The organism is Chloroflexota bacterium (assembly GCA_026708035.1).
Classification (GTDB): domain Bacteria; phylum Chloroflexota; class UBA11872; order UBA11872; family UBA11872; genus JAJECS01.
In genome coordinates, this window is record JAPOVQ010000034.1 from 47,501 (window position 1) to 102,453 (window position 54,953).

Annotated in this window: 46 protein-coding genes and 1 tRNA gene (1 of these 47 cut by a window edge); 20 read left to right on the plus strand and 27 right to left on the minus strand. The window is 66.7% G+C overall.

Annotated features, from left to right (window positions below):
• The 5 genes from OXG33_13490 to OXG33_13510 all read right to left on the minus strand — a co-directional run.
• Positions 1-884: the 5' portion of a zinc-binding dehydrogenase gene (locus OXG33_13490; protein ID MCY4114927.1), read on the minus strand. 154 nt of this gene lie to the left of the window's left edge; the window shows 884 of its 1,038 coding nt (coding positions 1-884); it begins with the start codon at positions 882-884; the stop codon falls past the left edge of the window.
• Positions 885-1,079: 195 nt separating this feature from the next.
• Positions 1,080-1,886: a methyltransferase domain-containing protein gene (locus tag OXG33_13495; GenBank protein ID MCY4114928.1), complete on the minus strand. Its 807-nt coding sequence runs from the start codon at positions 1,884-1,886 to the stop codon at positions 1,080-1,082.
• A 108-nt stretch (positions 1,887-1,994) separates the two neighbouring features.
• Entirely contained in the window at positions 1,995-3,734 is a 1,740-nt protein-coding gene (locus OXG33_13500) for a hypothetical protein (GenBank protein ID MCY4114929.1), read from the minus strand.
• A gap of 270 nt (positions 3,735-4,004) precedes the next feature.
• Positions 4,005-6,104 carry a von Willebrand factor type A domain-containing protein gene (locus OXG33_13505; GenBank protein MCY4114930.1) on the minus strand — a complete coding sequence of 700 codons (2,100 nt, stop codon included), beginning with the start codon at positions 6,102-6,104 and terminating at the stop codon, positions 4,005-4,007.
• A complete protein-coding gene (locus tag OXG33_13510; protein ID MCY4114931.1) occupies positions 6,094-6,651 on the minus strand; it encodes a sigma-70 family RNA polymerase sigma factor in 558 nt (185 codons plus the stop codon). Before OXG33_13510 ends, OXG33_13505 begins: the two co-directional genes overlap by 11 nt.
• A 296-nt stretch (positions 6,652-6,947) precedes the next feature.
• Here OXG33_13510 and OXG33_13515 point away from each other — a divergent pair, with 296 nt between their 5' ends.
• Positions 6,948-7,145: a type II toxin-antitoxin system VapB family antitoxin gene (locus OXG33_13515; protein MCY4114932.1), complete on the plus strand. Its 198-nt coding sequence runs from the start codon at positions 6,948-6,950 to the stop codon at positions 7,143-7,145.
• The gene (locus OXG33_13520; GenBank protein MCY4114933.1) at positions 7,142-7,513 is read left to right on the plus strand and encodes a type II toxin-antitoxin system VapC family toxin; all 372 of its coding nucleotides are present in this window, start codon (positions 7,142-7,144) and stop codon (positions 7,511-7,513) included. Before OXG33_13515 ends, OXG33_13520 begins: the two co-directional genes overlap by 4 nt.
• 80 nt (positions 7,514-7,593) lie before the next feature.
• Here OXG33_13520 and OXG33_13525 read toward each other — a convergent pair whose 3' ends face one another.
• Genes OXG33_13525 through argG form a run of 3 tightly spaced genes read right to left on the minus strand, consistent with a single transcriptional unit; the run spans position 7,594 to position 11,563 of the window.
• Positions 7,594-8,343, minus strand: coding sequence for a creatininase family protein (locus tag OXG33_13525; protein MCY4114934.1), 750 nt, complete (start codon positions 8,341-8,343; stop codon positions 7,594-7,596).
• Positions 8,344-8,374: 31 nt separating this feature from the next.
• Complete coding sequence (locus tag OXG33_13530; protein ID MCY4114935.1) at positions 8,375-10,273, minus strand: endonuclease/exonuclease/phosphatase family protein; 1,899 nt, start codon at positions 10,271-10,273, stop codon at positions 8,375-8,377.
• Between the two features lie 48 nt (positions 10,274-10,321).
• A complete protein-coding gene (gene argG / locus OXG33_13535) occupies positions 10,322-11,563 on the minus strand; it encodes an argininosuccinate synthase (protein ID MCY4114936.1) in 1,242 nt (413 codons plus the stop codon).
• Between the two features lie 117 nt (positions 11,564-11,680).
• Between argG and OXG33_13540 the strand changes: the two genes are divergently transcribed.
• Together OXG33_13540 and OXG33_13545 are read left to right on the plus strand one after the other, a co-directional pair.
• Positions 11,681-12,037: a cupin domain-containing protein gene (locus OXG33_13540; GenBank protein MCY4114937.1), complete on the plus strand. Its 357-nt coding sequence runs from the start codon at positions 11,681-11,683 to the stop codon at positions 12,035-12,037.
• Between the two features lie 164 nt (positions 12,038-12,201).
• Entirely contained in the window at positions 12,202-13,050 is an 849-nt protein-coding gene (locus tag OXG33_13545) for a DegV family protein (GenBank protein ID MCY4114938.1), read from the plus strand.
• 42 nt (positions 13,051-13,092) lie between these two features.
• Here OXG33_13545 and OXG33_13550 read toward each other — a convergent pair whose 3' ends face one another.
• The 12 genes from OXG33_13550 to OXG33_13605 all read right to left on the minus strand — a co-directional run bounded on the left by OXG33_13550 (position 13,093) and on the right by OXG33_13605 (position 26,615).
• The gene (locus OXG33_13550; protein MCY4114939.1) at positions 13,093-14,007 is read right to left on the minus strand and encodes an ABC transporter permease; all 915 of its coding nucleotides are present in this window, start codon (positions 14,005-14,007) and stop codon (positions 13,093-13,095) included.
• Positions 14,008-14,112: 105 nt separating this feature from the next.
• Positions 14,113-15,063, minus strand: coding sequence for an ABC transporter permease (locus OXG33_13555; GenBank protein ID MCY4114940.1), 951 nt, complete (start codon positions 15,061-15,063; stop codon positions 14,113-14,115).
• A gap of 51 nt (positions 15,064-15,114) precedes the next feature.
• Positions 15,115-16,992 carry an ABC transporter substrate-binding protein gene (locus OXG33_13560; protein ID MCY4114941.1) on the minus strand — a complete coding sequence of 626 codons (1,878 nt, stop codon included), beginning with the start codon at positions 16,990-16,992 and terminating at the stop codon, positions 15,115-15,117.
• A gap of 311 nt (positions 16,993-17,303) precedes the next feature.
• On the minus strand, positions 17,304-17,729 hold the full coding sequence (locus tag OXG33_13565) for a biotin/lipoyl-binding protein (GenBank protein ID MCY4114942.1): 426 nt from the start codon (positions 17,727-17,729) through the stop codon (positions 17,304-17,306).
• A gap of 22 nt (positions 17,730-17,751) precedes the next feature.
• Positions 17,752-18,318 (minus strand): elongation factor P, encoded by a 567-nt coding sequence (efp, locus tag OXG33_13570; protein MCY4114943.1) that lies wholly within the window; start codon positions 18,316-18,318, stop codon positions 17,752-17,754.
• A gap of 30 nt (positions 18,319-18,348) precedes the next feature.
• Positions 18,349-19,431: a Xaa-Pro peptidase family protein gene (locus tag OXG33_13575; GenBank protein ID MCY4114944.1), complete on the minus strand. Its 1,083-nt coding sequence runs from the start codon at positions 19,429-19,431 to the stop codon at positions 18,349-18,351.
• Positions 19,428-20,483 carry an endolytic transglycosylase MltG gene (gene mltG / locus OXG33_13580; GenBank protein MCY4114945.1) on the minus strand — a complete coding sequence of 352 codons (1,056 nt, stop codon included), beginning with the start codon at positions 20,481-20,483 and terminating at the stop codon, positions 19,428-19,430. The genes OXG33_13575 and mltG overlap by 4 nt, the downstream gene beginning before the upstream one ends.
• Positions 20,480-20,938 carry a Holliday junction resolvase RuvX gene (ruvX, locus tag OXG33_13585; GenBank protein MCY4114946.1) on the minus strand — a complete coding sequence of 153 codons (459 nt, stop codon included), beginning with the start codon at positions 20,936-20,938 and terminating at the stop codon, positions 20,480-20,482. The genes mltG and ruvX overlap by 4 nt, the downstream gene beginning before the upstream one ends.
• Positions 20,898-22,142, minus strand: a complete 1,245-nt coding sequence (locus OXG33_13590) for a baseplate J/gp47 family protein (protein MCY4114947.1) — start codon at positions 22,140-22,142, stop codon at positions 20,898-20,900. The genes ruvX and OXG33_13590 overlap by 41 nt, the downstream gene beginning before the upstream one ends.
• 92 nt (positions 22,143-22,234) lie before the next feature.
• On the minus strand, positions 22,235-24,850 hold the full coding sequence (gene alaS / locus OXG33_13595) for an alanine--tRNA ligase (protein MCY4114948.1): 2,616 nt from the start codon (positions 24,848-24,850) through the stop codon (positions 22,235-22,237).
• 312 nt (positions 24,851-25,162) lie between these two features.
• A complete protein-coding gene (locus OXG33_13600; GenBank protein ID MCY4114949.1) occupies positions 25,163-25,429 on the minus strand; it encodes a hypothetical protein in 267 nt (88 codons plus the stop codon).
• Position 25,430: 1 nt separating this feature from the next.
• Positions 25,431-26,615 (minus strand): cysteine desulfurase family protein, encoded by a 1,185-nt coding sequence (locus tag OXG33_13605; GenBank protein MCY4114950.1) that lies wholly within the window; start codon positions 26,613-26,615, stop codon positions 25,431-25,433.
• 247 nt (positions 26,616-26,862) lie between these two features.
• Between OXG33_13605 and OXG33_13610 the strand changes: the two genes are divergently transcribed.
• Genes OXG33_13610 through OXG33_13625 form a run of 4 tightly spaced genes read left to right on the plus strand, consistent with a single transcriptional unit; the run spans position 26,863 to position 31,883 of the window.
• Positions 26,863-28,668, plus strand: a complete 1,806-nt coding sequence (locus tag OXG33_13610) for a hypothetical protein (protein MCY4114951.1) — start codon at positions 26,863-26,865, stop codon at positions 28,666-28,668.
• Positions 28,643-29,644, plus strand: coding sequence for an ornithine carbamoyltransferase (gene argF / locus OXG33_13615; protein MCY4114952.1), 1,002 nt, complete (start codon positions 28,643-28,645; stop codon positions 29,642-29,644). Before OXG33_13610 ends, argF begins: the two co-directional genes overlap by 26 nt.
• A 40-nt stretch (positions 29,645-29,684) precedes the next feature.
• Positions 29,685-30,530 carry a diadenylate cyclase CdaA gene (cdaA, locus tag OXG33_13620; GenBank protein ID MCY4114953.1) on the plus strand — a complete coding sequence of 282 codons (846 nt, stop codon included), beginning with the start codon at positions 29,685-29,687 and terminating at the stop codon, positions 30,528-30,530.
• The gene (locus tag OXG33_13625; GenBank protein MCY4114954.1) at positions 30,531-31,883 is read left to right on the plus strand and encodes a CdaR family protein; all 1,353 of its coding nucleotides are present in this window, start codon (positions 30,531-30,533) and stop codon (positions 31,881-31,883) included. It abuts the gene before it with no gap.
• On the opposite strand, the gene OXG33_13630 is transcribed toward OXG33_13625, so the two are convergent.
• The 3 genes from OXG33_13630 to OXG33_13640 are packed head-to-tail and all read right to left on the minus strand — an operon-like array spanning position 31,884 to position 36,599.
• On the minus strand, positions 31,884-33,080 hold the full coding sequence (locus OXG33_13630; GenBank protein ID MCY4114955.1) for a glycosyltransferase: 1,197 nt from the start codon (positions 33,078-33,080) through the stop codon (positions 31,884-31,886).
• Between the two features lies 1 nt (position 33,081).
• Positions 33,082-36,006 carry a YfhO family protein gene (locus OXG33_13635; protein ID MCY4114956.1) on the minus strand — a complete coding sequence of 975 codons (2,925 nt, stop codon included), beginning with the start codon at positions 36,004-36,006 and terminating at the stop codon, positions 33,082-33,084.
• A gap of 20 nt (positions 36,007-36,026) precedes the next feature.
• The gene (locus tag OXG33_13640; protein MCY4114957.1) at positions 36,027-36,599 is read right to left on the minus strand and encodes a response regulator; all 573 of its coding nucleotides are present in this window, start codon (positions 36,597-36,599) and stop codon (positions 36,027-36,029) included.
• A gap of 178 nt (positions 36,600-36,777) precedes the next feature.
• Here OXG33_13640 and dnaN point away from each other — a divergent pair, with 178 nt between their 5' ends.
• The 6 genes from dnaN to OXG33_13670 all read left to right on the plus strand — a co-directional run bounded on the left by dnaN (position 36,778) and on the right by OXG33_13670 (position 45,555).
• Positions 36,778-37,923, plus strand: a complete 1,146-nt coding sequence (gene dnaN, locus OXG33_13645) for a DNA polymerase III subunit beta (GenBank protein ID MCY4114958.1) — start codon at positions 36,778-36,780, stop codon at positions 37,921-37,923.
• Between the two features lie 70 nt (positions 37,924-37,993).
• Positions 37,994-39,574, plus strand: a complete 1,581-nt coding sequence (gene ggt, locus OXG33_13650; GenBank protein MCY4114959.1) for a gamma-glutamyltransferase — start codon at positions 37,994-37,996, stop codon at positions 39,572-39,574.
• 147 nt (positions 39,575-39,721) lie between these two features.
• Positions 39,722-41,239: a fused MFS/spermidine synthase gene (locus tag OXG33_13655; GenBank protein MCY4114960.1), complete on the plus strand. Its 1,518-nt coding sequence runs from the start codon at positions 39,722-39,724 to the stop codon at positions 41,237-41,239.
• 127 nt (positions 41,240-41,366) lie between these two features.
• Positions 41,367-42,860, plus strand: coding sequence for a DUF3048 domain-containing protein (locus tag OXG33_13660; GenBank protein MCY4114961.1), 1,494 nt, complete (start codon positions 41,367-41,369; stop codon positions 42,858-42,860).
• A gap of 66 nt (positions 42,861-42,926) precedes the next feature.
• Positions 42,927-43,928, plus strand: a complete 1,002-nt coding sequence (locus OXG33_13665) for a C-terminal binding protein (protein MCY4114962.1) — start codon at positions 42,927-42,929, stop codon at positions 43,926-43,928.
• Positions 43,929-43,974: 46 nt separating this feature from the next.
• On the plus strand, positions 43,975-45,555 hold the full coding sequence (locus OXG33_13670; protein ID MCY4114963.1) for a hypothetical protein: 1,581 nt from the start codon (positions 43,975-43,977) through the stop codon (positions 45,553-45,555).
• A 129-nt stretch (positions 45,556-45,684) separates the two neighbouring features.
• Here OXG33_13670 and OXG33_13675 read toward each other — a convergent pair whose 3' ends face one another.
• Together OXG33_13675 and OXG33_13680 are read right to left on the minus strand one after the other, a co-directional pair.
• On the minus strand, positions 45,685-46,077 hold the full coding sequence (locus OXG33_13675) for a HEPN domain-containing protein (protein MCY4114964.1): 393 nt from the start codon (positions 46,075-46,077) through the stop codon (positions 45,685-45,687).
• The gene (locus tag OXG33_13680; protein ID MCY4114965.1) at positions 46,064-46,390 is read right to left on the minus strand and encodes a nucleotidyltransferase domain-containing protein; all 327 of its coding nucleotides are present in this window, start codon (positions 46,388-46,390) and stop codon (positions 46,064-46,066) included. Before OXG33_13680 ends, OXG33_13675 begins: the two co-directional genes overlap by 14 nt.
• A gap of 218 nt (positions 46,391-46,608) precedes the next feature.
• On the opposite strand from OXG33_13680, the gene OXG33_13685 reads away from it, so the two are divergent.
• Complete coding sequence (locus OXG33_13685; GenBank protein ID MCY4114966.1) at positions 46,609-47,667, plus strand: cyclase family protein; 1,059 nt, start codon at positions 46,609-46,611, stop codon at positions 47,665-47,667.
• On the opposite strand, the gene OXG33_13690 is transcribed toward OXG33_13685, so the two are convergent.
• A complete protein-coding gene (locus OXG33_13690) occupies positions 47,627-48,124 on the minus strand; it encodes a LysM domain-containing protein (protein ID MCY4114967.1) in 498 nt (165 codons plus the stop codon). The two genes, OXG33_13685 and OXG33_13690, sit on opposite strands and share 41 nt — an antisense overlap.
• Before the next feature lie 94 nt (positions 48,125-48,218).
• Positions 48,219-48,296: transfer RNA gene (locus OXG33_13695), tRNA-His, on the minus strand.
• 272 nt (positions 48,297-48,568) lie between these two features.
• On the opposite strand from OXG33_13695, the gene guaB reads away from it, so the two are divergent.
• The 5 genes from guaB to OXG33_13720 all read left to right on the plus strand — a co-directional run.
• Complete coding sequence (guaB, locus tag OXG33_13700; GenBank protein ID MCY4114968.1) at positions 48,569-50,044, plus strand: IMP dehydrogenase; 1,476 nt, start codon at positions 48,569-48,571, stop codon at positions 50,042-50,044.
• An 84-nt stretch (positions 50,045-50,128) separates the two neighbouring features.
• A complete protein-coding gene (locus OXG33_13705) occupies positions 50,129-52,129 on the plus strand; it encodes a hydantoinase/oxoprolinase family protein (GenBank protein MCY4114969.1) in 2,001 nt (666 codons plus the stop codon).
• 97 nt (positions 52,130-52,226) lie between these two features.
• Positions 52,227-52,685 (plus strand): transcription elongation factor GreA, encoded by a 459-nt coding sequence (gene greA / locus OXG33_13710; protein ID MCY4114970.1) that lies wholly within the window; start codon positions 52,227-52,229, stop codon positions 52,683-52,685.
• The gene (lysS, locus tag OXG33_13715) at positions 52,685-54,148 is read left to right on the plus strand and encodes a lysine--tRNA ligase (GenBank protein MCY4114971.1); all 1,464 of its coding nucleotides are present in this window, start codon (positions 52,685-52,687) and stop codon (positions 54,146-54,148) included. The genes greA and lysS overlap by 1 nt, the downstream gene beginning before the upstream one ends.
• Before the next feature lie 65 nt (positions 54,149-54,213).
• The coding region (locus OXG33_13720; protein ID MCY4114972.1) for a serine--tRNA ligase at positions 54,214-54,953 on the plus strand (740 nt) is incomplete at its 3' end.

A 54,953-nucleotide genomic window follows, 5' to 3' on the forward strand; every position in this document is an offset into this window, starting at 1 on the left:
TATTCCCGGTTGCGTGGACGGGGCCACTGGAACATGTGATACGGCTCGTGGGGGTAGAAGGCCTGATACGTGCCGAAGATCGTGAGCTCGCGCCGCAACAAGTCAACCTGCAATTCAATCCCAACGGCGCCTGGCGCGCTGCCGGTCACCGCGATCACGCCCCCGTTGTCGGCGGCGCGGATGCAATCGGGCAGCACGAGCGGTGTGCGCGTCGCCATGAACACGGCGCGCGCGCCGTCGCCGTAGGAGACATCCCGGATGGCCGCCGGCGCGTCCTCGCGGCCGGCATTGACCACATGCGTCGCGCCGCTGGCGAGCGCGATCTCCAAGCGTCGATCGTCGAGGTCCACGGCAACGACCGGGTGGGCCCCGGCCATGCGCGCAAACTGCACGATCAGCTGGCCAACCACGCCTACTCCAAATACCGCCACAGCGTCGCCGATCGACGGCTGTGCTCGTCGCACGGCATGCAGGGCGACGTCGGCCAGCGAGACAAACGTGGCCGCGTCATCGGAGACCGCGTCCGGCAGCAACTGCGGCGTTTCGAGCCTGGTCATCGGGCGGGCGGTCGGCGGAACCAGCGCGGCGCTCACATGTTGCAGCGAGGCCACGATCCGGTCGCCCGCGGCGAACCCGTCAACCTCGTCGCCGGCCTCAACCACTCGCCCGACCCACGAATAGCCGGGCCGCAAGGCGTCCGGCGCCTCGGTCAGGCCGGCGGCCCGGTGGTCGCCTTCGAGCAGGTTCTGCTCGGTGCCGGCGCTGATGAGCGTGCGCGTGGCCTCCACCAGGAGCTGCGACGACGCGGGCTCGGCGACCGGCGTCTCGGCAATCCTCACCTCACTCGGTGAGGGAAACTCGATTTGGCGGGCAATGCGCGACACAGAACTATCCAATCGGAGAAGTCCGACGGCAAGGATGCCGCACCCGTGACGCCCTGTCAGGCACGACGGGCCGCGAAACAACCCAGGGTCGCGGCACGGCGCTCGCCCGCGAGGGCTCGCGACCGGATCGCCGGCAGTCGCCCTCGCACCGTCCACACGGCGATAGTCCGACGAAAGCGATGCGCGTCGACTCGTTCAGGGCTTGACGGCAATCGCCTCGCCAAACGCAAGCGCCCCGACCGCGCCGATGTGGTTCATCCACTCGTCGTGCTCGAGGCGCCAGTGATCGAACTGCTCCTGCGTGGCCAGCCCGTATTTCGTCGCCGCCGCGATCACGTCCGTCGAGTAGAACCAGTCGCCGATGAAGGCGTGAAGAAACGCGATGTCCGCGGGCGCGCTGAAGATATCGAAGGAAGCCGTCGCGTTGATGTCGGAAAACCCCGCCTCGATGAGCTTGTTCTTCAGCTCCTTGCCCATCTGGGGATGGCCGCCGTTTGCCTCGAGCAGGTTGCCAAACGTGGCCCAGGCGTCGGCCGTGTATTCGGTGTCGGGTTCCAGGAACGACGAACCAAGGATGAATTCGCGGCTGGCGATGATGCCGCCCGGCTTCAACACACGCTTCACCTCGGCCAGCGTCTTCGACGTGTCCGGGACGTGCATGAGCACAGCGTGGCAGTGGGCGATGTCGAAGGAGTTGTCATCGAATGGCAGATCGGTCACGTCGCCAACGTGGAAGGTCGCGTTTTGGTGACCTCCCGCCTCTGCAGCGGCACGCGCCAGGTCGATCTGTGATTCCTCCACGTCAATACCGTGGACTTCTCCGGGATCTACCGCTCGGGCCAGACCAACCGTGATGGTTCCAGGGCCGCAGCCAAAGTCGAGCACGCGCATGCCGGGCTCGAGCAGCGGCATGAGGTGGGCAGCATGGGATTCCGCGCTCCGTCGATTGAGCATCTGCCGGAACTCTTCGCTGTAGCCCATCGTGTAGGTGGAATCGGTCACTTCGCCGCTCCTTTGAGCATTCGGCCGGAAACTGCCCGGTGTTTCGCCACGGATCAATCAACTACGACAGGGCCCAAGACGGCGCACACCTCGGCGCCTCCCAGGTGGCTAGTGCGTTCGCCCGACGCGCACGGTGATGATGTCGACGCCGTGATACTTCTGGTGCTGCACGGACGAGGCGTAGTGCCACAGCAGGCGGAACGAAACCTCGCGTTCATCCGGCACCGGAGGCAATTCGCTCAGGTAGGCCAAGCGGTCTTCCATATTCTCGCCCTCCAACGCCGTCAAGAACTCCACTTCCACCGACTGGCCCTCCGAGCGCGCCGACACGGTCAGTTGGCGCTCCACGCCGGCGGCGGCGTCTTGGCTCCCCTGCAGCAGGATCGCCAGCGTCTCTTCACCGGCCGAGGCCAGCCGGTCCGCCGACGCCGCGTTCCAGCCATGCTTGGACGCGTAGCCGCGCAGAAACTCGTCGATTCGCGGCAGAGCGGCGATGTCCAGGCCAGCCTTCACCCGCCGTTGCCGCGGGCTGGTCAATTCCATGAACACCATCATGATGATTGCGGCGAGAGCGCCCGACGTCATGCCATTGCCGAGGAACACGCCGATGAAGCCATCACCCAGTTGATCGGCGAATATCACCTGGTTCTGGAAGCCCACGCCGATCCAAAACGACAATCCGGAAATGGTGGCGGTGCGGTGGTCGACTCCGTCCTGGACGATGATCTTCATCCCCTGCACGAAGAGCACGCCGATGAGCACGGTGATGTAGGCCGCCGCCACGGGACCCGGAATGGCGATCAACAAGGCCGCAACCTTGGGAAAGAACGCCAGAATGATGAAGATGACGCCAATCGCGACCCCCACGCGGCGAGCGGCGATTCCCGTGACCCCGGAAAGCGGCACGCTGCTGGAATAGGTGGTGTTGGGCAACGTCCCAGCGAGGCCGGAGAGCAGATTGCCCATACCGTCGGCATTGAGCGCACCCTGCACCAGGCGGAAATCCGTTGCCCGCGGCTTGCGGCGAGACACCTGCTGGATGGCCACGCTGTCGCCAATGGTTTCAATTGCACCGACGATGGTGACCACGATGAACGCCGGTAGAAGCGCCCAGAACTCGACGCCGGGCGTCAGATCGAATCCCGGCCAACCGTCCAGTGGGATTCCAACCCAGGGCGCATCAAGAATCGGCTGGGCGTCATAGAGACCGAACGGTGCGGCGACGACACAGCCCGCCACGATGCCGATGAGCGGCGACCACAGCCGCCATTTGGGTGCCGCGCGCAGCACCAGCGCCGCCACAGTCGCCAATGTGACCACCGCGGCAATCGGCGCCGCAGCGGACGCCGAGCCCTCGGGCACTTGCGTCAGCGCATCGAAGACCAGCGGCATCACCGTGACCGCGATCAGCATGATCACCGTGCCACTGACGACCGGCGTGAAAATCCGCCTGAACAGCTGGAGACGCGCGGCTAGCAGGAATTGAAACAGCGCCGAGACGACGACCAAGCTCGCCATCGTCGACGGGCCGCCCTCCATCAGCGCCGCGACGCAGACCGCGATAAACGCTCCCGACGTCCCCATGAAGAGCACGTGTCCCGCCCCGATTCGCCCGACGCGGACAGCCTGGAGAATTGTGGTAAAGCCACTGATCAGGAGCGCCGCGAATACCGCCCACGACAGGTAGCCGGCGGACTGGCCGGCGATCTGGACCACAATGACGACGGTCAGAATGACCGGCGCCAGCATGATCATCGCGGCCTGAAAACCGGCGCCGCCGGCTAGTAGCCATGGGAGGCGCTCATCCGGCTCGTAGCGGATATTCTCGTTCGGCTGTGCCTCAGCCATCGCTACCTCGCGCTCCGGAGCCACCCGAACCCATGAAACGTACGTAGGCCGACGGCCGCATTCAGGATCGAGGTGACGAGGGTTCCTGCTACCAGACCCGCATTGTCACGTATCTGGACTGCGTCGCAAGTCCGTCCGGCGATGAACCATTGGACATAGGTACACGGGTCTTCGGACCAACTCCCAGGAACGGCTCGCCGATATTCCTGCGATCACCGGGGGCGGTGCCGTGGCGCCTGCCGGCCATAGGAACCGGCAGGCGCCGTTGGGCTAGCGGCTGTAGCCGGAGGGGGCTTCCGGCGGGGCCTGCGTGTAGGCGCGCTCCGCCATGCGCTCCAGCACGAAGCTGAAGTCCCGGTAGGCGTCCAGCCCGCCCAGCGGCCCGGCCAGCGCCCGCAGTTCCTCCTGCAGGATCGCCAGGTCGGTGGACACACCCGCCGTGCCGTCGTCCGCGCCCCGCGGCAGGCTGCTGTAGCGGTCCGCCGCCAGCGCCACGATGCCGCCCAGCCGCAGCAGCGGGTCCGCCTCGTAGCTGCCGAAACTCAGGTTGCTCCGGCCCGTCACCTCAACCTGCTGGCTGCGCGACTGGCCCGTCTCCGGCACCACCCAGCGCAACTCCACCCGGCCCAGCTTCAGGTCGTCGCCACCGCGCACGCCGTCCTGCAGCTCCACCTCGTAGAACACCGTGGTCGCCGCGCCCGACGGCAGCTCCGCGAACTCCTTGCGGTCCTCCGCGAAGCTCGCATCCGACGTCACCCGGTTCTCGTAGCCGATGATCCGCCAGGACTTGACCACGTCCGGGTCCCAGGTCACTTGAGCCCGTGTCTGATCGGCAAAGGGCGTCGACAGCGCCAGCCAGCTCGCCCGGCTGAACGTGGCCCGCGCTTGGGCCGCGTCGTTGAGATAGCGGTACCAACCGTTGCCATGCTGGGCCAGCTGCTCCAGCAACACGTCGTTGTAGTTGTTGATGCCCACGCCGATCGTGATCAGTCGCAGCGGGTTGTCCGCGTTTCGGTCGTAGGCCGACTCCAGGATCGCGAACGGGTTGGTGGCGTCCACGTTGGCCACCCCGTCCGACATCAGGATGACGTAGTTGTTCGCTTCCGGTCGTTCGAGGCGTGCCTGGTGGGCCAACTGCACCCCCAGGTTGAGCCCCGCTTGCACGTTGGTGCTGCCATGCGGCGCCAACTGCGCAATCGAGGACTCGACCGAGTAGTCGTCTGGGCCCGAGTGCTCCACGGTGAGGTGGTGGATCACATCGGTCGTGAAGTGCACCACCGCGACCCGGTCCTGCGGGCGCAGGCTCCGGCGAATGGCTTCCGCCGCCGCGCGGGCAATGTCCACGCGATTGCCGTCGCCCATCGAGCCGGAGGCGTCGAGCACCAGGGTCACGTTCAGCGGACGGTCGTCCGCGACTTCCGCCGCCTGGAAGCCAATCCGGACAAGGTGCTGGCGCTCGTCCAGCGGATGCGCCACCAGGTCGCTGGTGATCGCAAACCCCCAGGCGTCGGCGGGCTGGGCGTATTGATAATCGAATGCGTTGATCCACTCCTCGGCCCGCACCGAGTCCGGCTCGACGTCGTAGCCCTGCTGGGCCCAGGTGAGCGCCAGGTGGTAGGACGTGCGGTCGGTGTCCAGGCTGAAGGTGGAGACCGCATCGTCGACGGTGGCCACGAACGGCTGGCGCCCGTAGTCCTGGAAGGTGGTGTCCGCCGGTCGCACGGTGAGAGCCGGTGCGGCCTCGGCAGCCGCCGGCGGCGCTGCCGTAGTGGCGGCTGTCGGGGCCGGCATCATCGCCTCTGCCCTTGGCTGGGTGACTACCTTCTCAACCTCGACCACCTTCTCAACGACTCTCTCGACCGGGACCTCTCTAATGACCTCGACTTCCTTGACTACCTCCTTGATGACCTCCTGAGTCACAACCTTCTCAACGACAGCTTCGACGGGGACTTCCTTGATCACCTCCCGCGTCACGACGGTCTCGACCGGCACCTCCTTGATGACTTCCTTGGTCACAACCGTCTCGACCGGGACCTCCTTGATCACCTCCCTGACTTCGGTGACTACGACCGTCTTTTCGACGACCTCCGTCTCCTGCAGCCCCTGCCCGACATTGCCGGCCACCAACACCGCGGACGCGGCAACCGCTACGGCGCCTCCGGTGACCATGACCGGCAGCCAGTTCTGCTTGGCAGCCGCGAGGATCTTGCGGCGAATGCGCGTGACCGGATTTGGCGCCGGGTGCGGTTCGAGACGGTCTTCCAGCGAATCCCAGAGGTTCGTGGGCGCGCGCAGGTCGTCGGCTTCCGACGCGAAGTGCCGGCGCAGCGTGTCCTCCATGTCTTGATCTGGGGAATAGTTACTGGCCATGGCCGTACGCCTCTCTGGCATCGCCCGTTGTCAGTTGATCTCGGAGCTGTCCGAGTGCGCGGTGCAGCCTCGATTTCACGGTGCCCTCGCGCACGCCGGTGGCTTCGGCCAGCTGGGGAACCGTGAGGCCGGCGAAGAAGCGCAGCACCACGACTTGCCGCTGCTCCGGATTGAGGCCCGCCAGTGCTTCTCGAATCGCCAAGCGATCGTGCTGCGCCTCGATCTCCTCGGCCGGGCGCGCGGCGTCTTCGGCTTCACGCTCATATTCGAGGGAAACCGTGGAGACCGCGCGCCGTCTGCGCTGGGACACGACGGTGTTCACAAGGATGCGCACGAGCCAGGGCTTCACCGGGCGCTCGCTGTGGAAGCCCTGAATGCCCCGCCAGGCGGCGAGAAAGGCTTCTTGCACGTGCTCTTCGGCCTGCGCCCGATTCCCGGTCATCAGGACCGCCGTGCCAAAGAGAACATCTTGATAACGCTCTACCAGATGGCGGAAGGCTTCGCGCTCGCCGTCCTGACAACGCAGGACCGCTTGCTCATCGGTCATGTGCCGCCCTCATGGCCGGTGCTCCGGAGGTACTCCACTAGACACTACGCGCGTTCGGGCCGAAACGTTCCATGCCTGCAAACGATTTTCTTGTTCGCATGCCTAGCAGCACGGCGACGCGCATCCCCATGCAGCTGCTCCGTCTCCCGTTGGGTTTAGGTCCGTTCGATTAGGTACTAAAGTACCGCGCTTCTGCCTCGCGTGGGCCGACGGCACGACCTGAATGAGAATGCGTCGTTTCGGACATCATTTGATGCATAATTCAAAGACAAGCGGCTATTGGTAGAGGGAACGACGTGCGAACCACCCTGAATCTCGATGAACGGTTGTTGAACAGAGCCCAGCATCTCACCGGGATCGACGGAAGAACGGCGCTGGTCCGCGAGGGGCTGCGAGCCCTCATCGAGCGAGAAAGCGCCCGGCGCCTGGCGCGGCTGGGCGGAAGCGAGCCTCAACTCCAGGCCATCCCTCGCCGCCGAGCATCGTCTGGATGACGCTAGTCGATACGTCGATTTGGGTCGAACATTTGCGCGGCGCCGAGACGCGCCTTTCTCCACTTCTGCATGACAACCAGGTGCTCGTGCATCCCATGGTTGTCGGTGAGCTTGCCTGCGGACACCTGCGCAATCGGGCCGCGGTGCTCAGACTGCTGGGAGAGTTGCCCCAAGCACCGGTGGCGGACGATCAGGAAGTGCTTGCGTTCATCGAGCACCATCAACTCATGGGCTGCGGAATTGGCTACATCGACGCCCACCTGCTCGCCGCTACGGCGCTCGCGGCGTCAGCTCACTTTTGGACGATCGACCAGCGACTCATGAAAGTGGCAGTCGACTTGGGTCTCTCGGAGCGCCGACCGGACTAAGCCGCAACCCTCTTGCAGCCCCACGCGAATTTTGGCCGCGGCGAGCACTGGATCCCCACGCATCGGACGCGCGTGAAGACTTAGGTGCCGCTGGCCGCCGGAGGAGAAGACGCGATGTTCCGCAGAGTGTCGGCCACACTGTCGACCGCGGCCTCCCATAGCCGGGCGCCCAGCTCGGCGCTGGCATGGGTTGGGTCGCCGATCACCCCCGTGCACGAATAGCGCGCGAAGTCTAGGTCCGGATCCTGCCAGTCAACCGGCCCATGAGCAGGATCGACAATCTTGTCCCGGCGGACGGATGCAGGGCGCAGATGGAGCGCAATCGAGGTCGAGAAGCTGTCGGCGTGACCACCGGACACTGCCGGATCACCAATACGGCGCCAAATGTCATTGAACGGATGACGGGGCAAGAAGGCCGCCGATTCGCTCCGGTGCGTCCGGTTAAACTCCCGGACTGTGTCGCTCAGTTCGTGGCCGCCGCACCCGTGCCAAACGACGATTCGGTCAAAGCCCTGCTCGGCGAGGGATTCCAGTGCGGCACGAACGATGTCGCCGTGGAGCTTGCCCGGAATATCGATATAGCCCGCACCATAGTTTCGATGCTCCGGCGTCGGCCCAAAGGGAATGGCCGGCAGTACAAGCGAATTGATGCGAAAGCTGCGCGAGGCTCGTTCGGATGCCGCCTCGCAGAGCTGCACGGCAAACCAGGTATCGAAGTCCACGGGGAGATGCGGCCCCTGCTGCTCGGTGCAACCGGTCGGAAGAATTGCCAGGCACCCCCCGCGCGCCAGCTCCCGGATCTCTTCGTAGGTGTGATCGCCGAAGCGCATGGAATTACCGCGCTGCGTGAAGGGGCCCGCGCTAGCGAGAAGCGACGTCCGCTAGGGTGTGCGGCGTCAGCTTCACCCACACCGGCTCGTGGTCGGAGGCGGCGGTGATCGGCCGGCGGACCTCGACCGCCGCAAGGTCGGGGGTGTGCAGCACGTAGTCGATGCGCTCGCCGTCCGCGGGAAACGTTGGCGGACCACCGGCGTCCGGGTCGAGGAATCCAACCTGCCATAGCAACTGCATCGACCGTTCGTCCGCCTCCGCGTTCAGATCCCCCGCCAGCACCGTATGCGTCCGGCCGCCCCAGATGTCGAGCAGGGTCCGGGCCTGAGCCTCGCGCGTCGGGCCGCCGTCTACCGCGTGATCCAAGTGGGAGTTGATGACGGTATAGGTCCGGCCGGGGGCGTCGATCTCAGATTCCACGGCGCCGCGCGGAATCCGTCCCGGATTGTCGAAGTGATGGACGGCGCTGCGCATGGGCCGCCGGGTGAGGGTGGCGTTGCCCCAGAGATCGCCCGCACCGGCTCCATAAACGTAGGGCATGTCGAGCCGCTGCGATAGCCAGGTGAGCGTGTCCGCGGAACCGGATATCACCCAGCCCCGACCCACCTCCTGCAGCGCAATCACATCGGCGGGATTGTCCTCGAGCGTCCGCGCCACGGCCTCGAGGTCGAAGCGGCCTTTGACGCCGAATCCCTGGCGAATGTTGTAGGCGACTACGCGGAGCCCGTCGGAATCGGAGGATCCGGTGTCCGGCGGCGCTGCCGTGCCGGCCACCGCGGCAGCCGGCAGCAGCACCAATCCGGCCACGGCTATCGGCGCCTGCCAGCCTCGGCGGCGCGCGCGCCTCACGTCTTCGACCTCCGGCGACCGCTTCGACGAGCCGCCAACTCCCAGGAGAGCAGTGGCGATGACCGCGGCCCACATCACCCAGCCAGGTCCGTAGAAGGAATAGAACACGAACAAGAGCATTACCAGCAGCAGAAGACCGACGGTCATCGACACCACGCTGGGCGCCACGCGGTCGGAGCCGTCCGTCCGCGGCACCAGCGGAACCAGCATCACCGGCAACGCAGCGGCAACGGCGGCAGCGCCGAATCCGGCTAGCGGCAGTCGAGCATCGAAAAGCACGAAGCCCGCCACGAATACGAGGACAGCCACGCCAAGCAAGACTCGGGCACGAGCCGGCCCGGCTCGAATCAGCGCCGAAGTCCAGACGATGCCCACTGCGGCGCCGGCAGCCAGCGCGAGGCCAGCACTGCGGAAATCAATATCCGCGCCCACGATGACCTGGCCCATGTTTCCGCTGAGTATCAGGAAAACCACCAGCCCAGGACCTAGCCCGATGAGCGGCCAGGCATCGCGCCACGCTGGTAGTCGCCCTCCTTGACGAGCAACTGCCGGGGCGCCAAGCGCAACGATGGCGACCGCGATGGCGACAACCGCCGACGCCGCCGGATCGTGCGCAAACGGCGCATCGACGGTGATGAAGCCGATGCGAACCGTCAGATCGAGCGCCAGCGCCACGGCAAGAGCCAAAGGCGCCGCTGTTCCCAATGCGGGCAGCAACGCCAGGAACCACCCCAGGGCGATGACGCCGACGAGGCCCGCCACGAAATCGATTCCGGGAACGGCGGAAATCTGTCCCACGGCCGCCCCGGCCGCGAGCAGTCGCAGCGACCATAGGCTCGCCGCCTGTATGCCAACGCCATGGATGACCGGCCAGGCCAGGATGGTGGCTGCAAAGCCGCCGAGCACAACGATAGCCAGAACCTCGCGGCTGGACGTCTCCCCGATCAGCCAAACCGTGTGGGTGGTGAAGACCCGGATCGCCTGGAGGCCGAGAAGCAGGGCGCACGCGATGGCCAGCAACCCCGCCGGCGGCGCGCGCCGAGCCGCGTCCGACGCCGTCGCGGCGCGCGCTACGGCCACGGTTTTCTCTGCGACGGGCAGACGTTGCTCACTTCTGTCTCACCGGCCTCATTCGTCCGAGTCGATGTGGCCCTGGGTACTCAGCGCACGAGCGCTCACGCCCAGCACGCCGAGGAATCCTTCCGAGTCACGGTGATCGAAGTCGCCCACGCCCTCCATGCTCGAGGCGTCGCTGTAGAGCGAGTGCGGCACGTCGTGCGCGCTGGCGTAGGCGACGTGGCCCCGATAGACGTCGACGACGATCGTGCCCGTCGTCAGCGTCGTGAACGTCTCCACGGCCCGCCGCATGGCGCTGCTGGCGAGGTCGAACCAATAGCCCTCGTAGACCTGTCGCGCGAGCTGCGCCGAAGTCTGGTCAAAGACGGCGCGCGCGCGGCGATCCAGGATGAGCTGCTGGAGGTAGGCGTAGCACGTCCCAAGCAGCTCCATCCCCGGCGCCTCGTACACCCCGCGTGACTTGATGCCGACGAAGCGGTTCTCCACCACGTGCAGACCGATACCCACACCGTGCCGGCCGCCAATGGCGTTTGCCCGCTCGATCGCTTCACGCGGGGTCACGGGCCGACCGTCGATGGCCGTGGGAACGCCCTGCTCGAAGCGAATCGCGACGCGCTCACCGTCGTCGGGCGCTTCGTGCGGGAATACGCCCATCTCCGGTCGCACGAATTGGGCCGGGGTGTCGAGCTCTTCGAGCTGTCCGGCCTCGTGGGTCAGTCCGAGGAGATTCGCGTCGGTCGAGTAAGGCTTGTCGAGCGTCGCGCGGATGGGAATCTCTTCTCGCTCGCAGTACACGATCATCTCCCGGCGACCGGGGAATAGGTCAAGGAACTCGGTGTCGCGCCACGGGGCATAGACCTGAACCTGGGGCGCGAGCATGTTGGTGACCAGCTGGAACCGCACCTGGTCGTTGCCGCGACCGGTGGCGCCGTGGCCGAACACCGTGATGCCTCGTCGCTGAACCTCCGGAAGCAGGGCCTGCACCGTGACATGCCGCGCGATGCCGGTCGTATTCCAATAGCCACCCTCGTACTTGGCCTGGGTCTGAATGATCTCGATTCCGGCGCGGGCCAGCGCGTCGCGGGCATCGACGAGAACGGCGTCCTCGGCGCCCGCGGCTCGCATGCGCTCGGGGATGTCGTTGATGTTCGCCTCATCCGGCTGGCCCAGGTCGGCCGTGAGGGCGACGACCCCGACTCCCTCTTCAACGAGCCAGCGCGTGATGGTGCAGCTATCCAGACCACCGGACGCGGCCAGCGCCATGCGCTTGCCAACGAGATCCCCAACAACCACTGCTCACCCCGCTAGGACGCATCAGCCGCTTGTAGAGTACCGTTCGCACACGTAAGTGCGACCGCCGGCGCCGTCGCCGCCTGCCGTTCGGGCGATCCTCCGCCCCGGAGTCCACCCATGCCATTCGTTGACCCCACCGATCATCCCGAAATCGAGCTTGCCCCGGGAGCACGCGCCCGCACGCCCTACGGCGACCGGGTGATGCTGTCACGCCTGGAGTTGGACGAAGGCAGCGTGGTGCCATTGCATCAGCATCCGCACGAACAGGCCGGCATGCTGCTCGAAGGCGAGATGGAGCTGACCATCGGCGACGAGACGCGCCTGTGCCGCCCCGGGGATATGTTCATCATCCCCGGCGGCGTGCTCCATCGGGCGCGGACAGTGAAGGGTCCCGCACTGGTTCTCGACATCTTCAGTCCACCGCGTGAAGATTATGTCGAGTTGGCCAATCGCTACATTCCAAAGAGCGACTAACCGGAGCTACCCAAGGCCCGCCCACACGAGTCGCCGCCTTGACGGATTGCTTGTTCGGACGGAGTACTATTTCTCGGGTGGCCAGATAGCGCTTGGCCCGGTGGCAACAACGCACCCGGCGGCGGAACCAATGCCAGGCGCTGAGGTTGGATTGGAGTATTCGCATGGCAGTCAAAATCGTGACCGACAGCACGGCGTATTTGCCCCAGAGTCTTCTCGACGAGCACGGCATCGAAGTGGTGCCGCTGCACGTGCACTTTGGCACCGATGACTACACCGACGGCGTCGACATCACGCCGACTGAGTTCTTCACCATGCTGGAGAGCCGGCCCGAGCATCCGACCACCTCGCAGCCGGCGCCTGCTGCCGTCATGGATATCTATGGACGCTGCGGGGCGGACGGCAGCGCCATCGTGTCCATCCACCTGTCGGCCAAGCTGAGCGGCACGCTCGAATCGGCACGTTTGGCTTCGGACCAGCTGCCCGATGTGGATGTGCACCTGGTCCGCAACGATCTGCCGCCGATTGGCGTCGGTTTGCTGGCGGTCGAGGCGGCACAGGCCGCCAACAGCGGCGCCAGCGCCGAAGCGGTGGTGGAGCTTGTGAACGAACTGGGCGCGCGCACGCATGTGGCCTTCGTCGTGCCCACGCTGGAGTATTTGCGCCGGGGTGGCCGCATTGGCGGAGCCCAAGCCTTCGTGGGGTCGATTCTGAGCTTCAAGCCGGTGTTGCACGTGCAGGACGGCGAGGTGCAACCCGTCATCCGGGTGCGGTCCTTCACCAAGGCTCGACGCGCGCTGGTGGACTACGTCCGCGAGCGTGCACCGAAGGGCCTGCAGTCAATCTCGGTGATGCACGTGGGGGCGGACGACATGTACGCCGCGCTGGAGGCGGACATCCAGCGCGAGTTCGACGTGTCGGCGGCGCTGCTGCCAGGTATCGAGATGGGACCGGTGATCGCGACGCACACAGGCCGGGGCGCATTCGGCGTCGCGTTTATCGCCAACCCTTAGGCGGGCGCCGGCTCTCGCGACAACGGTGCGAGTGCTGGTCGTTCAGTTGGTCCAGGCGCTGGCCTGCGGGTCGAGGGCCTCGCGGAGTCCGTCGCCCAGCAGATTCAGCGACATGACGGTGATGAATATCGCGATGCCGTGGGGCATCGGCACCCACGGCGCGGTGCGGAGGTAGCGCCGGCCCTCGGCGAGTTCCAGCCCCCATTCGGGAGTTGGCGGCTCGGCGCCCAGGCCAAGGAAACTCAGTCCCGCGGCGGCAATAATCGCCGACGCCAAGCCAAGCGTCGCCATGATGATGATGGGGCTCACAACGTTGGGCAGCACGTGGCGCAGCATGATGCGGGCCTCGCGCATGCCCACGGCTCGCGCGGCCCGCACGTAGATAAGCTCACGCGCCGACAGCGTGGCGCCGCGCACGACCCGTGCGTAGTAGGGAATGGCCGCGATCCCCAGGGCAATCAGCGCGTTGTTGAGGCCGGGTCCCAGCGTGGACACGATGACGATGGCGAGCAGGATGCCGGGAAACGCCAGCATCACGTCCAGCACGCGACTTATCGCCCAGTCGACCTTGCCGCCCACGAATCCGGCGACCAAGCCGACAAACGTACCGCCGGTGGCAGCTATAGCCACCGCCAGGAATCCAATGCGCAGCGAGATGCGCGGCGCGTGAACGACGCGCGTGAACACGTCGCGTCCCACTCGGTCCGTGCCCAGGAGGTGCCCACCCTCCCCCGGCGGGGAATTGAACAACACCGGGTTGTAGTAATTCAGCGAGTGAGGCGCGATGACATCGGCCAGGATCGCGACGATGGCAATGGCGATGAGCACCACGCCGCCGGCGATGGCCGCCTTGTTGCGAATGAATCGCCGCCAAGCGAGGCCCCATTCGCTGCGCGCGGGCGCCGCGTCCCCGCCTTCGAGCGCCTGCTGGACCGTAACGTCGTCAGTCGTTGCCATCAGCCGCTCGACCGGGCAAGCGCGGGATCCGCACTGCAGGCTTGCGATGGTTCACTCGGGCGTCTCGTTCCTCGGCGCCGACTGGCGCTGCCTGCCAGCGTCACGCTACGTCTGAAGCCGCACGCGCGGGTCGATGTAGGTATAGAGCACATCCACGATGATGTTGACAGCGACATAGACCAGCGACGCCAGCATGACCAGCGCCTGCACCACGGGATAGTTGCGGCGCTGCACGGCTTCCACCAACTCGAAGCCAAGACCCTGCCGGGTGAACACGACTTCGACGACGATTGCCCCCGTCAGCAGGCTCCCGAACTGCAAGCCAACGATGGTGATGACCGGAATCAGGCTGTTCTTGAGCGCGTGTCGAATCACCACCGCCGACTCACGGAGGCCTTTGGCGCGGGCCGTCCGCACGAAGTCGCGGCTCATGACGTCGAGCATGGATGAGCGGGTCATCCGGGCAATGATCGCGGCCGCACTCACGCCGAGCGTGACGGCCGGCATGATCATTCCCTCGGGCCGGTCCTGCCCCAGGGCCGGCAGCCATCGAAGATTTACGGCGAAGATGTAAATCAGGACGAGACCAAAGAAGAAATCCGGCACCGACACGCCGAACACGGCCACGACCTGGCCCGAATAGTCAACCCAGGTGTGGTGTCGGATCGCCGACACTATTCCCGAGACCAGCCCCACCAGCAGGGCGACGCCCATCCCGGCCATCGTGAGCTTCAACGTCTCGGGGAACAGCTCCTTGATGAGATCGCCGACCTGCTGATTCGTCTGGAACGACCGGCCGAAGTCACCCACCACCACATCCCGGGCATACAGCGCGAACTGCACCGGAATTGGGTCGTTGAGGTGATAGGAATCGCGGAGTTGCTCGACCGCTTCGAGCGGAATGCGGCTGGTGAAGATCGACGACTCGCCGCGCGACTCGAGGAGGAGGGAGACCGGATCGCCGGGGATCAGGCGCAGGAGGACAAATACGATCAGCAACACTCCGACCAGCACCGGCACTGCGGCCAGCACCCGGATTGCGATGTATTTGCCCATTCCTGCGCCAGATCAGCGTCCGGCGATCACGCCCTCCTTATGGCCTCGCTCCTAGCCCTCTGTCGAGTAGAGGTCGAACGGGTACGGCGAGGTCAAGATCGTGTGGAATACGCGTCCGCCGACCTTGGCCGTGTTGGCCGGGAATAGCGAACCCCACTCGACCAGCGGGATGCCCACGGCCTGCTCCATGAGGATCGTGTGCACACGATTCGTCATCTGTGCGCGCTTGGCCTGGTCGGGCTCAGTGCGCACGGCGTCGAGCAGGCTGTCGATTTCCTCGTCGACGAGCCAGGTGTAGGCCCGGTTACCCGGGACTCCGAAATTGCGCGAGTGATAGACCGTGTCGAGCACCAGGCCACCCTCGAGCCCCACGCCGCCCTGCCACTTGTGGGTGTGCATCTTCTGCAGGTATTGCTCGACGGCAGTGCCCCACTCCATGTTGGGTGTGGCCACCGAAATGCCGATCGCGTTCTCGATGTTGAGCTTGTAGGGCTGTGAGAATGGATTCGGCGTGTCGGGGAATGAGACCTCCAAAAGCTGACCACTGGAGTCGTAGCGGAAGCCGCCATCGCCGCGCGCGTAGCCGGCCTCATCGAGGATCTGGTTGGCCTTCTCGATGTTGAAGTCGTAGTAGCCATCCAGGTCCGGGTTGTAGCCGACGGTTCCGGGCGTGAGCAGGCTGCCCGCCAGCGCGCCAAAGCCCAGCGTGACGCTGCGAGTGACCGTGCCGCGGTCGGTGGCGTGGATCAGGGCCTTGCGAACCGCCAAGTCATCCGTGGGGAAGTTGATGGTGTTGGTCTGCAAGTACCACGGCTGTCCCGGACCAAGCCCGATGAAAACCTGGTGCGCCGGGCTCCCGAAGAAGGGCTGCAGCTCGGTGAGGCTGTAGTGGTGCATCCAGCTCAGCTCTTCGGCCTCGTATGCCGCCACCTTGGCCGACACGTCGGTCAGCTCGAACGACGTCCACTCGTCCGCAAACGCCGGACCCTGGTTGAGCGCCCACGGCGGACCCCAGTTGTAGTCGTCGTTCCGGACCATCGTCAGGGAGATGTTCTCTTTCCACTCCTTGAACTTGTACGGCCCGGTGCTCACGGGGTTTCGGGTGAGGTCTTCACCGTATTCCGCCACGGCCTTCGGCGATGCGAAGACGGCGGAGCCGCCGGCCAGGAGGTCGAGGAAAAAGACGTTGACCTCGTTGAGCGTCATCTCCAGCGTGAAGTCGCCCGGCGCCGAGACACTGGCCAGCTGATTGCCGATGTTGGCGTTCCAGCCGGGGTTCATGTCCGGGTCCATCCACAGCTCGAAGTTGAATTTGGCGGCCTCCGCGTTGAACGGCGTGCCGTCGTGGAACTGCACGTCGTTGCGAAGCTGGAACGTGTAGGTCAGCAAGTCGTCCGAGACTGTCCAGTCCGTCGCCAGCCATGGGGCCAGTTCGCCGCCCGGCCCGTGCGCAATCAGCGCGTCGAAAAGCGGCTGACCGCCGCCCATCAGTGACCACGCGTCAGGAAAGTGCAGCGGGTCGAGGTTGTTGATCGCGCCCGGCGCCGCGTGCGTGATCTTGCCGCCGTACTGCGGGTTGTAGGGCGTGAGGTCGCGGTAGTTGCCGAAACGCACGGCCTTGACGGGTCCGATCTCAAAGACGCCCGCGATCTGCGTCTCCTGCGGCACCTCCACGACCTTTTCGACGATCTTCTCGACCTCTTGGGTCACAACCCGCTCGACCGGAACCTCTCTGACGACCTCTTTCTCCACCACCTTCTCGACTTCGACCTCTTTGATCTCGGTGACCGTGACGATCTTTTCGACCTCGACGGTGCGGACCTCGACCTCGCCCTCGCCGCACGCGGCCAGCGCCGCAGCGCCTACGCCGCCTGCGAGACCAAGCGCTCCGAGGCGCACCACGTCACGCCTGCTCAAGGATTTCGCCATGGGTTCCTCCCCTCCCGCGACTAGAGTCGCACCCGGACCCGGCGCGTCCGGCAACCGCCGACGCTCACCTGAATTCTTCGGTCGAATTCACGAGTCCGTCCCGAATTGGACTTTACCACTCAGAGAATCTTGACGATGCGAATCTTATGGACGCGCCAATTTGACTCCGAAGTTCGATTTGGCACCCCGGTACGCCTGGCAGCGCATGGGCACGCAGTTCGGGCAGCCCGCCGGCGACGAGAGTGCGGGGGGCAACTCCGAAGCGCGACGGAGCCACGGCGGTCCTCGATCAGATCTCCGAGGTCGGAACGCTACTCGGCTGGGGTCAAGCGGGCGATGGGCTGGCCGTATTCGACCGGCTGGCCGTCGGGAACCAGAAACGCCTCGATCGTTCCGTCGAACGGCGCCGCCACCTCGTGGGACACGCCGAGCACGTCCACGAAGCCAAGCGGCGCTCCCTCTTCCAGCGCGTCGCCGGGCTCAGCGATCGGATCGGCGCCGTCTTCGGTCCGCCGATGGAAGATGCCGACGTGCGCGGTTCGAGCAACCGGCGGGTCGGCAGCCTCTACATCCGCTGACTCGACGACGGTTGAGCCATCGGCGGCTGGCTCCGCGAGCCGCAGGCGAATCGTGTGGTGCTCGTCAGCGACTTCGATCTCCTCCAGCCGCTCATTTCGAGCTGTTGCCACAAGATCGGGGAGCACTTCCGAGAGCGCGCGTTCCCACTCGTCAGTCAAGACAATCCCCACGTATCCCTGGTCACGCCTGGCCGACGCGCGTGCTGTATTCGCCGGTGCGGGTGTCCACGCGGACGACGTCGCCGGTGTTGATGAAGAGCGGCACGTCGATCTGCAGGCCCGTGCTCATGGTCGCCGGCTTCGATGCCGCTGTCGCGGTGTCCCCGCGGACCCCAGGCTCCGTGTGCGCAACCGCCATTTCAACGGCCACCGGCAACTCGAGTCCGATCGTGCGCCCTTCGAACGTCGTCAGCTCAAGCTCCAGTCCGTCGACGAGATAGACCGCGGCCGATCCGACCTCGGCGGCGTTGAGCGCGACTTCCTCGAACGTCTCCATGTTCATGAAGTGAAAGGCGTCGGAACTCCGGTACAGGAATTGTGCCGGATCGACATCCAACCGCACGCGCTCGAAGCGCTGACTCGCTTGAAACACTCGATCGGAGGTTGTGTGGTTGACGATGTCGCGCAGCCTGAGCTTGGTTTGTGCGCTGCCGCGGCCAATCTTCTGGTGCTGGTGCTCGACGACCTCCAAGAGCTTCCCGTCGATCCGCACCACATTGCCGCGACGCAACTCGCCAGGGTCAACCATCGGACGGCCTCACGTCGTTCACAGCGGCAGTCATTTTGCCGCCTGGGTCAGCACTTCGACACCGTCGTCTTGCACGAGCACGAGATCCTCGATCCTTACGCCACCCCACCCCGGCAGATAGATTCCCGGTTCCACTGAGGTGACCATGCCGGTCGCCAGCGTATCGTCCGACCGCGTCGAGAGTCGCGGGGACTCGTGAATCTCCAGCCCCACGCCGTGGCCCGTGCCATGTCCAAAATCGCCGCCATGCCCGGCCGCTGCGATCGGGTCGCGCGCCAGCGCATCGGCGGCCCGCCCCGACATGCCGGCGCGAATTTCGGCTTCGGCGGCCAGCTGCGCCTCCAGGACGAGGTCATAGATGCGCCGAAACGTCTTGTCCGCCGGGCCGGCGATGAACGTTCGAGTGATGTCTGAGCAATAGCCCCCAAGTCGCGCTCCAAGGTCGACGATTACGGGTTCACCTTCGGCGATGGGGTGGCTCCCGGGCTGGTGGTGGGCCATGGCCGCGTTCGGTCCGGCTGCAACGATCGTGTCGAAGGCTGGCCCCTCGGCGCCGAGATCGCGCATGGCGGCCTCGAGCCGGTTCGCCAGCGCGCGCTCGGTGACGCCCGGCTCGATCCACGCCGCGGCGCGCGCCATCACCTCGTCGGCGATGCGCACGGCCTCGCGCATGACGGCGACTTCACCGGCATCCTTGATCACCCGCAGTTGCTCCACGACGCTCTCAACGGGCACGAGGCGCGCCGGGGTCGTTAACTCGGCGAGCCGCGCCTCCAGCTTCTGAAACCCGGCATAGGTGACGTGCTCGGGCTCGAATCCAACACGCGTCGCGCCGGAGGCCGCCACGGCATCGGCCAGGCCCTCAAGTGGCTCTGCCGTTTCCACGATGGTGAATGCCGGGGCTTGATCGCGTGCCTGCACGGTGTAGCGAAAGTCCGTCACGAGCACGCGATGTTCCGCACCGACGAGCAAGACGCCGGCGCTTCCGGTGAAGCCGCTGAGGTAGCGGCGATTCGCGGCGCCGTGAATGAGCAGCACGTCCGCGCCCAAATCGCTCAGTTTCGATTGGGCCCTTTCCACGCGCGTTCCAGCCGCCGGCTCAGCGCCGCTCATGGCAGGGCTCGATATTGGGCGATGTTGCGCTCATGTTCCTCGAGCGTCACGGAAAACGCATGCGATCCGTCGCCTTTGGCGACGAAGAAGATATATGGCGTTTCGGCCGGGTTGGCGGCGGCGGCAATCGACTTGAGTCCGGGGTTGGCAATCGGCCCCGGCATCAGCCCGGAGTGGAGGTAGGTGTTGTACAGCGAATCCACGCGAAAATCGGCGGTGGTGAGGTCGGGCTTCCACCACCCGCGCCCACCATCGGTGCGTCCCAGGGCGTATTGCACCGTGGGGTCCGCCTGGAGCGGGATGCCCGTCGCAAGGCGGTTGGCGAAGACGCCGGCCACCAGCGCGTACTCCTCATCGATTCGCGCCTCGCGCTCCACGACCGACGCGACGGTGATGAGGGCATGCAAATCCCAGCCGCGGGCCGCCGCCGACGACCGCATGTCAACGGTCACGATGTCGTCGAAGCGCCGCAGCATGGTGCGGACCAAATCGCCGGCGGTGGTCCCGGCGTTGATCTGGTAGGTATCGGGAAACAGATAGCCTTCGAGTGACACTCCGGGCGGGATGCCGCGCAGGAAGGGAAACTCGTTCGCAAGCTCGGCAACCTGGTTGCGCGCGATTCCCAAGAAATCTTGACCGGCAATGTGGGTTTGCTCGTCGAGCCGATCCGCCATTTCCTCGATGCGGAAGCCCTCCGGAAACGTGACCGTCTGCTCCGCGGGCTGCCCGGCCTCGAGCAAGGTCAGAATCTCGTCCAACGACATGTCTTGCCGCAGGAGATACACGCCCTGCCGCAATCGCCCGTCGAGGCCCCGCCGATCAACCAGGAGACGAAACAGCAGATCGCTGCGGATCAGGCCGTCGCGCTGAAGCGCGCGGCCGATGTCGCTGGTCGTGGTCCCCGGCGGAATGGTGAAGAGCACGGTTTGCGCCGCCACCGGCGCGGGCGACTCGGCGAACCGGCTCACGATGGTGAAGCCCAAGAAGGCCACCGCGCCGATCGACAGCAGCACGACGACAAACGCCTGAATGAGAAGACCAATGGCCCTCACCAGGCTCCCCGATCATTGAGAAAGTCCTGCACCAGCACCTCGGCGGCCACCGCATCGATGGGACGCTCGCCCGACCGCTCCCGCGCGGCGACCGTCGTGAGCCGCTCGTCGCGCAGCACGACCGAGTCCCACTGATCCGCAAGCAGTTGGTGGGCCCATCGGCGCGTTCGCGCCGCCTGTGGCCCATCGCTTCCATCCAACGATAACGGCAGACCGACCAGAATCGTAGCGTCGGGATAGTCGTCGGTGATCGCCGCCACCGCTGCTCGATCGCGAACCAGATTCCGCCGCTCGATGACGCGTCGATGGGCCACGAACCCGCCTGTCGCGTCTGAAATCGCCACGCCTATGCGGCGCGACCCTAAATCAAGGCCAATGATGCGCTGGTTGCGCGGTGGCGGTGGCTCGGCGGGCTCAGCCCGCCGGGATGGCCGTCGGCTCCGTGACTTGGACATCGATGCGCCAGCCCCAACGTGGGAAGTTCTCGGTGTCAGGTGGATCATGCGACATCCGCCAGGCGGCAACTTGCGACTGTCGATTCAGGGCCGCCGCCCCGTCGTCGAGGCTCGCACCGGCCAGCATCCCGCGAATGGCATCGGTTTCAATTCTCGCCACCGATTCGCCAACCGCCTCGATGCGCATGTGCAGCCGTCCAAACGACTCGTCGAGAATCTCGGTTCGCAGAACATGAATCTCGTCGAATTCGACATCCGCTCCGCCGCTCGCGAGGCCATCGACAACAATCCGCTCCAAGTCATCGTTGGCGAAGAGAGTCCCACTCGCGCGCACTTCCAGGTCCAACTGCAGCACCGCCGCAAGCTGATCCACGTCGGCGCTAAAGTCCTTCCGCACGACCTCAGGATTGCCGGCCTCCGGCGACCATACAACCAGCGTGTGCTGCTCGGGGCGGTCGCGCCGAAGCTCCTCCACCGCCGCACTTTGCAGCCGCTCCACCAGGACGCGGTCGAGCTCGTCGATGTCGCGCTGGGAAACCAGCGCGATTTCCCGCTCCGCCGCCCCCGTGATCGGCTGCGAATTGAAGACGTCAAGCGTCTCCGCCTCCGGTCCATCGACGGCCACAATCGCCAGCGCGCGCACGTTCCCCGTCGTGCCGGGGTTCTCCGCCGTCACGCTCACGGTCGCCTCACCAGGAACCGTCTGTCCCACGATTTCCACCGTCGGCGGCACCAGCACTTCGGCGTCAGTGAGAAAGCTCGTGCCCTGCTGGGTGCGAACCCGAGTGTTGCGGAGGGCGACAACGGCTTCGCGGGTGCGATTCCTTAGGGTGATGCGCCCACGAGCGAACTCCACGGGCTCCCGGCGCCGGCCGGTGGTGGGCATGGACATGGAGCCGTCGCTGACGGCGGACACGATCGCGCCGGGAATGGCGCGAGCTTCGACGTCGACCTCGGACAGCTCGGGATCGATGCGCACATCGAGCGTGATCGGCACGTGCGTGGCCAGCGGCGACACCTGCACGGTCGAGGAGGGCCAGATCCAAAAGGCCATGACGATCCAAACCGCGGCGACGCCAAGCACCGCCGCGGCAGTGGGCGCCAGCAGACGCAGGGGATGGTCATTTCGCTCCCAATGACGATAGGTGCGCATCGGTCGCGAGCCGTCGAGCTCGTCCAGGCGCTCGAACACGGGTTCGCGCATCCTCGGTGCGCGGCGGCGCCCATGGGCGTGGCGCGGCGGGCGGCGCCGTGGGCGCGGCGGGAGCCGCTCAAGCGTGGGGCCCTGGCGAGTGCTCATGACGCCCCCCGCACGGCGGCGACATAGCCGCGCCCGGCGTCCAGCGCCTCGTCGATCTTGGTGGCGTCGGTGCCGCCCGACATCGCGAGCTCCGGCCGACCGCCGCCACCGCCGCCCGTGAGCTTGGCGACCGTTCGAGCCAAGTCGCCGGCATGCACGCCTGCATCCACGGCCTGAGCCGAAGCGGCCGCCACAAAGGCGGGCTTCGCCGCGACACTGGTTGCGAGGAGAATGACCCACGGTTCCTCGAGTTGGTCTCGCAACGACTCGGTGACCTGCCGCAGCGCGTCGCGATTAGCGACAGTGACCTGTCCGGCGACCAGCGTGAGGCCATCCACCTGCTCGCGATCCGCCAGCAGCGCCGACGCGGAGCGTCGGGCCTCCGCGCGTTCGGCCGCGGCGACCTGGCGACGGGCCTGGGCGAGTTCGGACTTGAGTCTGCGGATGCGCTCCGCCGATTCGCCCGGCGCCACGCCGGCTTCCTCGGCCACTTCGTTGAGGATGTCTTGCTGACGTTCGACGAACTCGGCGGCTCCGTGGCCAGTCAGCGCCTCGATGCGGCGGACGCCGGCGGCGATGCCGCCTTCGCTGGCGATGGCGAACATGCCGATCTGGCTCGTCGCGGTGCAGTGCGTGCCTCCGCAAAGCTCCAGCGATCGATCCCCCATCGCAACCACCCGCACGACCTCGCCGTACTTCTCACCGAATAGCGCCATGGCGCCGCGTTCCACCGCCTCGCGCACCTCCGCCGTTTCGGTCGCGACCGGCAGGTCCTCGAGCACGCGGCCGTTGACCCACTGTTGAATGGCGCGAAGCTGCGCCCGGTCCACCGGATTCGGATGGGTGAAGTCAAAGCGAAGGCGATCTGGAGCTACCAGCGATCCCGCCTGCTGTACGTGCCCGCCCAGCGTGCGGCGGAGCGCTGCGTGCAAGAGGTGGGTCGCCGAGTGATTGCGCATGATGTCTCGCCGGCGCGAGCCATCGACCTCTGCCCGGACGACGTCACCGACCCGCATGACGCCCTCTGTTATGTCAACCATGTGGATGAGGGTTCCCTCGGGCGCACCCTGGGTATCTCGGATCCGCGCCAGGAATCCGTCTCCGCGCAGGACGCCGGTGTCACCGACCTGACCACCGGCCTCGGCGTAACAGGGCGTCTGGTCGAGCACCACCATGGCCCGGCCCGGCGCGCTCACGGACTCTTGCAGGGTGCCGTCGACGTCGATACCGACGACGGTGCCCTCGCCCGCAGTTTGACCGCCGTACCCGAGAAAGACCGTTTCACCGAATCCAGTGGGAAGGCGCGCGGCCCGATCGCCGCGCTGCGCCGCGCGGCTGCGCTCACGCTGCTCGGCCAACGCCGCCTCGAAACCTTCATCGTCCAGGGCAATGCCGCGCGCTTCCGCCACCTCCTGGGTGACGTCGCGCGGGAATCCGTAGGTGTCGTAGAGAAGAAACGCGCGGGCGCCCGGCAGGGTGCCTCCGCGCGGAATGTCGGTCAGCATCTCGTCGAGCAGCGCCATCCCCGTCACAAGCGTCCGGCGGAAGCGGGCCTCCTCGTCGCGGATGGCGTCGCAAATGAACGTGTACCGGCGCTCCAACTCCGGATACGCCTCGCCGAAGATTTCGACGGTCAGGTCCGCTAGGGGCGAGAGTGCGTCATCACCCATCTGCAGCAGATCAGCATGGCGCACGGCGTGGCGGAGGCTGCGCCGCAGCACGTAGCCGCGGCCCTCGTTGCCGGGCATTACCCCGTCGGCGATGAGAAACGACGCCGCGCGGGCGTGCTGCGCCACGATGCGCATCGAGCGTCCGGCTGAGTCATCAGGCCTGTAGGGCCGGCCGGCGCGCCCGCTCACAAGGCCGAGCATCGGCCTCCACACGTCGGTGTCATAGGTAGACGCCACGTCTTGGAGCACCCAGGCCCACCGTTCGAGCCCCGCGCCAGTGTCCACACCGGGCTTCGATCGGCTGAGCGCGCCCTCCGTGTCCTGGAGATACTGGTTGAAGACGAGATTCCAAATCTCGAGATAGCGCTCCGGCGCCACCCCGGGGCCAACGTCCGGCTCGTCCGGTTGGAGATTGACGAAAATCTCGGTGGTCGGTCCGCAGGGACCACTGTCGCCGGTCGGCGGCCAAAAGTTGTCATCGCCCAGGAAGGCTATGCGCTCGCGCGGGTGACCGACATCCGCCCAAATCTCCGCCGCTTCATCGTCCCGAGGCACGCCCTCGCGGCCCTCGAACACCGTGACCCAGATGCGGGCCGGGTCAATGCCGACGCCGTACAGCACCAAATCGCGGGCGTACGCGATGGCTTCTTCTTTGAAGTAGTCGTTGAAGCTGAAGCTGCCCAGCATCTCGAAGAAGGTCAGGTGGCTCAGGTCGCCAACCTCATCGAAGTCGGTGGTGCGGAAGGACTTCTGCACCGTGGCCACACGCGGATAGGGCGCCGGGCGTTCACCGCTGAAATAGGCTTTGAACTGCTGCATGCCCGCGGTCGTGAGCAGGACGCTCGGATCGCCGGTTGGGATCAGCGAGGAACCGGGGAGCACGACATGTCCACGATCCGCGAAGAAATTGAGAAACGTCTTGCGAATCTGGTCGGTCCGCATGACTCAGGCAGTCTCCTCACCCATGGGGCATAGCAAGAGACCGCCGGAGATTGCCTCCCCAGCAGTCCCTTAAGTTCGCGTCGGATCCGGCTGTCTAGCCGGTTCGGCCTCGTATCCTGCTCGTCACTCCCTGCGGACGGTCAAGCATCCTCCACCACGCCCGACGATCGAGCCGAGCGCAGCGCCAATCCGAGGAAGATCCCAACCGCCATACCAAGTGCAAACTTGACGAGGCGCCCAAGCATCAGCCCGTGGGAACCTCCTCGCCGGAACCTACCATGACCATTATGTTAGGTCAACGAATCCGACGGGCTACGACAGCAGGACGTGGGCAATGGCCACGCCGAGAATGCATCCGAGCAGCGCCGCCAGCACCGGCAGTCCGCCGATCATGAGATAGGTCGCGCCCAGCGGGGCCGCCATGACCGCACCGGCGGCAAATCCGCCCACGCCGAACGGCCAGTACAAGATTCCCGCCCGCTGCCGACGTCCAACGAAGGCGTGGAAGAGAAACGCCACGATCGTGGCCAGCACGAGTCCCAGGTAGACGTGCGGTGGGATGAGCAGAAAGACTTCCACGTTAGCGTGCTCCCAGGCGTGCCGCGGCTGGCTGAGGCGCGGCGTGCAGGCGATTCGCGTGCCGGGCAATTACCTCCGCGGCCCGCAGCACCTGGGCCCGGGTCGTATCCCGGCCGAGACTGAGCCGCAGCGGGCCCGGACGGTAGGCGGGCGGCAGCACGAGCGCCTCGATGACGTGAGACGGCTCAATGGAGCCCGCCTCACACGCCGCCCCCGATGAGGCATCGATGCCGTCCAGGTCCAGATTGATCAGCAATGGCTCGGCGTCCACGCCGGCAAACGCGAAGCTGGCAATGGAAGGCAACCGAGCCGTTGGGTGCCCGGTCAGGCGTGCGTGCGGCACATTCGCCAGAACGGCGTCGACCAATGCCCCCGACAGCTCGGCAAGACGCGCGTTGAGGGTGCGCCGCGTCGCGCAGGCCGCAGTGACGGCCTGCGCAAGGCCCACGGCAGCCGGAATGTTTTCCGTCCCAGCCCGACGACCCATCTCTTGCGCACCACCCCAAGCCAACGGCTCCAACTCGACGCCGTCTCGCACGTAGAGCGCGCCGATGCCCGTAGGCCCGTAGATCTTGTGGCCAGACAGTGATAGCAGATCAACACCCAATCGATCAACATTTATGTCGAGTTGCCCCACTGCCTGAACGGCGTCGGTATGAAACAGCGCGCCGGCCTCGCGCGCTGTCCGGGCCAGCGTCGCGATGTCTTGCACCGTGCCGATCTCGTTGTTGGCCAGGGCAATGCTGACCAGCGCGCTGTCAGTCCGCAGGTGAGCCGCCAGCGAGTCCGGAGTCACTCGGCCATGGGCATCGACCGGGATCTCGGATACGGGGAATCCACGGTCACGCAGCGCCCAAGCCGCACGCAGCACGGCGTGATGCTCGATGGCGCTCACCGCGGTGTGCTCGCGGTCCCTCGGGCGAACCACGCCGGCAATGGCCAGGTTGTTGGCCTCGGTGCCGCCGGATGTAAAGACGATCTCGTGCGGCTGCGCACCCAGGGCGTCCGCCACCTGTCGCCGCGCGCGGTCAAGCTCTGCGCGGGCGAGGCGGCCGGACGCGTGCACGCTCGACGGGTTGCCAAAGGGTCCGTCCAACACTTCGACCATGGCCCGGCGGACAGCCGGATCGAGCGGCGTGGTGGCCGCATGATCCAGGTAGATGCGGTCGCGCGTCGGTGTGGACATCACGCTTCAGGATAGGGCCGGCAGAGCGATGGACGCGTGAATTGGTCGTGGCTTCCGGTTAAATCAGCGTCGCGCAACGCCCGATCTCGACGCAACGTTCCCCACGAGAACCGGCCCTGCCGAGACCTGCTGTGATACATTCCAATTGTCCATCACGCTTCACTATTCGCACGCCAGCGCTGCACGCGCGGCCCCGTGATGTGCGCCCCCTTCCATGAGCAGCACCCGATCTATCTCTCGAATGCGAGTGTCTCGTCGCGCCGTGCTGTATGCCGCGGTAACGGCCGCTGCAGCGGGCGTTGCGCCGTGGAGCGCCACGCTGTTGGCCCAGCAGGCGGCAATCGCCGTCGATTCGCTTTTCCAGGAGTTTTACGACCGCATGGGCGGCGCCGACACCTTCGGCGATCCTCTCACCGCGCGCTACGAGCTGGACGGGCGGCAGGTGCAACTGTTCGAGAACTTTCTAATCGAACACTGGCCCGAGAACAGCGGCACCGACTACGAAGTGCAGCCGGGGCTGCTCGGCGTCAGGGCTTCGGGGAATCGCTACTTCGGGCAGGCGCAACCGTTTCGCAACAGCAGCCAGATGCTCTACGTGCCGGAGACGCGGCAGTCCCTCCGGATGGGCTTTCTCAACTCCTGGCGCGACCGGGGAGGCATCAATCTGTTTGGCTATCCGATTTCCGAGGAAGTCGTCGATGACGGAATCACGGCGCAATGGTTTCAGCGCGGCAAGCTCACCTACGTCGCCGGCCGCACCCCCGAGATTCAGATTGCCGATCTGGGCCGCACCTGGCTGAGCCAGTCGCAAGACGGTGTGGCCGCGGCCTACGAGGTCAAAGCGCCGCCCGCAACCGTGCCGGGTGGATCGACTCCGGTTCGACTAGTCATCACCAATTCCGGCACGGACACTTGGGCGTCCAGCGGCGACGAGGCGGTGACGGTGGGATTTCGATGGGCCGATCGTCATCCGCCACGCGACCGCGAGTCCCCCGCTTCAGTTTCGTTGCCGAACGATGTCGCGGCTGGTGAGAGTGTCGAGCTGGAGACCTCGATTTCGCTGCCCACCACGCCGGGTAAATTCCGCCTGCAGCCCGACTTGCAGCAGCAAGGTGAGTGGTTCTCGGCCAAGGGCGTGGCGGCGCCAGTCGTAGAGACGACCGCGCGGCTGGCGGAGCCAGAGATGCGCATCGGTCTGCTCGACATCAGCGATGACAACCCCGGAGTCACCGCCGCCACCATCACTTCCACCAATGGACTGCGCATCGTCGACGAGGGTGGGAGTGAGATGGCAGAGCTCACGGAGGGCGAGTCTGTGGTCATCCATCGCGACATTCCCGGCGAGCAGCAGGTGCTGCAACTGCCGGGCGACGAGCGCGAAACTACCGTCGGTCGCGTCAAGGTCTTTCCGCTCGAAGGATCGATGCTGCGTCTGTTGGAGGCGGCCCCATGGACGACCTACCGGGGCTCATTCGAATTCGTCTGGCTGCCGCGCTATACGTCCGCCTGGCTGGTCAACATTCTGCCGCTGGATGACTACCTGTCGGGCATCGCCGAGCAAGGCGACTACATTCCCTGGGAGGCCCTACGCGCCTCCGCGATCGCCTTTCGCAGCTACGCCATGGCGACTCGATCGGAACGTCGTGCGAGCAACCTGGTGTTCGATGCGGCCGGATCCACGCGTCACACTCCCACTATGTACACGCGGCATCAGGTCTATCACGGCATGGCGCGCGAGTATTCGGGAACCCGACTGCGCCAGGCGGTGACCGATACTCGGGGACAAGTTATGACCTACGACGGCGAGACGATCATGGCCGTCTATTTCTCGCGCGCGGACGGGCATACCCGGAGTTGGCACGAGACCTGGGGCGGCGCCTTCAAGCCTTGGGCCGTCGGCGTACCCGATCCCTTCAGCGTGGGCCAGACGCTCTTGGGCCACGGCATTGGGCTGCCGTTGCGCAGCGCGAACGCCATGGCCGAATCCGGCGCCAATGGCGAGCAGATCCTGGCCAGCTACTACACCGATGTGGACTTCGGTGCCATCTACTAGCGCCACACCCCCCGTCCGCGGGCTCCAGGGACGCGACCTGCTTTCTCTGGCAGACCTCAGCAGTGGCGACGTCGCGACCATTCTGGACGTGGCCGCGCGGTTGAAGCTCGCCCAAGCCAACGGCGTGCCCCACACGCTGCTCCCCGGGCGAACGCTTGGAATGCTCTTCGAGAAGGCCTCCTTGCGCACCCGCACCACGTTCGTCGTGGGCATGGTTCATCTCGGGGGACAGGCCGTCGACTTGATGGCCGAGCACACGCAAATGGGCGTGCGGGAGTCCGCACCCGACATCGCGCGAAATCTGGAGCGCTGGGTTGACGCCGTCATGGCGCGGGTCTATGACCAGCGCGTGCTCGAAGAGCTGGCCGAACACTCGATCGTGCCCGTCATCAATGGTCTCAGCGACCGCTTTCATCCCTGTCAAGTGCTGGCCGATTTGCTGACGCTCCGCGAACACGTGGGCTCGCTTTCCGGCCGCACCCTGGCGTATGTGGGCGATGGCTTCAACGTGTGTCACTCGCTGCTGCTGGGCGGCGCCCTGACCGGGCTGCACGTACGCGTCGGAACGCCCCGCGGCTATGAGCCCGACCCGGGCATCGTCGAGCAGGCGCAAAGGCTGGCTCGGGCTTCGGGCGCCAGCCTCGAGCTCGTCTCGAGCGCCGAGGCGGCCGTGCGGGACGCCGACGCGGTATATACGGACTCGTGGGTGAGCATGGGCTTGGAGGACGAACGCGCCGAGCGCCTCGCGGCCTTCGGTCCGTTTCGAGTGAATGCCGGCCTCATGGCCGGCGCCCGGTCGCACGCCGTGTTCATGCACTGCCTGCCCGCCCATCGTGGGGAGGAAGTCACGGACGACGTGATGGACGGTCCGCAGTCCGTCGTCTTCGATCAGGCCGAGAATCGGCTCCACGTGCAAAAGGCGTTGCTCGTGCTGCTCATTGGCGGCGAGGCCGCCCTCCAAGCCCTACCGCGATAGCCGGGCCTGATTCCGCGCTACACTTGGCCCAGGCGCCACGGTGGCAAAGCGGGCAGTGGAACAGCTCGAATACCTCGTTCGTGAGTTCAGTTGGGGCGCTGCCGCGCAGATCATTCTCGTCGCCCTCCTCTTTCATGGCGTTTTGACGCTGATTCGCGGCACCCAGGCGGACATTCTGGTCCGCGGCGCCCTGGTGGTCCTGGTGGCGATTCTGGTGATTGGGCGCGTGCTGCAGCTGCCGTTGATCAACTGGATCGTGGAAAACGGCCTGATCCTGTTGTCGTTCGCGGTAGTGGTGGTGTTCCAACCGGAAATCCGGCGGCTGCTTGAGCGCGTGGGTCGCACCGGCACGTTGGTTGCGCGACCGTTCGGGACCACGTCTCCGGAAGATACCGAGGTGATGATCGGAGAAGTCGTCACGGCGGTTACGGCGCTCTCGGGGCGCGTATGGGGATCGATCATCGTGATCCAGCGAACGGGGGGGCTTGAAGAGTACGCCGCCACCGGCACCCGCCTCGAAGCGCAGCTTTCGCAGGATTTGTTGCTGACTGCGTTTCATCCCGGCTCGGAGCTGCATGACGGCGCGCTGCTCGTGCGCGGACGCATGGTGACGGCGGCGCACGTGATGTTGCCGCTGAGCGACGCGTTGGGCCCGCAAGACCACGTGGGGACGCGCCATCGCGCCGGTCTGGGAATCACCGAGGTGTCGGATGCGATCGCCGTCATGACCTCGGAAGAAAGCGGCGGCATCTCGTTTGCCTCCGATGGCCGGCTCGAGCGGCACTTGACGCCGGACCAGTTGCGACGCCGCTTGGAGACGGCCTTCCGAGTGCAGACTCGTGGAGCGGCGCTGCAAAGCCTGCCGGCCTGGATTTCACGCCGCTAGGTGCGACGTCTCAGTCCTCAGGCGCTCTGGACGGCCCGCGCCCTGCGCTTCGCGCGCTACAGCCTCGGGATCCGGTTTCTTGTGGCGCTCGCGCTGTCGGCGCTCGTATGGGCCGGACTCACCATCGAGGAAAACCCCGAGGCGACCGAGCCCTTTCCCGGCCGCTTGATCGTGGAGCCGGTCGGTCTCGATACGCGGAACCTGGTCCTCGTAAGGGAGATCGCGCCGGTGCGCGTGAGCGTCAAGGGACCGAAGGTCGACCTCGCCAGTCTCACTGCCGACCATTTCGTGGCCAGAGTCGATCTCACCGGGCTTGGCGCGGGTCAGCAACAGGTCGACGTCGATGTGGTCGTGTCGAATTCGCAGGTCGAAGTCGTGCGCGTCACCCCGGCGAACATCACGGTCGTGCTCGATCCGGTCGTGGAGCGCAAGTTGCGAGTCAATGCCCGAATCGAGAGCGATGTTGCCACCGGATATCGGGCGAACCTGTCTGAGATCACCGCCGAGCCCGCCGACGCCACCGTCAGCGGCGCCTCGTCGGTGGTGGATCGAGTGGCCCGCGTGCAGGCCGCACTCAGCCTGGAAGGCGCCACGCGCGATGTCAGGGTCGAGGGCATATTGATCCCTGTCGATCGACAGGGAATCGAGGTCGAGGACGTGCGCGTAGATCCGCCCACCGTGCTGGTCAACGTTCCCGTCAATCGAATCACCAGCCGCAAGCGCGTGCCGGTGGTGCCGCGGATCGAAGGGACGGTCGCGCCATCGTTCTTCATAGCGCGGATTGGCGTCGTCCCGACCAGCGTCGAGATCGAGGGTGAGCCTGGGGCGCTCGAACGCGTGGACGCCGTGGAAACGCTGCCAGTCGACATCTCGGACGCCCGTGGCGACATCGAGCGCGACGTCGGGTTCGAGGCGCCCGAGGGCGTCACCATCCGCAGCGATCAGCCATTCGCGCAAGTTGCGGTGGTCGTCGAACCGCTCGACGAAACCACCACCATTCAGGTGGCAGTGGTCCTCACAAATCTCGGCAGCGGCCTCCAGGCGATCGCCGACCAACCGTTCCTGCAGATTGTGATGTCGGGTCCCGCCGAGGTGCTGCAAGGCTTGCGCGGCGGCGACATCCTGGCCGAAGTCGATTTGAGCAATCGCGCGCCGGGCCTCCACCAGATCCGACCGGTGATCACGAATCCTGCGCCCGATACCCTGCGCATGGTGCGGCACACGCCGGCGGTCGTGGACGTGCGCATCTCACCGCTCGAGGCCCCGAGTGCCGCACCGGCGACGACCGCCATTCCGGGACCGGGCGGCGCGGTACCGGCGGCCACGCCAACCCCGACCGAATCGGCCGGCTAGCTAGGCGCGAGACCTCACCCGGTCCGCCAGCACGCCCTCGTATAGCCCATCGAGCGGTCCGGTGAGCCGCTCCCACGCAAGCTCGCCCATCGCATAGGCGCGCGCGTGCTCAGCGATCTGGCCTCGCTTGGAATCTTGCAGCGCGCTCACCGCTGCATCCGTGAGCGCTTCCATCGAGGCGTCACGCGCCAGGTAGCCGGTTTCGCCGTCACGGACAAATGTCGTCGCCTCACCGACCGGAGCGGCCACGATGGGCACTCCCGCAATCATCAGATCCACGTACCGCACGGAGCACTTCGACCGGTTGGCCACGGTGTCCGCCATGGGCATGAGCGCGACATCGCAATTCGCGAAGAATGCTCCAAGCTGCGCGAAGTCCATCCATCCGGCTATACGAACGCGGTCGGAGATTCCCTGCGCTTCGAGCGCCGGCACCATGTGCGCCATGGGCGACCGAGGCCCGGCGCCCACGATGGATAGCGCGAGATCGGGCACGCGTGTCAACGTGCCCACCACAAGCCGCACCCAGTCCTCGGGCGGCACGTCGTAAAAGCGCGTGTAGATCACCGCGTGCGGCCGTGGCGGGGTCGATGACTGCGGCGGGGCCTCGCGCCAGGCCTCGTAGGTGGAGGCCTCATAGCCGTTGACGATACGCTCGACCGGTTCAGCCCCGCGCCGCCGCGCCAACTTCGCGCTTGCGACGGTGCGTGCATCGCAGGCCCCGAGTCCCCAGGACTCCTGCCGCTCGAACAGCTCGCGCTGCCACCAGGAGTAGGGCTCGTTGGCACTCCACCCCGCCTTGCCTTCCCAGTCGTCGCAGTCCAACACCAGACCCGGCCGGTCGCGCTTGCGCCACAGCAAGGCTTGCACCAGCCCCGACACCGCCTTGGGCTTGAACACGTGGACGATGTCTGGCCGCCACCACGCGAGCCGGTGCATGGCGATTCGGGCCAGCGCCACCTGTGTCAACGGGGCGCCAAGCAGCGGCGCGGCCGCCCCGCGGGGTCTCGGAAGCGCGTGGACCTCGACGCCGGCATCGCTCCAGCGCCTCCCGTAGCCGGCCGGGTCATCGTAGGGAGGGACCACCACCCGCACTTGATATCCGCGCGCGGCCATGGCGCGCGCCATGGGCATCACGCGGCGCGCGGTCGTGTTCTTCGGCGCGAACCCGAAGGGCGCGACGTAGACCAGGTTCACGCTAGGCCGCGCGTCGCCAGGCCAGCAGCGCCAGCACCCCCAGCACCCAGAGTGCGGCGGCGACGCCGCTGACGATGGCGCCGACGCGCAGCGGGTGCGACGAGAACTCAAACGTGACCGTGTGCCGTCCGGCGGAGGGAATCAGCACGGCCCTTTGCGCCAGATTCGCCTGCCAGATCGTGGTGCGCCCGCCGTCGATGTATGCCTCCCATCCCGGGTACAGCGTGTCGTTGAGCACCAGCATGCGAGGACCCTCGGAAACGACCTCTATGGTGACGCGCTCCGGGGTGTCCTCGATCATCACGGCCGTCGCCTGGGCGTCGAACCGAAGCCAGGCGTCGCGCATTCCGAACTCACGCCTGAGGCGCGCCACGTCGTCGGGAAGGACCAGGCCTACGGGCTCCCGGCGGTGCACGACTCCCATGTCCTCCAGGGCGCGGCGAATCGGATTGGACAACGCCGGGTCTCGTGTCGATGTGAGCAACCATGTTTCCTCGGTCGGTGTGAACCCCGGGTACGCCAGCGCCCGGCTCGCGCTGGCAACGGTCGCCGCCAGTCCTACGCGCACCGGCATCCAAATCCGCTGCGCCTCCCGCGCACGGCGCGTGATGGTTACGTCTCCGGCCAACTCCACGAGCATTCCGCGTCCGGGGCGCAGCAGCACGCCCACCGACGATCCGTCGTCCAGCAGCAGGGAGAGCCCGCGGACGTCGAGCACGCCGTCAAGCGGCTCAACGGTAATTGCCGTGACGTGAATCGGGTCATCCAATCCCGCGCTCGACAGGACCGTGTGCGGCGGCAACCCGTCCCGCTGGGGCGCAGGCGCCGCATTCGGCAGCCCCACGAACGTAGGGTCGCCGGCGGCGCGCCGTAGCGGCCATTCGGCCTCACCGCCGGCCGCGTCGGTCAGCACGATGCGGCCTGCCTCAACGCCGCTGTCGCCGGGAGCTCCAGACGCCAGGATGGCAACGCCCGTCACGCCAGGCACATCGAGGGCCTCAATGCGGAGCGGCTCTCTGAGTCTCGCGACCAGCCGTAGATCGAATGCGGCGACATCGGTCTCGAAGGCGTCGAAGCGATCGTCGATGACCACGTCGACACTCAGCGTGTCCAATGCGTGATTCGACGGCACCGTCTTGAGCTGATTCAGCAACAGCGCATCGGGATGGGCCGCCGAGCCGGGAATCACGGTCTCGCGCAACGCCACGTGGGTCGAAAGTGGCAGGAGACCGCCGTCGTAGCCGTCGGGTGTGTCCAGCCCGTAGGCCATGGCGAGATTCGGATTCAAGATGTCCCGGTTCTTCCAGGCAACTTTGAATTCTCGCCACGGCACTTCGCCGAGTTGGTCGAACCACGCGCTGGCGAGCGCCGCACGGTCGGGATCGTTGATCTCGTAGGAAGGATCGGCCATCGAAATGACCCTTCCCGAGCCCACGATTTCGTTCAAGCGCGGCAATGCCTGGCCCTTCGCTTCGTAGGCGTCAATGGGAATAGCTTCCCTGATGGCCGCCGGTCCGGCCGCCGCGGCAAGCTCCGCGACGACAATGAGCGGCGCCAGCCAGGCATAGGCGGGACGCGGCGCCAGCATGGCGAGCGTCACAAAGACGACCGCGACGGCGGCGACGAGCCCCCACGTCCAGGCGAGACCGTCGCGCAGGGGCGGCTCCGCGATCGCAACGCCGAGCGACAACCCGCCCAAGCCCGCGAGCACCGCGAGCCAGGCGCCGAGCCGCTGGAGGCGTTCGCGCCGCGGCCGGTCCGTTGCCGCCATCAGCGCCTCGGCGCCGTAGGCCGCCAGCAGCGCCAGCGCGAACACGGCGACGAGCAGCCAGCGCGCCGGCACGCGGAAGAGCGCGACGCCGGGCACGATCCGGTGCGCCAACTCGAACAATGGCGTGGCCGGTCCCAAGGCCAACAGGATCGCCACCAACGCCGCCAAGACCAAGAAGACGACGCGCGGCTCCCGCCAGCGATGCGCTGCGCCCAGCGCCGCCAGCGCGACGCCCAAGACGCCGACGTAGGCCACGAACTCCGTGCTCGACGGGAGGTGCAGAAACGTCGGCAGCAAGCCGGGCAGCGCCTCTCCGGTCGGCAGCGAAAACGAGACCGCCTCGTGAAACATCAGCCCACCGGAACGGATGCCCTCGCGCGAAAGGTCGAGGGCCGGCAAGATCTGGGCCGCGGCGAGCCCAGCGCCGCCCACGGCGCCGATGAGCCACAACGAAATCCCGGTGAGCGCCCCATTTGCTCGCTGCCGCGCGGACGTATTTCCCACACGCCGGAACCCGGCCACGAGCGCCCAGGCCAGACCTAGGATCAGGCCCACATAGGCCGTCTGCGGGTGACCGGCCAGGATCATCAACGCCACGATCAGCGGCGCCACCGCCCACCAGCGCTTGGCTCCTGCCACGCCCAGCTCGATGGTCAGAATCAACAACGGGATCCACGCGGCCACGCTCACCTGGTTGATGTGCTCCATCTGCCCGGCGAAGAATCCGCTGAACGCAAAGGCCGCGGCTCCGGTCGCAGCCGCCGGCCACCCGAGTCGCAGGCCCACGCGGATTAGCGCCAGCATCCCGACAGCGCCCAGCGCCACGTGCAGCATCAACGCCGTTGAAAGCGCGCGCGCGGGATCGAGCAGATACAGGGGCCAGTTGGGCGGATAGAGCACCGCCGATTGCGGGTTCGCCAGGAACGGCACGCCCATGAACACGTGCGGATTCCAGAGCGGAAGGCGGCCGTCGCCAAGCGATGCGGCGGCGTAGGCCCAGTAGGGGTAGAAATAGGTCTGCGTGTCGTAGCCCGAGAGCACCAGGCCCTCGAAGATCAGGCGGCTGTAGATGGTGAGCAGGCCGGCCACCACCAGCCCCACGGCCGCGATGACGCCGAGGCGCGATCCACGCGGCCGCGCGTCAATCGTCGTCACCGTGCGCGCGCCGCTGCTTGCTAGATCTCTTCCGACAGGATGATGGCTTCGGCGACCTCACGCATCGGCTTGCGCCGGTCCATGCTGAGCTTCTGGATGCGCCTGAACGCCTCGGGCTCGTCCAAGCCGAGTTTCGTCATCAGCAGCCCCTTGGCGCGCTCGACCGCCTTGCGCGTCTCGAGCTGATCCTTGAGGTCGGCCACCTCGTCGCTGATGGCCAGGAACTCGCGGTAGCGCGACATGGCCACTTCCAAGGCCGCCTCGAGCTCGTTGTCCCGCAGCGGCTTGAGGACGTAGTTGATGGCGCCGGCTTCGAGCGCCTGGCTGATGAGGTGTCGGTCCGAGTACGAGGTGACAAGCACGACCGGGGCGATGCGCTCGTCCGTGAGACGGCGCGCGGCCTCGATGCCGTCCATCTCCGGCATCCGGATGTCCATGACGACGACGTCCGGCCGCAGCTCGCGCGCCATCTTGACCGCGCTTTCACCGTCACCGGCCTCACCGACGACCTGGTAGCCAGACGCCTGCAGGCGCTCGGTGAGGTCCATCCGGATGATGGTCTCGTCTTCTGCCACGATTACACGCAAGGACACGCCACTATCACCTTCAGCGCGGAGACCGGGTGGATCGCCCGGTGCAGAGTCAGCCTAGCAGCATCCGAAATTACGTTGACGCCCCCACCCCACAACCCCTAGTATCCGCTGGCCGTGCACACCCCATGGATTGCGTGCACGGTGACGGAAATCCGCAAATGATTGGGAGGACATGCGGATGCGTGTGACCTGCCTGCAAGAGAACCTGAGCCGCGGCCTGGCGCTGGTGAGCCGCGCCGTCGCCACCCGGAGCACGCTGCCCGTGCTGAGCAACGTGCTGTTGCAGTCCGAAGACGGCGGGCTGCGGCTCTCGGGCATGAATCAACAACTCGCGATGTCGGTGTGGCTGGGGGCGAGCGTCGAAGACGAGGGCGCCATCACCGTGCCCGCCCGGCTGTTGAGCGATTTCGTCGCGCAACTCCCCGAGGGACCGGTGACCGTGACCACCGACGATGAAACCGACAGCCTCAGCGTCGCCTCCGGTCGGTACCAGGCCAAGATCAAGGGTCTCAGCGCCGAGGACTTTCCGCCCATCCCGACGACGGGCGACGAGCGCGAGGTCGACCTGGCCACCGACTTGCTGGCCGACGTCATTGGGCAGGTGGTGACCGCGGCCGCGACCGACGACAGCCGGCCGGTGCTGGCCGGCGTGTCGATCACCATCGGCCCGGACCACATCGAGCTAGCCGCCGCCGACGGCTATCGGCTGGCCGTGCGCCGCGAGGACGTGGAAACCGGCCTGGCCGAGCCGGTGCAGATCGTCGTGCCTCGTCCCGCCATGGTCGAGTTGCAGCGAATGCTCGCTGACGATCCGGGCACCGTGACCATCGGGCTCAGCGAAACGCAGTCGCAGGTCTTGTTCCGGACGAGCACGGTCACCTTCATCGCCACGCTCATTGACGGGCAGTTTCCGAATTACCCGCAGCTGATCCCGGGCGAAGTCGACACGCGGGTCGTGGTTGACACGCAGGCCTTTGCACAGGCCACCCGCATCGCCTCCCTCTTCGCGAGCTCCGGCGCAAATGTCATCAAGCTGCACGTGCAGCCGGGCGCCGAAGGGGAATCCGGCCGCATGGTGCTGACGTCGAACTCGGCGGAGCTCGGGGAAAACTCCGGCGAGCTCGACGCCGAGGTCAGCGGCGACGGCGGGCTCATTGCCTTCAATCCCCGCTTCTTGTCCGAGTGCCTGGGCACGATTGCGACCGAGCGCATCTCGGTGGGCACCTCCGGCGCCACCAGCCCCGGACGATTTCGTCCCGTGGACGGCGACGAGGAAGTTGAGACCCACAGCCACGTGATCATGCCCATGCACACGGTGAGCTAGGCATCGCGGGCGCCCGTCGCCGTCAGGTCGCGGCGTGACCGCTGCCGCCGGTGTGAGCAGCCGTGCGTTCGTGAGCACCGGCCGAGGGCCGGTGGTGACGGCGCACACGATGGTGTCGACGGGCCATCCCCTTGCGACGGCCACGGGGATTCGCCTGCTCCTGGACGGCGGCAACGCGTTCGATGCCGCGATCGGAGCCGCCGCCGTCATCGCGGTTGTCGAGCCCAGCTCCAATCAAATCGGCGGCGACGTATTCGCGCTCTGCCGTCCGGCAGCCACGGGCATCGTCGAAGCCGTCAACGCCAGCGGGCCCGCGCCGGCAGCGGCCGATCGCTCGGGCTACGCCGAGGGCCTTCCCACCCACGGGCTGCGGTCCGCCACGCTGCCGGGCGCCGTTGCCGCCTGGGAGGTGATCAATCGGCGGTACGGGCACATGCCGCTGGAGCGCCTGCTGGCGCCTGCCATCGTGTATGCCAGCGGCGGATTTCCCGTCGACATGGCGCTGGGCGGCGCGATCAGCCAGTCGCTCGAGACACTCAAGCACTACCCCGCCACGTCCGCCGTGCTTTGCCCCGGGGATCGCGCGCCGCGACCCGGCGAAACGCTGGTGCAGCCAGACCTGGCGAAGACCCTCCGCGAGATCGCGGCCAACGGAGCCGCCGGGTTCTACCAGGGGCTGTTCGCCGAGCGCTTGCTGAAAGCATCCGAAGCGGCCGGGGGCGATTGGTCCGTCGAAGATCTGGCGGCAATGCCAGTGGAGGTCCAACCGCCGCTGCGCACGGTCTATCGCGGATATGAGGTGCTGGAGCAGCCGCTGCCATCGCAGGGCTATCTCGTGCTCGCGGACCTCAACATCGCCGAGGGATTTGACCTGGCGGCGCTGCGATTCGGCACGGCAAATGGGCTGCACATCATGGTCGAGGCGCACAAGCTGGCCTTCGCCGACCGCCTGGCCCACCTTGGCGACCCCGCGCACGTCGACGTGCCGGTCGACATGCTCGTGTCCAAGGAATTCGCGGCCCGGCGACGGATGATGCTGAACCCTGCGCGGGCGTCGCTAAGCCCGGCGTCGACGGATCCGAGCAGTGCGGGAACGGACACCACGGCGGTGTCCGTCGTCGACGAGGACGGCAACGCCATCACCCTGATTCAGAGCGTCTTTCAGCAATTCGGCTCGGCGTTCATCGTTCCGGGTACCGGCGTGCTGCTCAACAATCGAATGAAGGGGTTTTCCCTCGACCCCGCGAGTCCCAACTGCCTCGCCGGCGGCAAACGGCCCATCCATACGCTCAACACCTACATGGTCCAGCGCGAAGGGGCGCTGATGATGCTGGGCGGGTCGCCGGGCGGCCATTTTCAGACCCAGACGAACTTCCAGGTATTGACCAACGTCATCGACCACGGGATGCACTGGCAGGCCGCGATGGACGCCCCGCGTTGGTATCACGACGCCGACACGGACACGTTGACGCTGGAGTCCCGGTTCGAGTTGGATATCGCCAGCGCCCTGGAGCGGCGCGGTCACGGGGTCGCCTGGGCGCCCGCGTTCACCCCGCGTGCCCGCAGCCAGGGCATCATGCTCGACCCGGCGAGCGGCGCCCGCTTTGGCGCAACCGACCCACGGTGGCACGGGCAAGTTCTAGGGTATTGACACGGCTGGCGATATGCTGACGTTCGCGGCATCGGTCAAGCTGCCGCGGCCCCCTGGAGAACGCTGATCGACGCCCCCACGCCCGCAGGCGAGCAAGCGCCGCCCGCGCCAAGCGATTCGCCGACCACTTCGGCGCGCATTGCGCTGGTGCTGGTGACCACGTTCTTCTCCGGCATGTCGGTCCTGGCCGTCGAGATCACGGCCTCGCGCCTGCTGGCGCCGTTCTTCGGCACCAGCACCATCATTTGGGCCGTCGTCATCGGGCTGACGCTGCTGTATCTCTCCATCGGCTATTGGATCGGCGGCATGGTGGCGGATCGGCGACCGCGTGAATCCTCCCTATTTCACATCATCGCCATTGCGGCGTTTGGCGTGGGGTTGATTCCATTCGTCGCCGGCCCGGTGCTCGAAATCTCCTCCGAGGCCATCGCGAGTTTGAGCGGGGGCCTGTTTTTTGGCTCGCTGCTGGGAGTGCTGCTGCTGTTTTCGGTGCCGCTGACCATGCTGGGCATGGTGTCGCCATTTGCGATCCGCCTGGTCACCCGAGATGTGCAGCACGCGGGCCGCCGGGCCGGGCAGGTCTACGCGCTCAGCACCATCGGCAGCATCGTCGGCGCGTTTCTGCCGGTGCTCACCCTGGTGCCGACCTTCGGCACGCGGCTAACGTTCCTCTTGTTTGCCTGGGTGCTGCTGGGCCTGGCGCTGATCGGCGCGCGAACCAGAGTGCGCCGGGTCATTTATGCCGCCTTTGCCGTCATCATCATCATCCTGTGGCTCCTAATCCGGCCCGGCGCCGTGCGGCCCGTGGACGGCTTGGTGTGGGAGGGCGACTCCGCTATACAGTTCATCCAGGTCATTGACGATCCGGGGCGCGGCCTGCGCCTGGTGCTCAACGAGGGCATTGGGACCCACTCCATCTACCACCCCGAGCGTCTGCTCACCGGCGGTCCGTGGGACTACTTCCTGCTGGCGCCGCTCATTGGCGGGCAAACGATGGCCGAGGTGGACTCCCTCCTGGTCGTCGGCCTTGGCGCGGGCACGGTTTCGAAGCAGTACACCGCCGTGTACGGCGACGACGTGCAAATTGACGGCGTCGAGCTCGATCCCAAGGTCATCGAGCTCGGCCAGCGCTACTTCGACATGAATGAACCAAACCTGCGAACCATCGCCGCCGATGGCCGCACCTACCTACAGCATTCGGACGATCGCTATGACGTCATCGCCGTTGATGCCTATCGCCAGCCCTACATTCCGTTTCACCTGGTGACGCGCGAGTTCTTCCAGGAGGCCCGCGATCACCTGCGCCCGAACGGCGTGCTGGCGCTGAATGCCGGACGCACCGGCCAGGATTTCCGGCTCGTCGACGTCCTGTCGTCCACGATGCGGGCCGTCTTCCCGTACATCTACGTGCTCGATCTCCCCACCGGCTACAACAACAGCCTGATCTACGGCGCCTTGCGCCCAATCTCCAACGAAGAGCTTCACGCCGCCGTGCAGGCGACCGGTGATCCCGTCCTGGGGGTGATCGCGGATCGACCATGGCGACTCCGAGCCGTGCCGGAGTCGACGGTGGTGTACACCGATGACCTGGCGCCGGTGGAACGCCTGATCGACGACATCATCGTGCGCGAGGCGCTCGGCGGCGCACGGGGGCGAGCGCGCTAGCGCGCCACGGAGCGAGACTTTGCGAACGGCCTTCGACAGGAGCCCCCCGTCACTTCCGGCAGTCGGATCGCGTTGATTTCGGCGCACGAGCAAGCGGGAACGGTCCAATGGCACGCTTCCTCCAGCCGTGAGTAGCGGCACGTTCGACGGTCGTCGGTCGGGCAGCGCCGGGCGCCTGCGTGCGGCGCGTGCACAGGGGCGACGCTCACGACGCGCCGTACTGCGCGCCTCGGTTGGCGTAGCGGCGGCGGCCCTGGCCGCGGCGTGCGGCGAAGGCGTTCCGGACCCGCAGACCACGCCCACGCCGATCGCCCCGGCCTCGGCGGAGCCGACGGCGCCGACGACCCAGGAAGCGACTCCAGCCGCACCGGGAACCACGGCTCCGGCCGCGTCGGAGACATCGACAGCGGTGGCGCCGGCGCCAACCGCGGTGCGTCCGTCGGGCGGGGTCGCGACGCCCACGGCCCAGACGCAACCGGTGACGGCCGCTCCCGCGGCGATTCGCACGGCTGCGTCGACGGCATCCCCGGCAGTTCAAACGCCGACGTCAACCGCACCTTCCACCACAGCGGCGGCGCCGGCCACGGCGGCTCCGCAGCCGACGGCCGTTGCCGTCGCGCGGCCAACTGCCCCTCCAACCCCGACGCCGAGTGCGGCCCCGGCGCCTGCTTCGACTCCAACCCCCGCGGCAACTCCCACTCCCACCCCGTCTCCGCATCGGTCGCCCCTAACCGGCCTGCCAATCTCGGCGGAGGCGCTCGAACGTCGCGTGGTCGCGGTCAAGATCGACAACGCCCCCGGGGCCCGTCCCCAGAGCGGCCTGAGCCAGGCAGACATCGTCTACGAGCACGAAACCGAAGGCAGGGTGACCCGCTACACGGCATTCTTCCTCGATAGCGAGGTGGACCTTGTCGGTCCGATTCGCAGCTCGCGATTTGTGGATCGGGACCTCGTCCAACAGTTCGACGCGCTGTTTGCCCACGTCGGCGCGAGCCCGCCGGTCATGCAAGATCTGCGTGCTTCCGCCGCGGCCGACATGGACCAGTTCTACTTCGCCGGGGACCGCCCATACACGCGCCTTACGAGCCGCCCATCGCCGTTTAACGTGTACGCGAGCCTGGCCAGCCTGCGCGAATTCGGCGCCAGCCGGTTTTCGACTCGACGCTGGATTGAAGGTCTGGAATTCACCAAAGCTCCTCAAGGTCTCGGCGCCGTGCGGTCCATCACCATTCCGCCGGGCCCGCAAACCTATTTTCAAGTGCACTACAGCTATGACCCGGCCATCGGACGGTGGCGTCGCTCGCTGGCCGGCGCTCCGGACATCGACGCGGCAAACGATGAGCCGATCACCGTCGCCAACGTGGTGATTCAGCACGTGGATATCCGGGTCACGGCCTTTATCGAGGACTCGCTCGGGAATCTCTCGCTGGCGATTCCCACCACCGGGTCGGGCCCGGTAACCGTGTTTCGCGATGGATTGCGAATCCAGGGCACGTGGGAACGGCCCAATGCCAAGGCGGTCACGCGCTTCAAGACGGCGCGCGGAACCCCGTTGGAGTTGCGCCCCGGCCACACCTGGGTCCACCTGCTCGACACCGACCAGCCCGTCGACAGCGGCTGACCTGCACCGCGGTGTTCTTCGCCGGTGGCGTACGCTAGCGGCGCCCATCGTAGGCCGGAGCCCGTCATGACCACCGAGCGCGTCGTTCTCGTCCCCGAGCCGCAGCACAAGATGCTCTTGCAGCATCGCCAGGTCGTCGAGGAGGCAGGCGGCACGATCCGGCACGCCGACCTGCATGACACCGCGGTTCGCCGCGACGCCCTGCCGGACGCGACCGTCGTCGTGGTGCAGGGACACGAAATGGTCGACGCGGACTTCGCCGCCGGAGCGGCCTTGCATGCCGTGTGCTGCTGGTCGGACGGCGTGGACACGGTGGATCTGGATGCGGCCACGCGGCACGGCGTGCCGGTTGGCAACGTTCCCGACCTCTGCATCGACGAAGTGGCCGACCACGCCCTCATGCTTCTGCTCGCCTGCTACCGGCGGCTCGGCTTCGCCTACCGCCAGATTCACGAGCGCCTGCCCCTCTCGCGCTACGACATTTGCGACGCCGCGGACCCGTGGCCCCGGCTGCGCGGGCTCACCCTGGGCTTGCTTGCGTTCGGCAACATCGCGCAGGCCATGGCGCTGCGGTGCCAGGTGCTGGGCATGAAGGTCATCGCCTGCGATCCCTACATCGATTCCAGCATCATGCGCGAAATGGATGTCGAGCCCGTCGACTTTGACGACCTGCTGCGCCGCTCCGACTACCTTTCCGTCCACGCGCCGCTCAACCCGAGTACGCACCACCTGCTTGACGCGGACGCCCTGTCGAAGATGAAGTCGAGCGCGTTTCTCATCAACACCGCGCGGGGGCCGATCGTCGACGAGGCGGCGCTGATTGCGGCACTCCGGGCCGGAGCAATTGCCGGCGCCGGGCTGGACGTGTTCGAGGTTGAGCCGGCCACCCACGACAACCCGCTGCTCTCGATGCCCAACGTCGTCACCACGCCGCACCACGCCGGCGAGTCCGACGAGATGCACGCCTTCGGTCCGGAGGCGGCCATGAAGGACGTGGCCCACGTGCTGCGCGGCAATCCGCCGCGGTCTATTCAGAACCCGGCCGTCCTTCGTCAAGGCGGCGCCTAGATTCGCGCGATGGGTGGCGCACGCGTCCGGCGATTGGCGTAGCCCAGTGTCCGTGCGGGTCACCGGATGGGGCGGCATCGGCGAGATCGGCGGCAACAAGCTGTTGCTGGAGGACGACGACTGGCAGGTGCTGCTCGACTTTGGAAAGTCGTTCGGCGCCCATGCGAGCTACTTCGAGGAATTCCTGACCCCACGCACCACGACCGGCGCGTTCGACTTTCTGCGAACCGGGCTGCTTCCGCCGCTGGAGGGCCTGTATCGGCCGGATCTCGAGTTGTTGCCGGAGGTCAGGGCCTTCTGGACCCACGCGAGGAACCAGTCCGGTTACCGGAACGACGTGCGACCGCGCGCGGTGCTGCTGTCACACGCGCATCAAGACCATCACGGGCACCTGTCGTTTCTGAATACCGGCATCCCAATCGTCAGCAGTGCCGTCACCGCGCTGATCGTGAAAGGAATGCAGGACTGCGGCCAGCCAAGTCTGGAAAACGAAACCGTCATCGTCCGGCCCCGCGTCGCCAACGGCACGGTCCTCGAAACCGAGCGGGCATCCGGCGACCAGCGATCCTGGCGCCTCGTCGATGGGCACGCCTGGACCGAAGCGGCCGAGGGTTTCTGGCAGACGCCCCATTTCAACAAGCAGACGGCAGGTTGGACGTTGCGCGGCACGGGGCCGTTCAGCGGAGCAATTGACGGTCGTGGCGTCCGCGCTTTTCCGGTTGACCATTCGATACCCGGCGGGCATGGCTTCGCCGTTGAGACGTCGGTCGGCTGGATCGCGTATTCGGGGGACATCCGCATGCACGGTCATGGCGGAGACCTCACCCGACAGTTCGCCCGCGAACTGCAGGACCTCGACCTGGCGCTGCTGATCTGTGAGGGAACCCAAGCCTCGTCCGAAGGTCCCGCCGCCACCGAAGAGGGAGTTCGACAGAGCGTGCACGAGGCCGTCGCCAGAGCCGATGGGCTGGTCGTGGGCGACTTCAGCCCGCGCAACTTCGAGCGGCTGGACACGTTCCTGGATGCGGCGCGGCACGCCGGGCGGCAGCTCGTGGTGCTGGAGAAAGACGCGTTTCTTTTGCACGCGCTCGCCACGGCCGACACCGCGACGCCGCTGCCGGATCCCGCGCAGGGCCCCCTGGTCTACCGCGAGCGGCGCGAGAGTCGCCGAGCCTGGAGCCAGCTCGTGGCCGAGACCTACGGCAACGCCATGGTCGATCCAGACGAGATTGCCCGCTCGCCCGGCGAATTCGTCCTGGCGGTGAGCTTCTACGACGTGCTGCGGCTGCTGGATGTCGATGCCGGCGGCGGCACCTGGATCTACTCCACCAGCGAGCCGTACAACGAGGAGCAGGTCATGGACATCAACCGGCTCCGGCAGTGGGTGGACCTATTGCAGATGGAGATGCTGGGACTCGGCGACGATCCCCGCCAGGAGCGCTTTCACGCCTCGGGGCACGCCTCGGGACCCGACCTGCTTGAGTTCATCCAAATCGCCCAGCCGCGCCGCTTGATGCCGATCCATCTTGAATCGGGCGGCTTGGACTTCTACCGCAAGCACGTGCCGGCCATGGGGATCGAGCTTGCCGAACCGGCGTGGGGGCAGGCGGTCGAGGTGCAGCCGTAGCGACTTGAGCGCCCCAGAGAGGCGAGGCGCCGAAATGTGCCCTGCCGACTCTGCCTGCCCGCGTCGCCGAGCGCGAGTCGCTTGCAATCAGGCCCGAGGTCGGGTCCGAACACCCGCTCTCCTTGCAGATCAGAGGCTAGCCTCGGCCCATTGAACCACCGCTTCCGCGATTCCCAGCGATTCCTCATACTCCTGTTCAGAAACGGGCTGGGCGATGCTGGGATACCGGGTGGCTGTTGCGAATGGGTTCAGCTTCTCGGCTTGCCGGATCGCTTCCGGCACATCTTGGCCAGCATCCTCGAGCAAGGTCAGCAAGAGACCGAGGTCATGCACGTAGGGAAAATCGACGCCCCGCGCGAGCAACAGAGCCTTGACTGCCTTCTCGGCCGCCTGCTGGGCATCGAAGCACAGATCTTCGAGGTAGACACCCGGTGCGCTATTCGCGGCCTTGGAAAGATTGCTGCGGGCGCGGTTTAGCCATTCCCGAGGATCGTCAGGCGGGTATCGCCTATGCAGCTTCATAGACCACGGTGCCCTCCCGCAGGGCAGGCTTGATCACCAGCGCATGGCTGTCCCTGTAACGCTCGACATTCGCCGGAGCGACGACTGTCGCATCAACGGCAACGCGAACCCCGCGAAGGTTTCGGTAGATGCGCGCGGCGAGGTCGCGCTCGTCGTCGGCATCCTTGACCACCAGCAAATCAACATCACTGTTGCGCCCCATCTCACCGCGGGCCGCCGAACCAAAGAGGATGACCCTCTCCGGATGGGCGACCTCGACCACACGCCGCACGATTTCGTCGAGGGTGTCGTGGTCAAGCCCCTGATTCTTCATGCGTGGCTCGCTCTGGCAAAGGCCGGCACAGCACCTTGAACATCATACGGGCGGCAGACCGATTGAGTCCTTGGGCCCGAAACGCCGCACGTCACCCCGTTGATGGGCGACCCATTGGCGGGGTTGTCGCCGTCCGAGCCGCGGCAAAACGTATTGACGCGGCCAAGACCACCGGCGACCATCAAGCGCGCTAGTCGCCCGCTTCAGATTTGGTATCGATGGCTCGCAGGATCGTCGACCTCACCCAGCCACTTGCTCCCGACGGAGCCGATGAGTCGTTCAGCGTTCGCGAATACGAGCGGCCGCGCAGCGGCCATGGCGTGTTCCATCGGGTTGACATGGAGACCACGGTCGGCACGCACGTGGTCACGTCACGGCGCTATCTGGCGTCAGGCTATTCGCTGTCCGAGGCCCCGATCGACCGATTTTTCGGCGAGGGCGTGGTGGTGCGGCTGGCTGCGTCGAACGGCGCCACCGAGATCACCCAGATGGATTTGGACGAGGCGGCGGGGGATCGCCTGCGCCGCGACGACATTGCGGTCTTGGCGCTGGCGCCCGAGGCCTCCGGCGGCGCCAGGCTCTCGGTCTTTGCCTCGCAGTGGCTATGGGACAAAGGCGTCAAGATGCTGGTGCTTGATCAGCGCATCGCCATCGGCTCGTCTCCGTCGTGGAACGAGGAGCGCACGGTGCTCACGTCGCTGTTCGCCAACGAGATTCCGGTCGTGCGTGGCGCCACGAACACCGACCAGCTCAGCGACGAGCGCTTCGCGGTGATGGCGCTGCCCATGCGAATCGAGGGCGTGGAGGCCTGGCCGGTTCGCGTGGTGGCCCTGGATCCGGGCGAGCCGCCGAGCGAGGAACCGCCGCCAACCCCAGCCCCCGCCGACGAAGCCGTCGCAGCCGCACCGGACGCGGAGTCTGGGGAGTCCGGCGCCGCCGACACGTCAGCCGCGGCGCCGACCGACGCATCGGACGCCGAGAGCTCCAACGGCGACGAGCCGCGCGAAGAGGCGGCAGTCGCCGGGGCGGAGGCGACGGCCACGGAGGCGACGGCCACGGGCGAGGCCGAGCAAGCGCAGGATTCACCGCCTGCCGAGAAGCAAACCGCCGAAGCGACCGATGTCGAGCCCGTGTCGGCGGAGGCGTCGGCCTCGGATGCTGAAGGCGATACCGCCGGTACCGAAGATGGCGACGAATCGGCACCCGAAGTGACCGATGCCAAGGCCGCCGACGAGGTCAGCGACGCGGAATCAGAATCGTCTCGCCAATCTGGATAGTCCACGGCTCGTCGATCCCGTTGACCGCGGCGATCTCTTCGAATGAAAATCCAAATCGACTCGCGATACCGGCCAGCGTGTCGCCAGGCTCGACGATGTACCCGATATAGCGCGCGGGGCGCTCTGTGCGCACCGGCACGACCGTGGGCGTCGGCACCGTGGTCACCCTTAGCTCGGGCAGCGGCAGATTGACGTTGGCAGCGGGCGGAGTGACCACCGAGAGCCTGGGGCCCGTCACGGTGGGCGTTTGCGCCGGCGACGCGGCGGTTGGCTGCAGGATGTCGGGAATCTCACCGCGAGCGCGCAGCACGTTGTCCGCCACCACGATGAACACCACCGCAGCCACGATCAGGACTGCCGCCACCACGATGACCAGCGTGCTTGCCGCGCTGGCTTCGGGAGCGTCTGCCGGAGACGGCGCGGCCGCCCGACTGCCGTCGCCTACGTCGCGATCCATGTTGGGCAGAGACACCTCGGCCGAATCTACCAGGGGGAGGTGGCGTGCGATGGACGGGAGCGAATCCCCGGCAGTATGCGGCGGCCGAACTGCTTGGGGTGAGCGAGGGGACTTGAACCCCCAGCCTTCTGGGCCACAACCAGACGCTCTAACCTAATTGAGCTACGCCCACCATGCGATGCCAAATTCTATAACGACGATCTGGTCCTGAATCCGTTGGGCGCGGCATCGGTGCGATGTACAATGCCTCAATGTTGAGTGGTCTTGTGCCGCGTTGGGAACGAGCGCACGTTTGCCCGTGCGCCTGACGCGGCTGAACGTCGCTGGTACCGCACCCCGATCGACAGTCGATCGGGGTGCTTTGCGTTCCGGGGAAACTCCGGACAGGGAGGTTACGGCGTGAGCGTTGAGTCAGATCCGCTGCGGACCGAAGAGCTGCACTCGGTGGGCAATCGGACGATCGTCGAAGGCCTGACCTTTGACGACGTTCTGCTGGTCCCGGGTCGATCCGAGGTTCTTCCAACCGATGTATCAACGCGCACGCGCATCACCCCGCGAATCACGCTCAATGTTCCCCTGGTTTCGGCGGCGATGGACACCGTCACAGAGGCCCGCATGGCCATTACCCTGGCGCGAGCCGGCGGGATTGGCGTGATCCACCGCAACCTGGGGCCCGAGGATCAGGCGCTCGAAGTCGACAAGGTCAAGCGCTCACAGTCCGGAATGATCGTCGACCCCATCACCTTGCCGCCGACGGCCACCGTGGGCGAGGCCAACGAGGTCATGGCGCGGTACCGCATCTCGGGCGTGCCGATTACCGACTCGCGCGGGCAACTGGTCGGCATTCTCACCAACCGCGATCTGCGCTTTTGCCGCGACGACACGATGCAGGTCGCCGACTTGATGACGACGGAGCGCCTGGTCACCGCACCGGTCGGCACCACGCTCGAACAGGCCGAGAAGCTGCTGCATCAGCACCGGATCGAGAAGCTCCCGGTCGTGGACGACGGCGGCCAGCTGCGCGGACTCATCACGGTCAAGGACATCGCCAAACGCGAGGAGTTTCCCGGCGCGGTCTATGACGCGTCCGGACGATTGGTGGTGGCCGGCGCGATCGGCACTCACAAGGAAGGCTTGCCGCGCGCCCGCGAGTTGGTGGCGGCGGGGGCCGACGCCGTGGTCGTGGACTCCGCGCACGGACACCACAGCGCCGTCATCGACACGGTGCGCCGCGTCAAGGAGGCGCTGGACGTGGACGTCATCGCGGGCAACGTGGCAACCGCGGCGGGCGCCAGCGCGCTGATCCAGGCAGGCGCCGACTGCGTCAAGGTCGGCATCGGCCCCGCGGCCATCTGCACCACGCGCATCGTGGCGGGTGTTGGCGTACCCCAGCTCACGGCCATTTCCGACTGCCTCGGTCCGTGCAGCGAGCACGGCGTGCCGCTCATCGCCGATGGCGGGGTGCGCTATTCGGGCGACATTGCCAAGGCGATTGGCGCGGGAGCGGCCGCGGCCATGATCGGCAACATGTTCGCCGGCACGGACGACAGCCCGGGCGAGATCGTCTACCGCCAGGGCGAGCGGTTCAAGGAATACCGCGGCATGGGCTCGATCGGCGCCATGATGGAGCGCGCGGGTTCGTCTCGCGACCGGTACGGTCAGCACCAGGTCCATGACGCCGCCAAGCTGGTCGCCGAAGGCGTGGAAGCCCAGACGCCCTACCGGGGTCCCACGGTGAACATGATCAATCAGCTTGTTGGCGGCCTCCGATCGGCTATGGGATACGTCGGCGCGGCCGACATCCGGGAGTTGCAGACCAAGGGCCGATTCGTCCGTGCTTCCCGTGCCAGCGTCGATGAAGGGCACCCCCACGATGTCGTGCTCATCAAAGAGGCGCCCAACTACCACGCGCCGCGCTAGCCGGCGCGCTCGCGCACGGGATCGACACCTGAGGCACGCCGCGCCGGCACGGGGCCGCTGCGCGCGCCGCTTCGGCACGCGTCGATGAGCTTGATCCTGGGCGTGGACACGGGCGGAACGTTCACCGACGCCGTCCTGCTCGACGCGGAATCCGGTTCGGTCAAGGCCGCGCACAAGGCGCTCACCACCCACGACAACCTCGCCGTCGGGATCGAGGCCGCGCTGGATGGATTGCCCACCAGTGTCTGGCCGCACGTGCATCGAGCGGCCCTGTCCACCACGCTGGCGACCAATGCCGCGTTGGAGGGCTTGGGCAGCCGCGTCGGCTGCATCCTCATCGGATACGACCCCGGCGTGATGCGGCACTACCGCCTGGACCGCCATATTCGCGCCTCCGCGGTTGCGCACGTGGAAGGACGCCACGACATCTTCGGCGAGGAGGTGACGCCGCTCGACGAGGACGGTTTGCGCGACGCGGTGGAGCGCCTGGCGCCCGAAGTCGAGGCGCTGGCCGTTACCAGCTACCTGGCCCCCCGCAATCCCGATCACGAGCAGCGCGCGGTGCGTGTGGCGCGCGAGCTCACCAGCCTGCCAGTCGTGGCCGGCGGCGCCCTCAGCGCACAGCTCAACTCCATTCGCCGCGGCACGACGGCAACGCTCAACGCCAAGCTGCTGGCCGTGACCAGCGAACTGCTCCGCACGCTGGAGCACGCGGTCGGGCGGCGCGGCGTGAGCCCCGCGCCAATGGTCGTGCGTGGCGACGCCACCCTGATGTCGCTGCACCTGGCGCGCGAACGCCCCATCGACACCCTATTTTCCGGTCCCGCCGCCAGTGCCGTCGGCGGCGCGCGTCTTGCCGGCATCGACCAGGCGGTCGTGGTTGACATGGGCGGCACGTCCACCGACGTTGGAATCCTCGACGGCGGGCGCCCGACCCTCAGCAAGCGGGGAGCACTGCTCGCCGGCTGGCGCACGGCCGTGCGCGCGGCCGCCGTGCGCTCGGCAGCGATCGGCGGCGACAGCCGCGTGCGGGCCGACCCACTCGATCTCGTCATCGGCCCCGAGCGCGTCGTGCCGCTGTCACGCGCCGCCGGCGAGTCGCCCGAAGTCCGCAACCGCCTGGCTGAGCTTGACGCGCAACGCCATTCGCATCGGCTGGTCCCGGTGTGGGAGTTCTTTACCCTGGGCCGACCTCGCGCCGACGAGGTGGTATCGACCGGCGAGCAGCGCGTGCTGGAGGCGCTCGAGCAGGGTCCGCTTGACGTGCTCACGCTCGCCAAGCAGGCTGGCGCCGCCGACGCCCGCCTGCTCCCCATCGACGGCTTGATTGCACGCCGGCTGGTCACACGCATCGGGCTCACGCCAACCGACCTGCTGCACGTGCGCGGCGAGTACACCGAGTTCGATGTCGAGGCGGCGACCCTCGCCAGCCGCATTGCCGCACGCGAGAGCCGCACCGAGCAAGACGCGTTTGTGGCCCGCGCCCACGAAGCCGTGGTTCGCTCGCTGTGCGTGGCCACCCTGCGCCGCGCCATCGCCTCGGGGCGGCCCGATCTCGCCGAGTCAGACGAGAAGCTGGGCGCGTACTTGCTCGATGCCAGCGCGTCGCCGTCCAGCCGCGTCGGGCCGCTGGACGTTGGATTGGGCCTCACGCTGCCGCTGATCGCGCTCGGCGCCGCGGGAGCCGCCTGGCTTCCCCAGGTGGCCAGCCGTCTTCGCACCGAGGTCGTCGTTCCCAATCACGCGGCCGTCGCGAGCGCGGTTGGCGCCGCGTCAACCCGCATCGCGCAAGAGATCGAAGTGCTGCTGCGGCCCCAGTACTTGCGCCGCGGCGGTGTGATCGACTACGCCGTCCATAGCCCCGAGGGACGCGCAATGTTCGCCTCGGAGTCCCAGGCCCGCGAGCATGCGCTCGCCATCGGCCCCCGCCTGGCCGCGGAGGCCGCGACCGCAGCCGGCGCGCCGTCTCTCACTGTTGACGTCGATGAACATACCTGGAGTCTCGACCAGGACGACCCCGAAGCGCCGGCCCAGCTCATGGAAACCCGCTTCCGGTTCACAGCCACGGAGGCTGGCGCCGCCTAGCCAACCTCAATCGGCCCGCTCGCCTATAATTGACGCTGTCACCGCGCAGCGCACCATGCCAGCCCGGCTGCGGCTTTGGGGGAGGCGAACGAAGCCTATGGCGACCAAGTTCTTGACCGAGGAAGGACGTCTGCGCCTTGAAGCCGAGCTTCACGAGTTGAAGACGGTGAAACGCCCGGAAATCATCCGGCGCATCCACGAGGCCAAGGAATTCGGCGAACTGAGCGAGGGTAACGAGCCGGACGAAGTCAAGAACGATCAGGCGTTCACCGAAGGCCGCATCATGATGCTGGAGCGGCTGCTGCGCGACGCCATCATCGTCAGCGAGCATTCGTCCGACACTGTCAGCATCGGCGCGACTGTCAGCGTCCGTGATGACGGAGCGGGCCAGCGTGAGTTCACCATCGTCGGGACCGAGGAAATCGACCTCGCCACCGGCAAGATTTCGAACGAATCGCCGCTGGGCATCGCACTTGTCGGGCGCAAGGTCGGCGAGCATGTGACCGTGGAGACGCCCGCAGGCACGCGCGCCTACGAGATCACAGGAATCACCTGATCGCGGAGCCAGCGCCGGGCGACCGCCTCTACGAGGCGCGGCTCGCCAAGCTGAACCGCATGGCCGAGGCGGGCGATCCGGTGTTTCCCTCCCGCGTGCCACGCTCGCACCGCGCGGCCGACGCGCGCTCGCTGGTCGACGATCCAAGCAGCCCCGAGGTCGACGTCGCCGGGCGCGTGATGTCGCTGCGGCGAATGGGCAAGACGAGCTTTGCCGCGGTGCGCGACGGCTCGGGTGAGCTCCAGCTCTTCCTGAACGCCGGCGAGCTGGGCGCGGACGTCTATCGGCACATCCTCGACGTGCTCGACGTGGGCGACATCGTGTCGGCCGGCGGACCGATGTTTCGCACGCGCGCCGGCGAGCCGTCGGTGCGCGTGCAGCGGCTGACGGTCGCCGTGAAGGCCCTCCGGCCCCTGCCCGAGAAGTGGCGCGGCCTGCAGGACCCGGAATCGCGGTACCGCCAGCGCTATCTCGACGTCATTGCCAACCAGGACGTGCGCGAGCGATTCGAGGCGCGGACGAGGATCGTCAGCACGATTCGCGGCGTGCTCGACGCGCAGGGGTATATGGAGGTGGAAACACCGTCGCTGCAACCCCTCTACGGCGGCGGCAGTGCCGTGCCGTTCACCACCCACTACGAGGCCCTGGGACGCGACTTCTACCTGCGTATCGCCGACGAGCTATATCTCAAGCGCCTGCTGGTCGCCGGCTACGAGCGCGTGTATGAGATCTGCAAGGACTATCGCAACGAGGGCATTGACCGCACCCACTGCCCGGAGTTCACCATGCTCGAGGCCTACCAGGCCTTCGCCGACCTCAGCGACATGCTCCGGCTCACGGAGGCGCTGGTGGTGGAGGCGGCAACGGCCGTCGCGGGTGACACCCGCGTCGCCCACGGCGAGACGACGCTCGACTTCACGCCGCCCTGGCGGCAAGTGACCTACCGCGACGCCCTGCTCGAGGCCGTGGGAATCGACCTCGACGACGAGCAATTGAGCGACGAGGAGATCCGCGAGGCGGCCGTCGGCCGCGGCGTGGCGCTCGAGGCCGGCGCGGCGCGCGCGCGCATGCTCGATGAAATCACGAAAACCTGCGTGGAACCCACGTTCGTGCAACCGACCTTTCTCACCCGCTACCCGGCCGAGACCACGCCCCTGGCCAAGCGCGCGCCGGACGATCCACGTTATGTCGAGCGATTCGAGCCGTTCGTCCTGGGCATGGAGTTGGGCAACGGCTACACCGAGCTGAACGATCCCATCGACCAGCGCCGCCGCCTGAGCGAGCAGGCCGACGACGATGCCGAATCGCATCCGGTTGACGAAGATTTCATCCGCGCGCTGGAGCACGGCATGCCGCCCGCGGGCGGCATGGGTCTCGGTATCGACCGGCTGACCATGGTGCTCACGGACGCGCCCAACATCCGCGACGTCATCCTGTTCCCCCAACTGCGAACGCCTGCGTAGAATCGGGGACAGAACCACTCGGCCCGCGGTGTGCCGGCCGTTGCGATTCGCTACGTTGCTCCCACATGCTTCCCCTGCGATTCATTCGTGAGAACGCGGACTTCGTGCGCGCCGGGCTGAGCGCCCGGGGCGACGACGCGCCGCTGGAAGAGTTGTTGGAGCTTGACCGGAATCGGCGCGCGCTACTTGTCGACGTGGAAGGTTGGCGGGCCGAACGCAAGCGCGTCTCCCGAGCCATCGGCGCCGCGTCCGATCCCTCCGAGCGCGAGGCACTGATTGCCCAAACGCGGGCGTTATCGAAGGACCTTGATGAATCGGAGCCGAAGCTGGGGCAAATCGAGGATGAACTCGATCGTCTCCTCGAGGACTTTCCCGCGTTGCCGCATGCGTCCGTTCCGGCCGGGCAAGACTCCGGAGACAATCCCGTAGTGGCGAGCCACGGCACTCCGCCGGCCTTCGAATTCGAGCCGCGTCCACATTGGGAGATCGGTGAGACGCTGGGCGTGCTCGATTTTCCGCGCGCGGCCAAGATCGCCGGATCAGGATTCTGGCTATTTCGTGCCGGCGGGGCGCGCCTGCAGCGCGCCCTGGTCGCCTGGGCGATTGACTTTCAAGTTCGCGAGCATGGCTACGTTGAAGTGCTGCCTCCAGCACTGGTGACAAGCCGGGGCATGGCCGACTCGGGCAAGCTGCCGAAGTTTGCCGACGATTCCTATGGGTTGCCCGCCGACGACCTCTGGCTCAATCCGACGGCCGAAGTGCCGCTCACGGCCATGCACCGTGACGAGGTCTTGGACGGCGGCGC

What these genes read in the sequence shown, in the direction of transcription:
- OXG33_13500 (MCY4114929.1), bottom strand. Translation starts at nt 3,734, where the DNA reads ATGGCTGAGGCACAGCCGAACGAGAATATCCGCTACGAGCCGGATGAG.
- OXG33_13505 (MCY4114930.1), bottom strand. Translation starts at nt 6,104, where the DNA reads ATGGCCAGTAACTATTCCCCAGATCAAGACATGGAGGACACGCTGCGC.
- OXG33_13510 (MCY4114931.1), bottom strand. Translation starts at nt 6,651, where the DNA reads ATGACCGATGAGCAAGCGGTCCTGCGTTGTCAGGACGGCGAGCGCGAA.
- OXG33_13520 (MCY4114933.1), top strand. Translation starts at nt 7,142, where the DNA reads ATGACGCTAGTCGATACGTCGATTTGGGTCGAACATTTGCGCGGCGCC.
- OXG33_13525 (MCY4114934.1), bottom strand. Translation starts at nt 8,343, where the DNA reads ATGCGCTTCGGCGATCACACCTACGAAGAGATCCGGGAGCTGGCGCGC.
- OXG33_13540 (MCY4114937.1), top strand. Translation starts at nt 11,681, where the DNA reads ATGCCATTCGTTGACCCCACCGATCATCCCGAAATCGAGCTTGCCCCG.
- OXG33_13545 (MCY4114938.1), top strand. Translation starts at nt 12,202, where the DNA reads ATGGCAGTCAAAATCGTGACCGACAGCACGGCGTATTTGCCCCAGAGT.
- OXG33_13550 (MCY4114939.1), bottom strand. Translation starts at nt 14,007, where the DNA reads ATGGCAACGACTGACGACGTTACGGTCCAGCAGGCGCTCGAAGGCGGG.
- OXG33_13555 (MCY4114940.1), bottom strand. Translation starts at nt 15,063, where the DNA reads ATGGGCAAATACATCGCAATCCGGGTGCTGGCCGCAGTGCCGGTGCTG.
- OXG33_13560 (MCY4114941.1), bottom strand. Translation starts at nt 16,992, where the DNA reads ATGGCGAAATCCTTGAGCAGGCGTGACGTGGTGCGCCTCGGAGCGCTT.
- efp (MCY4114943.1), bottom strand. Translation starts at nt 18,318, where the DNA reads ATGGTTGACCCTGGCGAGTTGCGTCGCGGCAATGTGGTGCGGATCGAC.
- OXG33_13575 (MCY4114944.1), bottom strand. Translation starts at nt 19,431, where the DNA reads ATGAGCGGCGCTGAGCCGGCGGCTGGAACGCGCGTGGAAAGGGCCCAA.
- ruvX (MCY4114946.1), bottom strand. Translation starts at nt 20,938, where the DNA reads ATGTCCAAGTCACGGAGCCGACGGCCATCCCGGCGGGCTGAGCCCGCC.
- OXG33_13590 (MCY4114947.1), bottom strand. Translation starts at nt 22,142, where the DNA reads ATGCGCGAACCCGTGTTCGAGCGCCTGGACGAGCTCGACGGCTCGCGA.
- alaS (MCY4114948.1), bottom strand. Translation starts at nt 24,850, where the DNA reads ATGCGGACCGACCAGATTCGCAAGACGTTTCTCAATTTCTTCGCGGAT.
- OXG33_13605 (MCY4114950.1), bottom strand. Translation starts at nt 26,615, where the DNA reads ATGTCCACACCGACGCGCGACCGCATCTACCTGGATCATGCGGCCACC.
- argF (MCY4114952.1), top strand. Translation starts at nt 28,643, where the DNA reads ATGTGGACTTCGGTGCCATCTACTAGCGCCACACCCCCCGTCCGCGGG.
- dnaN (MCY4114958.1), top strand. Translation starts at nt 36,778, where the DNA reads ATGCGTGTGACCTGCCTGCAAGAGAACCTGAGCCGCGGCCTGGCGCTG.
- OXG33_13665 (MCY4114962.1), top strand. Translation starts at nt 42,927, where the DNA reads ATGACCACCGAGCGCGTCGTTCTCGTCCCCGAGCCGCAGCACAAGATG.
- OXG33_13675 (MCY4114964.1), bottom strand. Translation starts at nt 46,077, where the DNA reads ATGAAGCTGCATAGGCGATACCCGCCTGACGATCCTCGGGAATGGCTA.
- OXG33_13680 (MCY4114965.1), bottom strand. Translation starts at nt 46,390, where the DNA reads ATGAAGAATCAGGGGCTTGACCACGACACCCTCGACGAAATCGTGCGG.
- OXG33_13685 (MCY4114966.1), top strand. Translation starts at nt 46,609, where the DNA reads ATGGCTCGCAGGATCGTCGACCTCACCCAGCCACTTGCTCCCGACGGA.
- OXG33_13690 (MCY4114967.1), bottom strand. Translation starts at nt 48,124, where the DNA reads ATGGATCGCGACGTAGGCGACGGCAGTCGGGCGGCCGCGCCGTCTCCG.
- OXG33_13705 (MCY4114969.1), top strand. Translation starts at nt 50,129, where the DNA reads ATGAGCTTGATCCTGGGCGTGGACACGGGCGGAACGTTCACCGACGCC.
- greA (MCY4114970.1), top strand. Translation starts at nt 52,227, where the DNA reads ATGGCGACCAAGTTCTTGACCGAGGAAGGACGTCTGCGCCTTGAAGCC.